The sequence below is a fragment of the Paracoccus sp. (in: a-proteobacteria) genome, from assembly GCF_030604785.1.
In the GTDB taxonomy this organism is placed as follows: domain Bacteria; phylum Pseudomonadota; class Alphaproteobacteria; order Rhodobacterales; family Rhodobacteraceae; genus Paracoccus.
Genome location: NZ_JAUVVF010000010.1, coordinates 1 through 56048, shown reverse-complemented (window position 1 = coordinate 56048; position 56048 = coordinate 1). Strand labels below are relative to the sequence as shown.

At 68.8% G+C, this 56048-nt stretch carries 53 protein-coding genes and 1 riboswitch (1 of these 54 running past the window's edge); of the genes, 25 read left to right on the top strand and 28 right to left on the bottom strand.

Annotated elements, in window-relative coordinates:
- The 3 genes from QAR72_RS05335 to QAR72_RS05325 all read right to left on the bottom strand — a co-directional run.
- A protein-coding gene (locus QAR72_RS05335; protein ID WP_304616335.1) for an ABC transporter substrate-binding protein crosses the window boundary here: on the bottom strand, positions 1–1131 show its 5' portion. The gene continues 498 nt to the left of window position 1, outside the view; 1131 of the gene's 1629 nt are visible here — the first part of the coding sequence; its start codon is at positions 1129–1131; its stop codon lies off the left edge, out of view.
- 228 nt (positions 1132–1359) lie between these two features.
- Entirely contained in the window at positions 1360–1944 is a 585-nt protein-coding gene (locus QAR72_RS05330) for a hypothetical protein (protein ID WP_304616334.1), read from the bottom strand.
- A gap of 4 nt (positions 1945–1948) precedes the next feature.
- On the bottom strand, positions 1949–2983 hold the full coding sequence (locus QAR72_RS05325) for a S8 family serine peptidase (protein ID WP_304616333.1): 1035 nt from the start codon (positions 2981–2983) through the stop codon (positions 1949–1951).
- Between the two features lie 305 nt (positions 2984–3288).
- On the opposite strand from QAR72_RS05325, the gene QAR72_RS05320 reads away from it, so the two are divergent.
- Complete coding sequence (locus QAR72_RS05320; protein WP_304616332.1) at positions 3289–4392, top strand: zinc-binding dehydrogenase; 1104 nt, start codon at positions 3289–3291, stop codon at positions 4390–4392.
- Between the two features lie 34 nt (positions 4393–4426).
- On the opposite strand, the gene QAR72_RS05315 is transcribed toward QAR72_RS05320, so the two are convergent.
- The 6 genes from QAR72_RS05315 to QAR72_RS05290 all read right to left on the bottom strand — a co-directional run bounded on the left by QAR72_RS05315 (position 4427) and on the right by QAR72_RS05290 (position 10404).
- Positions 4427–5842, bottom strand: coding sequence for an alkaline phosphatase D family protein (locus QAR72_RS05315; protein ID WP_304616331.1), 1416 nt, complete (start codon positions 5840–5842; stop codon positions 4427–4429).
- Between the two features lie 41 nt (positions 5843–5883).
- Positions 5884–6597: a tellurite resistance TerB family protein gene (locus QAR72_RS05310; protein ID WP_304616330.1), complete on the bottom strand. Its 714-nt coding sequence runs from the start codon at positions 6595–6597 to the stop codon at positions 5884–5886.
- Between the two features lie 195 nt (positions 6598–6792).
- On the bottom strand, positions 6793–8049 hold the full coding sequence (locus QAR72_RS05305) for a glycerate kinase type-2 family protein (RefSeq protein WP_304616329.1): 1257 nt from the start codon (positions 8047–8049) through the stop codon (positions 6793–6795).
- An 85-nt stretch (positions 8050–8134) separates the two neighbouring features.
- Positions 8135–9106, bottom strand: a complete 972-nt coding sequence (bioB, locus tag QAR72_RS05300; protein ID WP_304616328.1) for a biotin synthase BioB — start codon at positions 9104–9106, stop codon at positions 8135–8137.
- Entirely contained in the window at positions 9103–9666 is a 564-nt protein-coding gene (locus QAR72_RS05295) for a biotin transporter BioY (RefSeq protein ID WP_304616327.1), read from the bottom strand. The genes bioB and QAR72_RS05295 overlap by 4 nt, the downstream gene beginning before the upstream one ends.
- Before the next feature lie 72 nt (positions 9667–9738).
- Complete coding sequence (locus QAR72_RS05290; RefSeq protein ID WP_304616326.1) at positions 9739–10404, bottom strand: GntR family transcriptional regulator; 666 nt, start codon at positions 10402–10404, stop codon at positions 9739–9741.
- A gap of 110 nt (positions 10405–10514) precedes the next feature.
- Here QAR72_RS05290 and QAR72_RS05285 point away from each other — a divergent pair, with 110 nt between their 5' ends.
- The 6 genes from QAR72_RS05285 (at position 10515) to QAR72_RS05260 (ending at position 16685) form a co-directional block, all read left to right on the top strand.
- Entirely contained in the window at positions 10515–11345 is an 831-nt protein-coding gene (locus tag QAR72_RS05285; RefSeq protein ID WP_304616325.1) for a metalloregulator ArsR/SmtB family transcription factor, read from the top strand.
- A 4-nt stretch (positions 11346–11349) separates the two neighbouring features.
- A complete protein-coding gene (locus QAR72_RS05280; RefSeq protein ID WP_304616324.1) occupies positions 11350–12357 on the top strand; it encodes an ArsJ-associated glyceraldehyde-3-phosphate dehydrogenase in 1008 nt (335 codons plus the stop codon).
- Positions 12354–13592, top strand: coding sequence for an organoarsenical effux MFS transporter ArsJ (arsJ, locus tag QAR72_RS05275; protein WP_304616323.1), 1239 nt, complete (start codon positions 12354–12356; stop codon positions 13590–13592). Before QAR72_RS05280 ends, arsJ begins: the two co-directional genes overlap by 4 nt.
- Positions 13593–13945: 353 nt before the next feature.
- Positions 13946–14404 carry a TRAP transporter small permease gene (locus tag QAR72_RS05270; protein ID WP_304616322.1) on the top strand — a complete coding sequence of 153 codons (459 nt, stop codon included), beginning with the start codon at positions 13946–13948 and terminating at the stop codon, positions 14402–14404.
- Between the two features lies 1 nt (position 14405).
- Positions 14406–15686 carry a TRAP transporter large permease subunit gene (locus tag QAR72_RS05265; protein WP_304616321.1) on the top strand — a complete coding sequence of 427 codons (1281 nt, stop codon included), beginning with the start codon at positions 14406–14408 and terminating at the stop codon, positions 15684–15686.
- Between the two features lie 27 nt (positions 15687–15713).
- Positions 15714–16685 carry a DctP family TRAP transporter solute-binding subunit gene (locus tag QAR72_RS05260; RefSeq protein WP_304616320.1) on the top strand — a complete coding sequence of 324 codons (972 nt, stop codon included), beginning with the start codon at positions 15714–15716 and terminating at the stop codon, positions 16683–16685.
- A 62-nt stretch (positions 16686–16747) separates the two neighbouring features.
- On the opposite strand, the gene QAR72_RS05255 is transcribed toward QAR72_RS05260, so the two are convergent.
- Positions 16748–17776 (bottom strand): L-idonate 5-dehydrogenase, encoded by a 1029-nt coding sequence (locus tag QAR72_RS05255; RefSeq protein ID WP_304616319.1) that lies wholly within the window; start codon positions 17774–17776, stop codon positions 16748–16750.
- Complete coding sequence (locus tag QAR72_RS05250) at positions 17776–18726, bottom strand: 2-hydroxyacid dehydrogenase (RefSeq protein ID WP_304616318.1); 951 nt, start codon at positions 18724–18726, stop codon at positions 17776–17778. The genes QAR72_RS05255 and QAR72_RS05250 overlap by 1 nt, the downstream gene beginning before the upstream one ends.
- 102 nt (positions 18727–18828) lie before the next feature.
- On the opposite strand from QAR72_RS05250, the gene QAR72_RS05245 reads away from it, so the two are divergent.
- The 7 genes from QAR72_RS05245 (at position 18829) to QAR72_RS05215 (ending at position 23824) form a co-directional block, all read left to right on the top strand.
- Complete coding sequence (locus QAR72_RS05245; RefSeq protein WP_304616317.1) at positions 18829–19584, top strand: SDR family oxidoreductase; 756 nt, start codon at positions 18829–18831, stop codon at positions 19582–19584.
- Positions 19581–20078, top strand: a complete 498-nt coding sequence (locus tag QAR72_RS05240) for a gluconokinase (protein WP_304616316.1) — start codon at positions 19581–19583, stop codon at positions 20076–20078. Before QAR72_RS05245 ends, QAR72_RS05240 begins: the two co-directional genes overlap by 4 nt.
- A complete protein-coding gene (locus tag QAR72_RS05235; RefSeq protein WP_304616315.1) occupies positions 20075–20968 on the top strand; it encodes an NAD(P)-dependent oxidoreductase in 894 nt (297 codons plus the stop codon). Before QAR72_RS05240 ends, QAR72_RS05235 begins: the two co-directional genes overlap by 4 nt.
- Before the next feature lie 118 nt (positions 20969–21086).
- Positions 21087–21305, top strand: coding sequence for a hypothetical protein (locus tag QAR72_RS05230; RefSeq protein WP_304616314.1), 219 nt, complete (start codon positions 21087–21089; stop codon positions 21303–21305).
- Positions 21306–21384: 79 nt separating this feature from the next.
- Positions 21385–22377, top strand: coding sequence for a LacI family DNA-binding transcriptional regulator (locus tag QAR72_RS05225; RefSeq protein ID WP_304616313.1), 993 nt, complete (start codon positions 21385–21387; stop codon positions 22375–22377).
- Between the two features lie 180 nt (positions 22378–22557).
- Positions 22558–22863, top strand: a complete 306-nt coding sequence (locus tag QAR72_RS05220; RefSeq protein WP_304616312.1) for a hypothetical protein — start codon at positions 22558–22560, stop codon at positions 22861–22863.
- 43 nt (positions 22864–22906) lie between these two features.
- Entirely contained in the window at positions 22907–23824 is a 918-nt protein-coding gene (locus QAR72_RS05215; protein ID WP_304616311.1) for a hypothetical protein, read from the top strand.
- A 51-nt stretch (positions 23825–23875) separates the two neighbouring features.
- On the opposite strand, the gene otnI is transcribed toward QAR72_RS05215, so the two are convergent.
- Positions 23876–24682 (bottom strand): 2-oxo-tetronate isomerase, encoded by an 807-nt coding sequence (gene otnI, locus QAR72_RS05210; RefSeq protein ID WP_304616310.1) that lies wholly within the window; start codon positions 24680–24682, stop codon positions 23876–23878.
- Between the two features lie 284 nt (positions 24683–24966).
- Here otnI and QAR72_RS05205 point away from each other — a divergent pair, with 284 nt between their 5' ends.
- Positions 24967–25527 carry a phosphoribosyl-AMP cyclohydrolase gene (locus QAR72_RS05205; protein ID WP_304616309.1) on the top strand — a complete coding sequence of 187 codons (561 nt, stop codon included), beginning with the start codon at positions 24967–24969 and terminating at the stop codon, positions 25525–25527.
- Here the strand turns inward: QAR72_RS05205 and QAR72_RS05200 are convergent.
- The 4 genes from QAR72_RS05200 to QAR72_RS05185 form a co-directional block, all read right to left on the bottom strand.
- A complete protein-coding gene (locus QAR72_RS05200) occupies positions 25512–26243 on the bottom strand; it encodes a response regulator transcription factor (RefSeq protein WP_304616308.1) in 732 nt (243 codons plus the stop codon). The genes QAR72_RS05205 and QAR72_RS05200 overlap by 16 nt on opposite strands.
- Positions 26244–26246: 3 nt before the next feature.
- Complete coding sequence (locus QAR72_RS05195) at positions 26247–27908, bottom strand: sensor histidine kinase (RefSeq protein ID WP_304616307.1); 1662 nt, start codon at positions 27906–27908, stop codon at positions 26247–26249.
- A gap of 49 nt (positions 27909–27957) precedes the next feature.
- A complete protein-coding gene (locus QAR72_RS05190; protein ID WP_304616306.1) occupies positions 27958–28971 on the bottom strand; it encodes an aldose epimerase family protein in 1014 nt (337 codons plus the stop codon).
- 70 nt (positions 28972–29041) lie between these two features.
- Entirely contained in the window at positions 29042–29986 is a 945-nt protein-coding gene (locus QAR72_RS05185) for a DMT family transporter (RefSeq protein WP_304616305.1), read from the bottom strand.
- Between the two features lie 339 nt (positions 29987–30325).
- Between QAR72_RS05185 and QAR72_RS05180 the strand changes: the two genes are divergently transcribed.
- Complete coding sequence (locus tag QAR72_RS05180) at positions 30326–30508, top strand: hypothetical protein (RefSeq protein WP_304616304.1); 183 nt, start codon at positions 30326–30328, stop codon at positions 30506–30508.
- Between the two features lie 153 nt (positions 30509–30661).
- Here QAR72_RS05180 and atzF read toward each other — a convergent pair whose 3' ends face one another.
- The 7 genes from atzF to QAR72_RS05145 are packed head-to-tail and all read right to left on the bottom strand — an operon-like array spanning position 30662 to position 40137.
- Positions 30662–32470, bottom strand: a complete 1809-nt coding sequence (atzF, locus tag QAR72_RS05175) for an allophanate hydrolase (protein ID WP_304616303.1) — start codon at positions 32468–32470, stop codon at positions 30662–30664.
- Positions 32470–36000, bottom strand: coding sequence for an urea carboxylase (uca, locus tag QAR72_RS05170; RefSeq protein ID WP_304616302.1), 3531 nt, complete (start codon positions 35998–36000; stop codon positions 32470–32472). Before uca ends, atzF begins: the two co-directional genes overlap by 1 nt.
- 4 nt (positions 36001–36004) lie before the next feature.
- On the bottom strand, positions 36005–36601 hold the full coding sequence (locus tag QAR72_RS05165; protein ID WP_304616301.1) for an urea amidolyase associated protein UAAP2: 597 nt from the start codon (positions 36599–36601) through the stop codon (positions 36005–36007).
- Positions 36601–37395 carry a DUF1989 domain-containing protein gene (locus tag QAR72_RS05160; RefSeq protein WP_304616300.1) on the bottom strand — a complete coding sequence of 265 codons (795 nt, stop codon included), beginning with the start codon at positions 37393–37395 and terminating at the stop codon, positions 36601–36603. Before QAR72_RS05160 ends, QAR72_RS05165 begins: the two co-directional genes overlap by 1 nt.
- Entirely contained in the window at positions 37373–38227 is an 855-nt protein-coding gene (locus QAR72_RS05155) for an ABC transporter ATP-binding protein (protein ID WP_304616299.1), read from the bottom strand. Before QAR72_RS05155 ends, QAR72_RS05160 begins: the two co-directional genes overlap by 23 nt.
- Positions 38224–39036: an ABC transporter permease gene (locus tag QAR72_RS05150; protein ID WP_304616298.1), complete on the bottom strand. Its 813-nt coding sequence runs from the start codon at positions 39034–39036 to the stop codon at positions 38224–38226. The genes QAR72_RS05155 and QAR72_RS05150 overlap by 4 nt, the downstream gene beginning before the upstream one ends.
- A gap of 24 nt (positions 39037–39060) precedes the next feature.
- Positions 39061–40137, bottom strand: a complete 1077-nt coding sequence (locus QAR72_RS05145) for a putative urea ABC transporter substrate-binding protein (protein ID WP_304616297.1) — start codon at positions 40135–40137, stop codon at positions 39061–39063.
- A 67-nt stretch (positions 40138–40204) separates the two neighbouring features.
- A riboswitch (guanidine-I (ykkC/yxkD leader) is annotated at positions 40205–40315 on the bottom strand.
- A gap of 295 nt (positions 40316–40610) precedes the next feature.
- On the opposite strand from QAR72_RS05145, the gene QAR72_RS05140 reads away from it, so the two are divergent.
- The 8 genes from QAR72_RS05140 to QAR72_RS05105 all read left to right on the top strand — a co-directional run bounded on the left by QAR72_RS05140 (position 40611) and on the right by QAR72_RS05105 (position 51529).
- Entirely contained in the window at positions 40611–42371 is a 1761-nt protein-coding gene (locus QAR72_RS05140) for a sensor histidine kinase (protein ID WP_304616296.1), read from the top strand.
- A 4-nt stretch (positions 42372–42375) separates the two neighbouring features.
- On the top strand, positions 42376–43683 hold the full coding sequence (locus QAR72_RS05135) for a sigma-54-dependent transcriptional regulator (protein ID WP_304616295.1): 1308 nt from the start codon (positions 42376–42378) through the stop codon (positions 43681–43683).
- A gap of 194 nt (positions 43684–43877) precedes the next feature.
- Positions 43878–44834, top strand: a complete 957-nt coding sequence (locus QAR72_RS05130; protein WP_304616294.1) for a TAXI family TRAP transporter solute-binding subunit — start codon at positions 43878–43880, stop codon at positions 44832–44834.
- A 51-nt stretch (positions 44835–44885) separates the two neighbouring features.
- Positions 44886–47009, top strand: coding sequence for a TRAP transporter permease (locus tag QAR72_RS05125; protein ID WP_304616293.1), 2124 nt, complete (start codon positions 44886–44888; stop codon positions 47007–47009).
- Positions 47009–47401 (top strand): DUF1850 domain-containing protein, encoded by a 393-nt coding sequence (locus QAR72_RS05120; protein WP_304616292.1) that lies wholly within the window; start codon positions 47009–47011, stop codon positions 47399–47401. The genes QAR72_RS05125 and QAR72_RS05120 overlap by 1 nt, the downstream gene beginning before the upstream one ends.
- A gap of 359 nt (positions 47402–47760) precedes the next feature.
- Positions 47761–50199, top strand: coding sequence for a calcium-binding protein (locus tag QAR72_RS05115; RefSeq protein ID WP_304616291.1), 2439 nt, complete (start codon positions 47761–47763; stop codon positions 50197–50199).
- Positions 50200–50385: 186 nt separating this feature from the next.
- Positions 50386–51030 (top strand): response regulator transcription factor, encoded by a 645-nt coding sequence (locus QAR72_RS05110; RefSeq protein WP_304616290.1) that lies wholly within the window; start codon positions 50386–50388, stop codon positions 51028–51030.
- Between the two features lie 94 nt (positions 51031–51124).
- Positions 51125–51529 carry a flagellar export chaperone FliS gene (locus QAR72_RS05105; protein ID WP_304616289.1) on the top strand — a complete coding sequence of 135 codons (405 nt, stop codon included), beginning with the start codon at positions 51125–51127 and terminating at the stop codon, positions 51527–51529.
- A gap of 194 nt (positions 51530–51723) precedes the next feature.
- Here the strand turns inward: QAR72_RS05105 and QAR72_RS05100 are convergent, their stop codons facing one another.
- From QAR72_RS05100 to QAR72_RS05080, 5 genes are read right to left on the bottom strand one after another with little or no spacing between them, the layout of a single operon-like run.
- Positions 51724–52143, bottom strand: a complete 420-nt coding sequence (locus QAR72_RS05100) for a hypothetical protein (protein WP_304616288.1) — start codon at positions 52141–52143, stop codon at positions 51724–51726.
- 8 nt (positions 52144–52151) lie between these two features.
- A complete protein-coding gene (gene flgM, locus QAR72_RS05095) occupies positions 52152–52457 on the bottom strand; it encodes a flagellar biosynthesis anti-sigma factor FlgM (RefSeq protein WP_304616287.1) in 306 nt (101 codons plus the stop codon).
- Positions 52442–53200: a flagellar basal body P-ring formation chaperone FlgA gene (gene flgA / locus QAR72_RS05090; protein WP_304616286.1), complete on the bottom strand. Its 759-nt coding sequence runs from the start codon at positions 53198–53200 to the stop codon at positions 52442–52444. Before flgA ends, flgM begins: the two co-directional genes overlap by 16 nt.
- Positions 53197–54294, bottom strand: a complete 1098-nt coding sequence (locus QAR72_RS05085; RefSeq protein ID WP_304616285.1) for a flagellar assembly protein T N-terminal domain-containing protein — start codon at positions 54292–54294, stop codon at positions 53197–53199. Before QAR72_RS05085 ends, flgA begins: the two co-directional genes overlap by 4 nt.
- A 14-nt stretch (positions 54295–54308) precedes the next feature.
- Positions 54309–54851, bottom strand: coding sequence for an LPP20 family lipoprotein (locus tag QAR72_RS05080; RefSeq protein ID WP_304616284.1), 543 nt, complete (start codon positions 54849–54851; stop codon positions 54309–54311).
- Between the two features lie 172 nt (positions 54852–55023).
- Here QAR72_RS05080 and QAR72_RS05075 point away from each other — a divergent pair.
- A partial coding sequence (locus tag QAR72_RS05075; RefSeq protein ID WP_304616283.1) for an FHIPEP family type III secretion protein occupies positions 55024–56048 on the top strand: 1025 nt, incomplete at its 3' end.

The window sequence follows — 56048 nt, the reverse complement described above, 5'->3', positions numbered from 1 at the left end:
CTTGATCCTGACGGGATTGTCGGCCGAATAGCCCGCCTCGGTCATCAGGCGCTGGCCTTCCTCGGGGTCGTAGCGGATGTCGAACGAGGGGTTGCCCCACCACGGATGATCGGGCGTGACTGTGCCTTTCGGGATGCCCATGTAGCCGCCCAGCAGGATCTGCAATTCCTCACGGTCAAAGCACAGGTTCGCGGCGTGGCGGACGCGCTTGTCCAGCCAGGGCGACCCTTCGGCAAAGGAAAGCTGCCACGGCCAGACATGCGGCTGGGGGTTGGAATAGATGGTGAAGCCGCGCGCCTCGATCTGCGGGATCGCATCGGGGGACGGCGCCTCGATCCAGTCCACCTGCCCCGACAGCAGGGCGGCGGTGCGGGCATTCGCCTCGGGCAGCGGCACCAGAACCACGCCGTCCAGCTTGGGCGTGCGGTCGGGATTCCAGTATTCGGTGTTCGGCGCCAGTTCCAGACGCTCGCGCGGGGCAAAGGCGGTGACGCGGAAAGGACCCGTTCCCGAGGGATCGGCAGCAAAGGCGGCCCATGCGGCCTCGGCCTCGCCAGTCTCGTCGAACTTGGCCTGCCAGTGGACCGGCGAGGCCATGAACAGGTTGGTCAGGTTGAAGGGCAGGAAGCTGTCGGGTTCCGAGGTGGTCAGCTCGACCGTGAATTCGTCGATGGCACGCGCCGAACGCAGCGTCGGCATCCGCGAGGCCGTCACGCCGACCTGGCTTGCATCGAAATGCGGGGCGGACTCGTCCAGCACCTTCTGGACGTTCCAGACCACGGCCTCGGCATTGAAGGGGCTGCCGTCATGGAACGTCACGTCGTCGCGCAGCCGAAAGACCCATTTCGTGTTGTCCTCGGGATCGACCTCCCATTCCGTGGCCAGCGAGGGGATGATGACCGAGGCCTCGTCCTCCTTGCTCAGATCCCAGGCGGTCAGGCTGTCATAGATGGTCATGCCGGTGAAGCGGTTGCCCTCGAACCCCTGGTCGGGCTGGCCCAGGGTGCGCGGGATGTCGGCGGCCGTCATGCCGATCCGCAGGATCTTGTCCTGCGCGGCGGCCGCGACGGGAACGGTAAGGACCGAGGTCGCAAGCAATGCTGCAACCATACTGGAGAGACGATGCGCCATGAACTTCTTCCTTCTGGACGAGGCCGGGCCAGTGCCGGGGCGGGCCGGATGACCGGAAACATTGCCGACAGGATTGTTGACAATCCGGATGGTGGCGCTGAATCGCTCATGCGTCAAAGGTTTTTCCCACCCTGTCCCTGCCGGGGGGCGGCTGATTTCAAAAGGCGGAAGCTTTCGGCATGTGCCCGGCCCATCGCCCAAGGATTGGGCGATGGGCAAACCCGCGGCCTAGAACCGGTATTCGAATCGCAGCGAGACCCAGCTTTCGGTCGCGCCATCGCGGTCCAGCAGATAGTCCAGCGTTTCCTCGGGCGGCAGGGTCGAGGCCGCAAGGCGGCAATTCACCGGCATCACGCCAAAGGGGCCGTAATCGGCATCGCAGGGCCGTTCTGACAAGCGGCCGCCCAGGACGGTGCCCGCGCTCAGCGACAGCACCGCATTGGGCGACAGGGCGTGATGGGCGGAAAAGCCCAGATGAAGCGCGGGCGCGATGCTGTATTTCCTGGCCCCTTCGCCGGTCGAAAAGCCCCAGGTGATGCCGAAGCTCGGCGTGACCTCGGTCAGCATCATGACCGTCAGTTCGGGCATGTCGGGCAGATACCACACGCGCAGCGACAGGGGCGTGCCGTCGGCCAGCTCGTAGCCGCCCGACCGGATGCGGCGCACCAGATCAGAACGGGCCGAACCCGTGCGGATGTCGATCAGATGCGTGTCCGACAGCAGATCGGCCCGCACCTCGGGCGCCGCTAGCAATGCCAGCACCAGCCCCGTCGGCAAAAGCGCGGCCCGCGCCCAGGGGCTGCGCCCGTGCATCGGCTCAGTCGATGCGGGTGGGCGCCAGGGCGCGCGCAATGCTGGCCTCGCCGCGTCCGTGGATCGAGGGGTCGTAATCACGCAGGGTATCGCTACGGGCGGTCTCCAGCAGGCGGCTTGCGATCTGCCCCGGCGCCGCACCGCTGAACTTGCTGCCCAGCACCGCCGCATAGCCGCTGACGACCGGTGCCGCGAACGAGGTGCCGCGAAGCCCGGTCAGGTCGTCGCGCACGCCCACGGCGAGGAACTGGCTCTGAAAGCGCGGATCGCTGCCCGCGCGGTTCGAATAGCTGGCCAGGCTGGCCGGATCCTCGGGCGTGCCGTTCCGATCCAGCGCGCCGACGAACAGCGCGGCGGGGCGGCCGGCCAGCGCAAGGTTCAGGTAATCGACCCGGCCCGCATCATTCGCGGCGCCAAGCGCGACCCCGTCATTGCCAGCGGCCTTGGCGACGATCGCCCGCCCCTCCTGCGCATGAGCGAGGATGGACCGTTCGCGCGCCGTCCAGGCCATGCGGGACAGGTCATGGCCTTCAGGCGCAAGCATCCCGTAGCTCAGGTTGATGATGTTGAGGTGGCGCCCCGACAGCATCACCGAGCCGTTGCGACGCAGGTCATGCGTCGCAGCGGCGGCCATCGGCGCCAGCATCTGCGCGCCCCGCTGGACCCACTGACCGTGCCGCAACAGCGCCGAACCGGCCCCCAGATCGCCGCGCAGCCGATGCTTGCCCAAGAAATCGTCCACCACGGTGATGCGCGCGCCTTGGCCGCGATAGCCCGATTGCCAGGCATCGATAATCTCGGGGCTCATCCAGGTCCGGTGGGGTGGCAGCGGCGGCAGACGCAGCGCGCGGACCGACCCCCGTGCGGGCTTGACGCGCAACAGATGCGTGGCCTGCGCGTATTCACCGCGGATCGCGTCCAGCGTGTTCGACATGGCCGCCCCGCCCGCGGCCTCCTGCGCCTGCGAAGGCAGCGCAAGACCGAAGCCGAACGTGGCGGCGAGCAGAAGCCCGCGCAGCGAAATTGATCGGTTTTTCATGATTCCAGACCCGACAGCCTTTCGAAAAGAATAGTCTTGGCCATGGTGGCGAATCCAGACAGGCATCCGGACATGGACCCATTCCTTCGCGTGGGCGCGCCCCTCCTAAGGCGGGACAAGATATGCTTTCGCATGATCGGGGCCCTGCCGCTGGCCTTCCGCGACGGCCCGACCGGGCAGGAACGGTCGGCGGGTCTGGGCCGACGCCGAACCCCGCGCCGGGTCGGGGCATTGTGCCGGTACCGCTTTCTGGCCAGAACCCTTGCAGAAGGCACCGGGCCAGGACCCAGATGAAAGGCAGGACAATGGAACGCGACAATCTGGAATTGCGAACGACGATCACCCCTGACGGAACGCTCAGGGTCACGCTGGAACCCGTGACGCTGCCCGACCCCACCGAGGGGCAGTTGCTGGTGCGGATCGAGGCCGCGCCGATCAACCCCTCGGATCTGGCGCTGCTTTATGGCCCGGCGCGGATGGACAGCCTGACGCGCGAGGGCGATGCACTGGTCGGACGCATCCCCGAAGCCGCCATGCCCGCGATGCGCGCCCGGATCGGGCAGTCGCTGCCGGTGGGCAACGAGGGCGCGGGCACGGTGATCGCGGCCGGGCCGGATCTCGGCCATCTGGTCGGGCGGCGGGTGGCGATGCTGGGTGGCGCGATGTTCGCGCGCCTGCGCCTGATCCGCGCGGCCGATTGCCTGGTTCTGCCCGAAGACGCCGGGGCCGAGGAAGGGGCGGCCTTGTTCGTGAACCCGCTGACCGCGCTCGGCTTTGTCGAGACGATGCGCGCCGAAGGTCACAGCGCCATCGTTCACGCGCCCGCAGCCTCGAATCTGGGGCAGATGCTGGTCCGGATCTGCCAAGCCGACGGGATCGGCTTGGTCAACATCGTGCGCAGCCCGGCGCAGGCGCAAATGCTGCGCGATCTGGGCGCCCAGCATGTCGTGGACAGCAGCAGCCCCGGCTTCCGGGCAGAACTGACCGAGGCCATCGCCGCGACCGGCGCGACGCTGTCCTTCGACGCGATCGGCGGGGGCGAGATGACCAGCACGATCCTGAACGCGATGGAGGCCGTCGCCTCGCGCGATCTGGACCAGTATGACCGCTACGGCTCGACCGTGATGAAGCAGGGCTACATCTACGGCGCGCTGGATCTGGGGCCGACGATCCTGCGGCGCGGCTTCGGCTTCAGCTGGAGCGTGGGCGGCTGGCTGCTGTTCCGCGCTCTGGCCCGCCTGCCGGGCGAGACGGTCGCCCGGATGCGTCAGCGCGTGCTGGACGAGCGCAACACCACCTTTGCCAGCCGCTACACCGCCCGCATCACGCTGGACGACGTGCTGGACCCCGACATCGCGCGGGCCTGCAACCGCAAGGCCACGGGCGAGAAATACCTGATCACCGCCTGATCCTGCGCCGGCGCGGCACCCCTGCCGCGCCGTGCTACAAGGCGACCGGGGCCGTGCGGCCCGATAGCTCCAGCTCCCATTCAGCCGACCATTTCCCCTCGCGGCGCTCCAGCGTCAGGTAATTGCGCTCGGCCACATAGCGGCCCCGCTGGCCGGGCAGGCGCCCGATGCGGATCGGATGGCCGGGCAAGGGCGCCTCGCCCAGACCGGCCAGAAGACCCAGGCCCCGCGCATAGCCCTGCGGCGGCGCGTCATGCGCGATCCCCGAGGCGATCAGCTGGATCAGGTCGTGCCCCCTGCCCCGCATCCGCGCCAGAGCGGCCAGATGGATCTCGCCCGACAGGACGGTCATCGGCGCCTCGTCCATCACGTCCAGACACAGGGACAGCATCCGTCGCCATTCCTGCCGGTGCGCGCGGCTCTGCCACTGGTCGCGCAGATCGTCCTCGTATTTCTGCATCGAGGGGATCAGCGTCATCACGCGCTCGACCAGCGACAGGCGCGGCCCCAGAAGCGGCACGCTTGAGATCAGGAAGACATGGCCCTGCGGGCGCGCGTCACGCAGCGATTCCATCAGCGACCAGCCCCCCGGCCCCATGATCTGCCGCCGCCCGCGTTCGGACCGCAGATCGGGCGCGATCAGATCGAAGCCCGGCAGCCGGCGATGCCAGCCAAGCGCGGCGCCCGAGCGATCGGCGAAAAGGTCGGGAATGTCGGCCTCGATTGCGCCATGCTGGAACAGCAGGAACATCTCGCGCGCGATGCGGAACACGATCTGCCCGATGGCCGACCGACCGCGCGAGCGTTCAAGCGAACCCCAGCCATCGCAGATGTCGTGATCGTCCCACATCGACAGCGACGGCACCATCGCAGAGATCCGCGCCACCGCGTCCGAGGCCAGAAGCCGCGTGTAGCGCGCGACAAAGGCCCGCCTGAGCGCGGCTTCGAGGTGCAGCAACTCGGCCGATGTCACCTCGCGCGGCAGGCGGTCGGGCCAGTCCCGCGTCAGGGGATGGGATTTCACATCCTCGTCGGCATAGATCTGGTCGCCGCCATGCAGCAGCAGCGCAAAGGGCTGGCGGGCATGATCGGCCACCAGCCGCGACCACATCGCATTGCGCTGCGCCTCGGGGCGGTCGAAATCGCCGTGCTCCTGCCCGTTGCACGAGACGAAGGCCATCCGCAGATCGCCGTCGAGCCGGGTGACGACCAGATGATCCCGTCCGTCCAGCCGGTATGCGGCCGCCCCCTCGGTGACGGGCAGCGCAAAATCGATCCGCGCGATGACCAGCCCGTCGATCCGCATCAGCGCGCAGTAGCGCCCCGCGCCGCAGGCGCTGTGCAGCGCGGGGGGCGGCGCGTCCTCGGGGTGGCCGATCAGCGCCGAAAGCGACAGCCGGTCATCCGCGAGGCCGCGAAACAGCAGGACCGGCCCAAAGGGCGCCGGCATGCCTTGGGGACGCGCGCCGTCCCCCGCCGCTTTGGCCGCGCTCAATCGCGCAGCTCGGCCTGAACGGCGGCCTCGACATGGGCGGCAAGGTCCGGGTCCAGCGACAGGCCGGTCTGCAGGCGCGTCAGAAAGGCCCGTTCGGCCGGCGTGTCCGGGTCCATCGCCATGAAGGCGGCGGCATAAAGCTCGGTCGCGGTTTCGGGCGACCGGGCATAGGCAGTCACCCGCGACACGTCGGCGGGCGCGGCCAGCTCATCCATGACAAAGGCCTTGGCCTCGGAATCCAGCGCCAGCGCCTCGATATGGCCGAAGATGCGGGCCTGTTCCTCGGCATCAACATGTCCGTCGGCCTTGGCGCCCTGGATCATCGCAACCAGCACCCCGCGCGCCAGATCCTCGGCCCCTTGCGGGGCCCGTTCGGGCGCAAAGCCGCTGTCGGGCGGCGGCAGCATCAGCCCCTGCGCGGCGCCACCGCGATGGCGCTGCCAGGCGGTGTAGCCCACCGCCGCGATGGCGGCCAACCCGCCTAGTTTCAGCGCCGTCCCAGCCGATTTCGTCGCAAACTTGCGCGCGCGCTTGTTGCCCGCGATCAGGCCCAGCACGCCGCCGGCCAGCGCCCCCGGCACAAGCCCCGACCCGGTGCCCCCGGGCAGCGCGTCCGCCCCGCGCCGCGCCATCTCGGCGATGCCGCCATTCTTCACCTCGGCCGGTAGCGCGCCGATCACCTGATCCAGAAGGCGCCGAGCATCAAACATGGGTTTTCCTTGAAAATGGGTTCCGTCTTGCAGGCAGATCGGCAGAAGTTCGCATCTTTTCAAGATCCCCGCCCCGTTGCCACGATCTTGTGACACGGCGCGGCCCGAGGCCTGGATCGGCTGACTTGGCCGATAGGGGACAATGCCAACGCCGCCGCAGGTCCGGCCCCGTGCGCCAACGGCGCGTCCGCGCGCTCAGCCGATCAGAACGGCGCGGAAATCGTTCACGTTGGTCAGGGTCGGGCCGGTGCGGATCAGGCTGCCCGTCGCATCGAACAGCCGATAACTGTCATGCGCCTCCAGCATCGCGCGCGGCTGCAACCCGGCCTCCGCCGCGCGCCGCAGCAGGTCCGGCCCGATCAGAGCGCCCGCCGCATCCTCGGTGCCGTCGATGCCGTCCGTATCGCCCGCCAAGGCATGGATGCGCGGATGCCCCCGCAACGCCACGGCCAGCGACAGCAGGAATTCGGTGTTGCGCCCGCCCTGCCCGGCCGGGCCGTCGCCGATGGTCACGGTGGTCTCGCCGCCCGAGATCAGCACGGCGGGCGCGGGCGCGGGCGTGCCATGATCGGCCACGCCCCGCGCGATGCCGGCCATGACGGTGCCAAGCTCGCGGGCCTCGCCCTCCAGCGCGTCGCCCAGCAGGACAGGGGTCACGCCAACCTGCCGCGCCACGCGGGCGGCGGCCTCAAGCGACATCTGCGGCGTGGCGATCAGGCGATAATCGGTGTCGAAAGTCTGGCCGGGCGCGGGCAGTGCCAGCAGCAGGTCGCGCGCCGCCTGCGGCAGATCGGGTCCCAGCCGCGCGACCAGCGGCGCCAGATCGTCCCCGGCCGAGGGGTCCGGCACTGTCGGGCCCGATGCGATCGCGGCCGGGTCATCGCCCGGCACGTCCGATATGGCCAGCGTCACCACCCGCGCCGGATGCGCCGCCCGCGCCAACCCGCCGCCCTTGATGTCCGACAGGCGGCGGCGGATACGGTTCATGTCCTCGATCGTCAGGCCCGAGCGCAGCAGCAGCCGGTTCACCGCGATCTTGTCGTCCAGGGTGAGGGGCGCGCGGGGGGCAACCATCAGGGACGAGCCGCCGCCCGAGATCAGCGCCAGCACCAGATCGTCAGGCCCGGCCTCGTCCGCCAGCGCCAGGATGCGGCGTGCCGCCTGCTCCGAGGCCGCGTCAGGCACCGGATGGGCCGCCTCGATCACCTCGATCCGGCGCGTCGGCACGACATGCCCGTGACGTGTCACGACCAGCCCTGACAGGGCTTGGTCCGGCCACGCGGCCTCCAAAGCCGCGGCCATGGCGGCGGCGGATTTGCCTGCCCCGACCACGATGCAGCGCCCCGATGGCGGTTCGGGCAGATGCACGGCCAGAACGCGGGCCGGGTCTGCGGCCGCCACCGCCGCATCGAACATCGCGCGCAACAGCGCCTGCGCCTGATCACCCGTCATCCTGCCCCCTGCGCCACACGACCGCCCTTGGTCGCCTGCCACGGACCACCATAGCACCGGGGCAGGCCGTTGCCAGCAGGGGCGGTCAGGCCGGTTCGGTGCAGGGCCGCTGCGCGACGTCGCTGCGCATCCCCAGCCGCGCCAAAAGATCCGCGTCCTGCCACGAGGCCGGGTTCTCGGTCGTCAGCAGCGTGTCGCCCAGAAAAATCGAGTTCGCGCCCGCCAGAAAGCACAGGGCCTGCAGGCTGTCGCTCATTCCGGTGCGGCCTGCGGACAGGCGCACCACGCTTTGCGGCATCAGGATGCGCGCCAGCGCCACCGCGCGGACCAGCGAGAAGGGCTCGACCGGCTCGGCCATGCCCTCGACCGGGGTGTTGGCGATGGGCTGCCACAGGTTGATCGGCACGCTTTCAGGATGGCGTTCCAGATTGGCCAGCAGGACCAGCATGGCAATGCGGTCCTCTTCGGTCTCGCCGATCCCGAGGATGCCGCCGCAGCACAGACGGATGCCGCCCTTGCGCACATGGTCCAGCGTGTCCAGCCGGTCCTGCACCGTCCGCGTCGTGGCGATGCGGTCGTAATGGGCGGGCGAGGTGTCGATGTTGTGGTTGTAGAAATCCAGCCCCGCCTCGCGCAGCCGGGTCACCTGGGCGGGGGTCAGCATCCCAAGCGTCATGCAGGTTTCCAGCCCCAGATCGCGCACGCCGCGGACCATCGCACAAAGCGCATCAAGGTCGCGGTCCTTGGGGCTGCGCCAGGCCGCCCCCATGCAGAACCGCTGCGCCCCAGCCGTCTTGGCGCGCCGGGCCGAGGCCAGCACGGCCTCGACATCCATCAGCTTGCCCGCCTTGACGCCCGTGTCGTGATGCGCGCTTTGCGAGCAATAGCCGCAATCCTCGGGGCAGCCGCCGGTCTTGATGCTGAGCAGGCTGGCCTGCTCCACCACATTGGGATCGAAATGCGTGCGGTGCAGGGTCTGCGCCCGGTGCATCAGGTCGGGCAGAGGCAGCGCATGGATCGCGCGCGCCTCCTCCAGCGTCCAGTCGGTGCGGATCATGCCCGCCGCGCCCCGCGCGCACGTGCCCACAGCGACACGATCATTACCGCCACCACGATCTTGACCAGATCGCCAAGAAGGAAGGGCAGAACGCCCGCCGCCAGGACCTTGTCGGCCGGCACGAACAGCGCAAGCCATGCCGCGCCGAGGCCGTAGACCACGGCCAGCCCGGCCAGCATCGCCAGACCCTGCCGCATCATGCCGGCGCCCTGTGCCAGCCAGCCGACCAGCCCCGCCGCCAGCAGGTAGCCCGCCAGATAGCCGCCGGTCGGCCCGACCATGTAGGCCAGCCCCAGCCCGCGTTCGGGCGTGCCGGAAAAGACCGGCAGTCCCGCCGCGCCAAGACCCAGATAGGCCAGCATCGCGCCCACGGCCAGACGCGGCCCAGCCAGCGCCGCGATTGCCATGACCGCCAGCGTGTGCAGCGTCATCGGCACCGGCCAGAACGGCACCTGCACCTTGGCCGCCAGCGTGATCAGCGCCGCCAGCCCGAATGCCATCGCAAAAGGCCGCGCCAGCCCGCGCAGACCCGCCCGGCCGATAATCGTCTGTGTCGTCATGCGAAGTCTCTCCTCTGCTTTATCTATGGATAGGCAGAGGCCGCTGAATCGGACAATCCAGATTATAGATAATCAGCCGATAATCGCGTATGATTCTGTTTTGTCGAACTTGTTTTGCGGGCTGCGCCCCCTGATCCGGCCGACATGCTTGGCCAGCACCGAACAGGCCAGATCGGTCTGCCCCCGCCGCAGCGCAGCCAGAATGGCCCGATGCTCCTGATCGGTGGGCTTTTCCCATTGGCTGCGCCATGCGGCGAACAGGAAGCGCGCGCTGGCCAGATGCAGGCTGTCGATGGACGACATCAGCCGCGGCATCGCGCAGGGCGCCAGCAGCAGACGGTGAAAGCGGCGGTTTGCCTCTTCCCATGCGCGCACCTCGCTGGCCGCCTCGGCGGCGCGGTTCGCCTCGGCGGCGGCTTCCAGCACGGCGGGCGTGATCCGCGGGGCGGCGTGGCGCAGGGCCAGAACCTCCAGCGCGGCGCGCATCGCGGCGACCTCGCGCAGCTCCTCGACATCGAACGAGGTCACGCGCATCCCCCGGCGCGGTTCGCTGACCGCAAGGCCCTGCGCTTCCAGCTGGCGGAACGCCTCACGCACCGGGACGTGGCTCGCGCCGAACTCGACCGCGACGTGATCCTGACGCAAGGGCGCGCCGGGCGGGATGGCGCCGGTGATGATGCGATCCGCCAGCACGCGGGCGATCCGGACCGCGATTGTGTCCTGAGGCTTGTGTTTCATGGCGCATGGATAATCCGCCGCCCTTGGCAGGTCCATCGTCCGCCTGTGCGCCATGAAACCGTCATGGAAACTTCACTGGCGCCTCTCATCATTTCCGTTATTCCGGAATCATGGAACAGAATCGCGCTGCTCATGCCTTTGCCACGCTTGGCCATCCCGGCCGTCTGGCGGTCTTTGCCCTGCTGATGCGCTTTGCCCCGCGCGGGGCGCGCCCGACCGAGATCGCGCAGGCGCTTGGCCTGAAGCCCAACACGCTGTCACACCACCTGGCGGACCTGACAGCCTCGGGACTGGTCGCGGTTCAGCGGCAGGGGCGGTCGCTGTTCTACTCGGTCGATCTGGACATGACCGAGGCATTGCTGAGCTACCTGGCGCTGGATCTGGGGCGGGCGCGGCCCGGCCTGCTGGCGCCTCTCATCAAGGACAAGCCCATGTCGGATTCCGCCTATCACGTGCTGTTCATCTGCTCGGGCAATTCCGCCCGCTCGATCTTTGCCGAGGCGCTGCTGCGCGATCTTGGGGCCGGCAAGTTCGTCGCCCATTCGGCGGGAACGCGACCCGGCACCCAGCTGAACCCCTTCGCGCTGGAGGTACTGGACCGCAACGGCCACGATACCGGCGCGCTGCGTTCGAAGCACCTGTCCGAATTCCAGGCGCCCGACGCACCGGTGATGGATTTCGTGTTCACCGTCTGCGACACTGCGGCGGCCGAGGAATGCCCGCCCTGGCCGGGCCAGCCCATCACCGGCCATTGGGGCCTGCCCGATCCGGTCAAGGCGAAGGGGACGGATGCCGAAAAGGGTCTCGTCTTTGCCCGGACCTATGGCGCGCTGCTCCGCCGGATCGAGGCTTTCGCGGCCCTGCCCGTGGCCAGCCTCGACCGGATCTCGTTGCAGGACCGGGTCGATCAGATCGACGCCTCGGAACTGGCAAAGGACTGACCCCATGACACGGATCGCGCTGAACGGCCTTGGCCGGATCGGAAAGCTGGCGCTGCGCCGCCTGATCGACCAAGGCTTTGGCGGCCAGATCGTGCTGCTGAACGATGCGGCGGGCGATGCGGAACAGCACGCGCTGCTGATGGAATTCGACAGCGTGCATGGCCGCTGGCCCGTCCCCGTCGCGGCGGATGGCGACGCGCTGGTCCTTGATGGCCACCGCATCCCGCTGACCCGCGAAAAGAGCATCGAGGCCCTGCCGCTGGACGGCGTCGATCTGGTCATCGACGCGACGGGCGTTTTCAAGACCGAAGCAACGATCGCCCCCTATTTCGCGGCGGGGGTGCAAAAGGTCGTGGTCAGCGCGCCGGTCAAGGACGGGGGCGCGCTGAACCTGGTCTACGGGATCAACCACGACCTTTACGATGGCAGCCAGCGCATCGTGACGGCGGCCTCGTGCACGACGAATTGCCTAGCCCCTGTGGTCAAGGTCATCTACGAGGGGCTGGGCATCCGCCACGGGTCCATCACGACGATCCACGACGTGACGAACACGCAGACCATCGTGGACCGCCCCGCCAAGGACATGCGGCGCGCGCGCTCGGCGCTGATGAACCTGATCCCGACGACGACGGGCAGTGCCACAGCGATCACGCTGATCTATCCCGAACTGGCCGGCCGCCTGAACGGCCACGCCGTGCGGGTGCCGCTGTTGAACGCCTCGCTCACCGACTGCGTCTTCGAGGTCGAACGCCCCACCGACGCGGCCGAGGTCAACGCCCTGTTCGCCGCCGCCGCCGCCGAAGGCCCGTTGCGGGGCATTTTGGGCTACGAGACGCGGCCCCTCGTCTCGACCGATTACATCAACGACCCGCGCAGCGGTATCGTGGACGCGGGCTCGACCATGGTCGTGAACGGCACGCAGGTGAAGGTCTATGCGTGGTATGACAACGAATGGGGCTATGCCTGCCGCCTGGTCGATATCGCGCGCATGATCGCGGGCCGCATGGCATGAACGGTCTGCGCGCCTATGCGGCGGTGACGGCGGCCTATTGGGCCTTCATGCTGTCGGACGGCGCGCTCAGGATGCTGGTCCTGCTGCATTTCAACGGGCTGGGATTCTCGCCGTTGCAACTGGCCTGGCTGTTCCTGCTCTATGAGGTCGCGGGCATCGTCACCAATCTGGGCGCGGGCTGGCTGGCGGCGCGCTTCGGGCTGGCGGCCACGCTTTATGCGGGGCTGGGCATCCAGATCGCGGCCCTGGCGGCGCTGGCGCAACTGGATCCGGCATGGTCCCTCACGGCCTCGGTCGTCTTCGTGATGGCGGTTCAGGGGGCCTCGGGCGTGGCCAAGGATCTGGCCAAGATGTCGTCGAAATCGGCGGTCAAGGTGCTGGCGCCTGCCGCGGAGGGCGGCCTCTTCCGGTGGGTCGCCGCGCTGACCGGATCGAAGAACGCGGTCAAGGGCCTGGGCTTCTTCCTTGGCGCGGCGCTGCTGGCGCTGGCGGGGTTCAAGACGGCGCTTTGGGGCATGGCGGCCGTGCTGGCCGCGATCCTGCTGGCGGTGGCGCTGTTCCTGCCGCCGGGCCTGCCGGGGAGGATGAAGGGCGCGGATCGCTGGTCGGGCTGGCGCTCGGCCGATCCGCGCGTGAACCGGCTGTCGCTGGCGCGGCTGTTCCTGTTCGGGGCGCGCGACGTGTGGTTCGTGGTGGGCATCCCGATCTACTTTCAGGCTGTCCTGTCGGACGGCACCGCCGAAGGCCGGCGCGAGGCCTTCTTTCTGGCCGGCGGCTTCATGGCGATCTGGATCATGCTCTACGGCGCGGTGCAGGCGGCAGCGCCACGCATCCTGGGCGGCGCGGGCCGCCCGGACGATGCGGTTACCCGCGACGCGATCCGGTGGGCGGGCCGGCTGGTGCCGATCCCCCTGATGCTGGCGGCGGCCGTGTGGATCGCGGGCGAGCCCGCGCCCTGGCTGACCGGCCTTCTGGTCGCAGGGCTTCTGGGGTTCGGCTATGTCTTCGCGCTGAATTCCTCGGCCCATTCCTACCTGATCTTGGCCTTAGGGCAGGCCGAGCGGATCACGCGCGATGTCGGGTTCTACTATATGGCCAATGCGGCAGGGAGGCTGATCGGCACGCTTCTTTCGGGGCTGTCCTATCAGTGGGGCGGCCTGCCGCTTTGCCTGGCCACGGCGGGCGCGATGGCGGCGGCAAGCTGGTGGGCGATGCGCCGCCTCGCCAGAGCCTAAGTCTACGCCAAGCAGCGGAGACGGTCAGGCGGAACATCTTGCCCAATCTGATCCATGCACGACCAAGCCCGGTCTCTGACGGCATTTACCTCCAGCCCGGCTTCCTCACGCGCTTGGGAAACCCAGCAGCAGAAAGCTGGATTCACTCGGCCGCAAAATCTCGGCACCACACTTTCTCCTGCTAAAGAGCATTATTTATCAGTTGTTTAATCATAATTCGGCCTGCCAAACAGATAATTGACAGAGAAAATGGTATCGTTATCATGTATCCGGATGAACAGGAGTTCTCTACCTGTTGACGGAGGAATCAGATGCATCCAGGCATCAGCGCGGCGGCGAGGGCCTTCTGGCGTATGATCGACCTTGTCATGGCCCTGCTGCTGGCGGCGCTCATCGTGCTCGTCTTCGCGAATGTCGTCATGCGCTACGGGTTCTCCAGCGGATTGCGTGTCACGATCGAATTGTCGCGGTTGTGGTTCGTCTGGGTCGCCATGCTGGGCGCGGCAGTGATGCTGCGCCGGGGCGAGCATCTGCAACTGTCCGAATTCTCCGAGGCGGTCATGCCGCGCTTCGTGCCGATCCTGCGGCGCATCTGCTGGGCGGTGGTGCTGGTCGCGGTGCTGATGCTGTTCGTGGGCGCATGGCGGCAGACGCTGGCCAACTGGAACAACATCTCTCAGCTGACCGACCTGCCTTCGGGGCTGATGTATCTGTCGGGCGTCGCCTCGGGGGGGCTGATGGCCGCGATCGCGCTGGTCCGGATCTTCGGCCCAGATCCCGGCCCCTCGGCCAGGCGCGCCGAGGAGCATTGAGATGACGCTGGCCCTTTTCCTCGGCGTGCTGTTCGTGGGCATCCTCGCCGGCCTGCCGGTGGCATTCGCGCTGCTGCTGTCGTCGATGGCGCTGATGGTCCACATGAACCTGTTCAGTGCCGACATCCTGGCGCAGTCCCTGATCAACGGGGTCGACAGCTTTCCGCTGCTGGCGGTCCCGTTCTTCCTGGTCGCCGGCGAGGTCATGTCACGCGGCGGGCTGTCCACGCGGATCGTCGCGCTGGCCATGGCTCTGGTCGGGCACCGGCGCGGGGGGCTGGGCTATGTGGCGATCCTGACGGCCATCGTGCTGGCGGGGCTTTCGGGCTCGGCCGTGGCGGATGCGGCGGCGCTGGTCTCGATCCTCTATCCAATGATGCGCAAGGCGGGCTATCCCGAGGGGCGCAGCCTGGGCCTGCTGGCATCGGGCGGGATCATCGCGCCGATCATCCCGCCCTCGCTGCCGCTGATCCTTGTGGGCGTGGCGGGCAACATCTCGATCGCCAAGCTGTTTCTGGCCGGCATCGTGCCGGGGCTGATGATGGGCCTGATGCTGACGGCAATCTGGACCTTCCTGATGCGCAAAGAGGAACTTGACGTTCTGCCCCGCGCCAGCGCCGCCCAACGCTGGAAGGCGCTGCGCGAAGGGTTCTGGGCGCTGCTTCTGCCGGTCATCATCATCGGCGGCATCCGCTCGGGCGCCTTCACCCCGACCGAGGCGGCCGTGGTCGCGGCGGTCTATGCGATCCTCATCTCGACCGTAATCTATCGCGAGATGACCTTTGCGGGCCTTGTCGACGTGCTGATCCAGGCGGGCCGGTCCACGGCGATGGTGATGTTCCTCGTCGGCGCGGCAATGGTTGCGGCCTGGCTGATCACGGTGGCGCAACTGCCCCAGCAGCTGGCCGGGATGCTGGCGCCGCTGATCGACAATCCGCGCCTGTTGATGCTGGTCATCATGCTGCTGGTGCTGGCGGTCGGCATGGTCATGGACCTGTCGCCCACCGTGCTGATCCTGGTGCCGCTGCTGATGCCGGTGGTCCGCATGGCGGGCATAGACGAGGTCTATTTCGGCCTGATGTTCATCCTGAACTGCTCGATCGGGCTGATCACGCCGCCGGTCGGCACGGTGCTGAACGTCGTCTGCGGCGTCGGCCGGGTGCCGGTCAGCCAAGCCGTGCGGGGCGTCGCGCCCTTCATCCTCGGCTATGTCGTGCTGCTGGGGCTGTTCATCCTGTTTCCGGAACTGATCACCGTGCCGGCCCGCATCATGGGCGGCTGACGATACCTTGAGGGAGGAGAGACCGACATGAAGACCATTTTCCGCACCACCGCGCTGGTCGCGGCCCTGTCCCTGACCGGGCTGGCCGCCCAGGCCCAGACCGCACTGCGTCTGGCCCATGCCGCGCCCGAGACCGACCTGCAGCAGAACCTGGCGCTGTTCTTCAAGGAGCAGCTGGAGGAACGCAGCGGCGGCGAGATCACCGTGACCATCTTCCCGCAGGGCCAGCTTGGCAATGATGCGGCGATGGTGGACGGCACTCGGTCGGGCATCATCGACGTGGTGATGACGGGCCTGAACAACCTGACCGGCCTTGTCCCCGAGGCGGGCGCCTTCGAGCTGCCCTTCATGTTCCCGACCCGCGCGGATGCCTATGCGGTTCTGGACGGCGAGATCGGTCAGGGCATCGGCGCGCAGTTCAACGCGCACGGCCTGCACATGCTGGGCTATCCCGAGAACGGCTATCGCAACATGACCAACAATCGCGGCCCGATCACCACGCCGGAGGATGTGGCGGGGCTTCAGATGCGGGTCAACAACTCCAAGGCGCTTGGCGACATGTTCCAGCTGTTGGGCGCGACCCCGCAGCAACTGCCCGTGGCCGAGCTTTACACCGCGCTGGAAACCGGGGTCGTGGACGCGCAGGACCACCCGATCGGCATCGTCCAGAGCTTCAAGTTCGACGAGGTGCAGGATTATCTTTCGCTGACCCAGCACGCCTATTCGGCGCTGGCGCTGGCAATGAACCTCAACAAGTTCAACGGCCTGTCCGAGGAACAGCAGGCGCTGGTCCTTGAGGTCGCGGCCGAAGCCGTCGCCATGCAGCGCGACCTGGCGCAAGAGCGGGAAGAGGAGATCCTGGCCGATCTCGCCTCGAAGGGCATGACCATCAACCGCGATGTCGATGTCGCCGCCTTCCAGGAGGTCGTGCGCCCGGTCTGGGACAATTTCATCGCCGAGAACGGCGACACCATCGTCACCGCGATCACCAGCCGCTGAAACGGGTGGTCACGCCACAGGGGGCCGCCACGCGGCCCCCTTTTTCTTCCTTCGGGGCAGCTTCAGAAGGTCAGCTGCACCTTGATGGCCTTGCTCCGGTCCGATGCCAGCGCGAAAGCCTCGGTCGCACGGTCCAGCGGCAGGTCGTGGGTGATCAACGGCGAGACATCGATCAGCCCCTGCCGCATCAGCGAGACGCCTGTGGCGAATTCCTCGTGGAACCGGAAGCTGCCGCGCAGGTCCAATTCCTTGGCGGTCAGCGCCATCATCGGGATCGTCATGTCGCCGCCCAGTCCCAGCTGCATGACCACCCCGCGCGGCCGCATCGCGGCAATGCCGGCAGCCAGCGCGGGCGCCGCGCCCGAACATTCGTAAAGCACCTCGAACTGGCCCTTGTCCGCCGCGTAGGGAAGCAGCGCCTCGGGGTCCTGCGCCAGATTGAGGGTCGTGTCAGCCCCCACCCGCCGCGCCATGGCCAGCGTGAAATCCGACAGGTCCGTCGCCACGATCTGCGCCGCCCCCGCCCGCCGCGCGGCCAGGATCGCCAGCAATCCGATCGGCCCGCATCCGGTCACCAGAACCCGCGCGCCCAGCAGGTTCCCCGCGCGCCGCGTCGCGTGCAGCACCACTGCCAGCGGCTCGGCCATCGCGGCCTCGCCGGCGCCAAGGCCCGTCGCATCGACGCATTGCGCGGCATCCGCGATCAGCAATTCGCGGAACGCGCCCTGCACATGCGGATAGGGCATGGCCGATCCGTAAAAGCGCATGTTCATGCAATGGTTCGGCAATCCCTCGCGGCAGGGGCGGCAATTCCCGCAGGGCCGCGAGGGCGAGACAGCGACAAGCTGCCCCGGCTCGAACCCCTCGACCCCCGGGCCAAGCGCCTTGACCCGGGCTGAAACCTCGTGCCCCAGGATCATCGGCTCGCGCAGGCGCACCGCGCCGAAGCCGCCGTGATTGGCGTAATGCAGGTCCGATCCGCAGATCCCCCCGCGTTCCAGCCGCAAAATCACCTGCCCCGGCGCGGGCACCGGATCGGGGCGATCCTCGATCCGCAGGTCATGGGCGGCGTGGATGACAAGCGCGCGCATCACGACACCTCGGACAGAAGCGGGCGGCCCGCGAAATGAGCCTCCAGATTGTCGCGCAGAAGCTGGCCCATCGCGCGGCGCGTCTCGTGCGTGCCGCTGGCGTGATGCGGTTGCAGCACGACGTTCTTCAACGCAAGGAAGCGCGGGTTCAGGGCCGGCTCGCCCTCGAAGACATCAAGCGCGGCGCCGGCGATGCGGCCCGCCTCCAGCGCGTCCAGCAGCGCCTCCTCGTCCAGATTGGCGGCGCGCGAGATGTTGACCAGCATGCCGTCGGGACCAAGCGCCTCGATCACGCGGGCATCGACGATATGGCGCGTGTCCGGCGTGGCGGCCAGCGCCATGACCAGCAGATCGCACCCTTCGGCCAGCGCCACCGGGTCGGGCACGAAGTTCCAGCCCTCAGGGGCATCGGCCTTCGGCGTGCGGCTGGAATAGGCGATCGACATGCCGAAGCCCGCCAGCCTGCGCCCGACGGCCATGCCGATCCGGCCCAGGCCCAGGATCCCCGCACGCTTGCCCCAAAGCCGCCGTTGCAGAGGATAGCCGCCGCGCATCTGCCAGGATCCGTCGCGCACCCAGGCCTCGGCTCCGATCATGCCGCGCGCCAAGGCCAGCGCCATGCCGACCCCCAGATCCGCCACATCCTCGGTCAGCACGTCGGGCGTGTTCGTCACCCGCACACCGCGCGCCCGCGCCGCGCCCAGATCGACCGCATCCGTGCCCACGCCATAGACGCTGATGATCTCCAGCCGCGGGCAGGCGGCGATCAGCGCGGCATCCGCGCCCATTTCGCCCCGCGTGGCGATGCCACGCACATCGGGCGCATGGCGGGCCAGAAATGCCTGGCGGTCCTCTGCCTCGAACAGCCGGTGCATGGTGAACATCTGGTCCAGCGGCTGCTGGTCCCATTCGGGATAGGGACCGATCTGCAGGATTTCGGGACGGGTCATCTTTCCTCCGGCATGGCGCCATGGTGCTTGACAGTGTATGATAACGATACCATAGTCGGCCGGCACGCTGCTTGTCCATCACCAAACGCGACCGAGGCCGCCATGACCAACCCGTTATTCGATCTGACCGGGCGCCGGGCCCTGATCACGGGGTCGTCGCAGGGGATCGGGCTGGCGCTGGCGCGGGGGCTGGCCGAGGCAGGGGCCGAGGTGGTGCTGAACGGGCGCGATCCCGCCCGGCTGGCCGAGGCCGTTGCCGTGATCGAGGGCGCGCGCGCCCTGCCCTTCGACGTGACCGACCACGCCGCCGCGCGCCGGGCCATCGACGCATTCGAGGCAGATCACGGCGCCATCGACATCCTGGTGAACAATGCGGGCATGCAGTTCCGTGCCCCGCTGGAGGATTTTCCCGCCGACGCCTTTCAGCGGCTGCTGCAGACCAATGTGGCCAGCGTCTTCAATGTCGGTCAGGCGGTCGCGCGGCACATGATCGGGCGCGGCCGGGGGCGGATCATCAACATTGCCAGCGTCCAGACCGCGCTGGCCCGACCCTCGATCGCGCCCTATACGGCGACCAAGGGCGCGGTCGGCAATCTGACCAAGGGCATGGCGACGGACTGGGCGCGCCACGGGCTGCAATGCAACGCGATCGCGCCGGGCTATTTCGACACGCCGCTGAACGCCGCGCTGGTGGCCGATGCCGATTTCTGCGCCTGGCTGGAAAAGCGCACCCCCGCAGGACGTTGGGGCCGGGTCGAGGAACTGGTCGGCGCCTGCGTCTTTCTGGCCTCGGACGCGGCCAGTTTCGTCAACGGCCACGTCCTTTATGTCGATGGCGGCATCACGGCCTCGCTATGAGCCTGCGCGTTGTGATTATGGGGGTTTCGGGGACCGGCAAGACCAGCCTGGGGACGGGACTGTCGCAGATGCTGGGCATCCCCTATCTGGACGGCGACGATCTGCACCCCGAGGCCAATGTCGCCAAGATGGCGGCAGGTATTCCCCTGACCGATGAGGACCGCTGGCCGTGGCTGGACCTTGTGGCGCAGACCCTGAACGCGCGCGCGCCGGTGATCGTGGGCTGCTCGGCGCTCAGGCGCGCCTATCGCGACCGCCTGAGGGCCGGCGCTGGGGGGCGCGTGCATTTCCTGCACCTGACCGGGCCGCGAGAGGTGATCGCGGCACGAATGCAGGCGCGGCAGGGCCATTACATGCCCCCTGCCCTGCTGGACAGCCAGTTCGCCACGCTCGAACCGCCCGGCCGGGACGAGGCCGTGCCGCTGGACATCACCCTGCCGTTGGCCGACCTGGTGGCGATCGCTGCGGCCGAACTGCATGGACCGGACGCATGAGCCAGACCCCAGTCGCATTGATCGGCGCGGGAGCCATGGGCGGCGCCATCGGCGCAAGGCTGGCGCAGACAGGCACCGTGCTGCGCGTCTTCGATCTGGACCCGGCGCGCCTTGAGCCTCTGTCCGCCCTTGGCGCCACCGCCTGTGCCAGCGCGGCCGAGGCCGCGACGGGCGCGCGCGCCGTGATCCTGTCGCTGAACGCCCCGTCCATCGTGCGAGCGGCGGTGTTCGCGCCGGGCGGCGTGGCCGAGGGGGCGGCATCCGGTGCGTTGATCATCGACATGTCCTCGATCGACCCCCATGCCACTCAGGCGCTGGCCCGCGACGCGGCCGAACGCGGGCTGCGTTGGGTGGACAGCCCGCTTTCGGGCGGCGCGCCCAAGGCGGCCATCGGGCAGCTGACGCTGATGCAGGGCGGCAGCCCTGAGGACGTGGCCGAGGCGCAGGGGGTGCTGGCCCGCGTCGCCTCGAACCAGACCCGGATGGGCGATGCGGGTGCAGGACAGACGACGAAGCTGATCAACCAGATCCTCTGCGGGCTGAACTTTCTCGCCGTGGCCGAGGCGACCGCCCTGGCCGAGGCCGCGGGCGTGGACGCCGCCCGCATCCCCTCGGCCCTTGCGGGCGGGCGGGCCGACAGCGCGATCCTGCAGGAATACATGCCGCGCTTCGCGGCGCGCGATTACCGGCCCACGGGCCGCATCGACAACATGGTCAAGGACCTGAACGGCGCGCAGGATCTGGCTCGCGCCAGCCACACGCCGATGCCCCTGACGGCGCTCTGCGCCGAAATCCACCGCCTGCTGACCGCGCGCGGGCTGGGGGCCGAGGATCAGGCCGCGCTGATGGAATTCTTCCCGAACCCCTTGGCCAAGGAGCCCACGCGATGATCACCCGCTACGCCCTGTTCGAGGGGCGCGTCCACGAGGGGCAGCAGGGGACGCCTTCCGTGCGGCGATCCTGTCCGAGGTCCTGCCGGAATGGAAAAGTTTTCCGGGCGCCCTGGCCGTGCGCGTCAGCTTTGCCGAATTCCGCGACGACGGCGCGCCCGAAATCCCGATGATCCTGGCGATCAGCTATCCCGATCTGCCCGCCGTCGAGGCCGCGCTGGCCAGCCCGGCCCGCACCCGCGCCAAGGCCGCGACCGAGGCCGTTCTGGCGCGCTTCTTCGACGGGCGCATTCATCATCACGTCACCACTGCCCATGACCATGAGTTGACCGCTTGAAAAGCCGTTTCCGATCCTGTCCATAGATGGGGAAAGACCCAACGGGGGACATGAGGACTTGCCGCGCCGCGCGCCCACGATGATCGACATTGCCCGGCTGGCCGGGGTGTCGCCCATGACCGTCAGCCGGACCTTCAAGGCCGACGGCTCGGTCAGCGAGGCCGCGCGGGCGGCGGTGCTGCGCGCCGCGGACGAGCTGGGTTATGTCTTCGACAGCACCGCCTCGGCGCTGCGGTCGCAACGCAGCGATTTCGTGGCGGTCACGATCCCTTCGATCAACAACGCGAACTTTGCCGATACTGTGCGCGGCCTGTCCGACGGGCTGCGCGCGCGGGGCTTGCAGATCCTGCTGGGCTACACCGATTACGACGTCGCCAACGAGGAACAGCTGATCGCCCAGCTTCTGCGCCGCCGCCCCGAGGCGATGGTCGTCACCGGCGGCACTCATACAGACCGGGCGCGCGCCCTGCTGGAAAAGGCCGCCATCCCGGTGGTCGAGATCTGGGACCTGCCCGCCCGGCCCATCGGGCATGTGGTGGGATTTTCCAACGCGGCGGCGGTGGGCGGGCTGGTCGATCACCTTGTCGCGCAGGGACGGTCGCGCATCGCCTTCATCGGCGGCGATGCGGCGCGCGATACGCGCGGCCTTGACCGGCGGCGCGGCTTCGTGGCCGCGATGCAGCGCCACGGGCTGGAGGCGACCCGGCTGGTCGATGCGGGAACGCCACCCATCTCGATGGCCGAAGGCGCGGCGGCGATGGCCGAGCTGCTGCTGCGGATGCCCGACACGGATGCGGTCGTCTGCGTGTCTGACCTGTCGGCCTTCGGCGCACTGACCGAATGCCAGCGGCGCGGCATCGCGGTGCCGGACCGCGTGGCCATCGCGGGCTTCGGCGAATACGAAATCGCCCCGATCTGCGTGCCGGCGCTGACCACGGTGAACCCCTTCCCGCTGCGGATCGGGCTGGAGGCCGCGACGCTCATCCTTCAGGCGCTGGACGGCACCCTGACCGAACCCGCCACCGTCGCCATCACCCCCGGCCTGCTGCCGCGCGCCAGCACGGGCGCCTGATCGCGCCCTGACGAAAAGTGCGCACGAATGGCGCGTGCTGTTTCGTGCGTAACACGAGCTTTCAATCCTATCGGGCAATCTCGGGTTGCAGGCGGGACAAGGGTCCTGCCTCGGGCAACCGCGGCGCAGCCGCCGCATCTGACAGGAGAGAAGGCCATGCCACTGCAAAAGATCGGAAAGATGTCGCTGAAGAATTCGGGCGGCTTCGTGACGCGCATCCAGTTCAGCTATCTGGATGACGAGGGCAACAAGCAGCTCACCAGCCAGGGCCACGACATCACCCTGGGCTTCACCGATACGCGCGATCCCGGCGATCTGGGCGTGCCGGACGGCTCGATGGTCTACATGCACGCCTTCGTCGTCTGGGGAACCGACAACGAGGCCAAGCGCGCCTTTCTCTATGAAAAGGGCAACACCTCGGTCGCGCATTACAACATCAGCGGCACGACGCTGAACAATGATCTGGGCCTGATCGACATCTCGTGACGAGCCAGGCCCCGCCGGGGCCGATGACAGGGAGAGAGCAACCATGACACTGCAATATCTGGAAACCAACGTGATCGGGGCCTACCTGATCGACGCGTGGCAGAACCGGCTTCAGACCGAAAGCGACCCGGTGGCGGGGCGCTGGTTCCGGCAGGGCCCCGACACTTCGCCGGGCCTGTTCGGCGGGCTGACCGACAGCCTCGTCACCGATCTAGTCTTTGAAACCGGTCAGGCCAGCGTCAACCGCACCAAGGATCTGGCGCTGTCCACCACGCTGGACAACCGTGCGGGCCTGCTGAACGATTCACCGGCCACCAACACGCTGAGCTGGCAGGTCACGAACACGGTCGCGACCACGAAAAGCCAGACCCATTCGGTCAAGACCAGCCTGTCCGAGGAGATCACCGCCAAAGGCACGATCAAGCTGGTCGAGGTCTCGTCGGTCACGACCTTGTCCTTCGAATACGCCTATTCCTGGACCGAGTCGCAGGCCGTCACCCGGACCGAGGTCAAGACCTTCACCGCCAGCATTCCGCTGAAAGTGCCGCAGGGCCGGGCCTACAAGCTGCTGGTCCTTGCCGATCGCAGCGCGCTGACCTCGCCTTATTCGGCGAAGATCCGGCTGAAGGGCGTAAGCGAGGCGAATTTCGAGCATCCCGTGAACGGCAAGACGCGCCATTCGGCGGATGCGGGCACGATTTGTTCCTGGATCAACCAATATGGAAGCGCCGGTGACGACGCGATGAACTTCGGCGCCGATCCCGCCAACCCGGCCGAGGGGGTCGCCTCGATCCGGGGGATGCTGCGGGTCGATCAGTCCATCGACTTCAACATCCTGGCCATCGACGTAACCTCGACGCTGGATGCCGACCCCGCCTCGACGCGGATCATCGGCAAGCTGCTGAACGGAGAGCCGCTTCCTGCCGACCAGCTGGTAACGGAAAAGCCCATCGCGGCCTGACGGAACCGAAGCGCCGGGCGGCATGGCCGCCCCGCGCATCCGGCCGAGGGATTACAGCGACGCCCCGCCCCCCCGCGCGGTCCGCAGATAGGGGACCGCCCATGACAGGCCGTCCTCGGTCAGGCAGCGCGGATTGTATTCGCATCCGAGATGGCCGTCGAAGCCCGCCGCATCAAAGGCGGCGAAGATGGCGGGATAGTTCAGCTCGCCCTGATCCGGCTCGTGCCGGTCGGGGACGCCGGCGATCTGCACATGCCCATAGGCGCCACGCAGGCGCCGGATGCGGGCGATGATGTCGCCCTCCATGATCTGGGTGTGGTAGACGTCGAATTGCAGCGAGACGTTGCGGCGGTCCAGCCGCCCGATCAGCGCCAGAGCCGCATCCTGACGCGACAGGAAATAGCCCGGAACGTCCCGGTCGTTCAGCGGCTCGATGCTGACCGACAGCCCGGCGCCGGCGGCCATGTCTGCGGCGGCACGCATGTTCTGCAGCCAGACCGCCTCGCAGGCGGCAGGGTCGAGCTGGCCTGCGGTGATGCCCGACATGACATGGATGCGCGGACAGCCCAGAGCCGTCGCGTAATGCAGGGCGCGCGCGACGCTCTCGCGGAACTCGGGCTGGCGGCCCGGCAAGGCGGCAAAGCCGCGCTCGCCCGCTGCCCAGTTCCCGGCGGGCGCGTTGATCAGCGTCAGGCGCAGTCCATTGCGGCGCAGCCGGTCCAGCAGCGTCTCGACCGGATGGTCATAGGGAAAAAGGCATTCGACCGCCTCGAAACCGGCGGCGGCAGCACGGTCGAACCGGTCAAGGAAGGCCGCATCGGGAAACAGCATGGACAGGTTGGCCGCGATCCGCGTCATCGGACCCCCGCCTGCCGCAGCCTGCCGCGCAGGGCACAGGGCGGCGCGGCACGGGATTGATGATGCCCCGAAGCTGTCATCTCGGCCTCATCCTGTCGCCTCTCTCTCGCGCCGTTCCATGACGGATAGAAGACGCTTTCGCATGATCGCCGCAAGCCCCGACCGACCGCGCGGCCCGCCCTTTTCATCTTCCGTTCATGTTCAGATCAGACAGGCTTCAGGCCCGGCGCCCATCTCCTCCCTATCCCCGCAGACAGGCTGCGGGCCGACAGAGGAGAAACAAGATGACCCTTCGCATGCTCGCCCTTGGCGCCACGTTCATGGCCCTGCCCGGTGCCGCGCTGGCCGTAACCGCCACCAAGATCGACGCCGCCATCACCCAGGCCGAAGTCGAGGCCGCGCAGGAGGCATGGGGCCAGGCGCTGGTGCAGATCTCGACCGATTTCGCCGAGGGCGGGATCGACCAGGCTCGCGCCACGGCCGAAGCCGTGCTGGACGCGGCCTATGGCTATGATCTGGGGCCGGTCCTCTTCAAGCCGACCCTGACCGAGGCGCCGCAGACCTTCCGGACGACGCGCGAAGGCGCGCTGGCCTATTTCGTGGGCCATGACGACAGCTTTGCCGATGATGAGGGCTTTGCGCTGAAGGGCTGGACCGATGTCGAGATCGAGAACGCCGCGATCTTCATCAACGGCAGCACCGCGTTGACGATGGGCAATGTCCATATCACCGGCCCCGACGGCGCCGTGACGACGGTGGACAAGACCTGGGGCTTCAAGCGCGACGAGGCGGGCGACCTGCGGATCGTCCTGCACCATTCCTCGCTGCCCTACAGCGCCGAGTGATCGTCGTCCGCCCCGCCTTCGGGCAGGGGCAGGCGATAGCCGAGGCCCCGCACCGCAAGGATGCGGAGCCTCGGGTCGAGACCCGCCAGCTTGCGGCGCAGGCGGCTGACATAGACATCGACCACATTGGTCAAGGGGTCGCGGTCGGCCTGCCAGACGCGCGCCAGGATGCGCTCGCGGCTGACCGTCGCGCCCCGCGCCGCCAGCAGCAATTCGATCAGCGCCAGCTCGCGCGCGGTCAGCGCCACCTCGTCGGCGCCAAGCCGCAGGGCAGGCAGGCGGCGATCCAGAACGACCGCGCCGATCCTCGGGGGGGCGCGGTCCAGCGGACGGGCGGCGCGGCGCATCAGCGCCTCGATCCGGGCCAGCAATTCGTCGAAATCAAAGGGCTTGGGCAGGTAATCGTCGGCCCCGCGCCGCAAGCCGTCGGTGCGCTCATGGCTTTCGCCAAGCGCGCTCAGCATCAGGATCGGCACGTCATGGCCCCGTTGGCGCAGAGCGTGGCACAGCGACAGCCCGTCCAACCCCGGCAGCAGCACGTCCAGAACCACCACGCCCGGCGCGCCGCGCGCCCGGCAATCGCGGGCAAAGCCCTCGGCGGCGGCCAGCCCGGTGCGGCCGCAGGACCGGTGCTGGACGGCATAGCCCTCGGCCTGAAGGCCGCGCATCAGGAAATCGGCCACGCGGGGATCGTCCTCGATCAGCAGGATGTCCATGCCTTAACCCCTTTCCTGCAGAGGCGGCCGGGGCAGCGTCAGCACCGCCTCGACCCCGGCGGGGCGGTTCGGCCCCAGAACCAGCCGCCCGCCCTGCACCTGTGCCAGATCCTGCGCGATCGAGAGGCCGAGGCCCAGCCCGTCGGGCCGATGCAGCCGCGCCGCCCTGCCCCGCCAGCCCCGCGTGAAGACCTGCGCCAGCTCGTCGGGCGCGATGCCGATTCCCTCGTCGCACACGCGCAGCGTCACCGCCGCCGGGCCCTGCGACAGCGCGACCGCGACCCGGCCGCCGGGATGGGAGTAGCGCACCGCATTGTCCAGAAGCGCGGCGACGATCTGGTGCAGCCGGTCGGGATCGGCCAGCACAAGGCAGTCGGGGGGCGGCGGACCGAAATCCACGCTGACCTTGCGCGCGGCGCCCTGACTGCGCGCGCCCTCGACCGCGCGCGACAGGACCGCATCCAGCGCGACGGGGCGCAGATCGACCGATAGCGGGCCGCGGGGGTCGCGCACGAAGGTCAGCAGATCCTCGATCAGGCGGCCCATCTGCCGCGTCACCTCGACGATGCGCGCCAGCGCGGCACGCGGCGTGTCGGCATCCGGGGCGCGCAGGGCCACCTGCGCCTCGCCCCGGATCACGGTGACGGGCGTGCGCAGTTCGTGGCCGATATCCGCGACAAGCTGCTGGCGCGCCTGTTCCGAGGCCGCCAGTTCCTCCAGCGCGCGCTGCAATTCGCCGGTGCGGGCCTGCACGGCATCCTCGAGCTGGCCGCGAAAGAGCGCCTCGCGCTGGCGGTTCTGCGTGACCTCGGCGGCCATCACGTTCAGCTGGCGGCCCAGCCGGACGAATTCGCGGTCGCGGAAGCCGCCGAAGCGGTGGCTGAAATCGCCCCGCGCATAGGCGCCCAGCCCCTGCTCGATCCGCCGCAAGGGCTGGCGCAGACGCGACACAAGCCACAGCGCCAGCGCCAGGCTGCCCGCCACACCGCTGCCCGCCGCGATCAGGAACAGACGCCGCGCGCCCGCCAGACCCTCATCCGCGCGCAGCCGCTCCATGTCCAGGGCCGCGCGTTCCGCCGCAAGGCTCTGCGCCAGAAGCGCGGGCAGGTCGGCCTCAGCCATGTCGCCGAACTGGCCGTCGAACTGGCGGTCGATGCGCTGGATCGCCACGGCCTCGGCCCTCGGCCGCGCGGGCAGCAGCGCGCCGGTTTCCGCATCCAGCCGGTCAAGCGCCGCCGCCAGCAACGCCCTTGTGCGGTCGCGGGCCTCGGATTCCGCAGCCGGCTTGGCGCGCGAAGCGTCGGCGTTGCGGGCTTCCTGCGCCAAGGCGCTGTAATCGGCCAGATGCGCCTCCAGCCGGTCAATCAGGGCCTCACGCGTTTCGGGCGGGGCTGGCTGGCCCAGGATGCGGCGATAGCTCCAGTTGCGCAGCTCGGTCTTGTCCTCAGCGAACATCAGCAGCGTGGTATAGATGTCGCTGGCGATGCGCCCGCGCAGGACGCGATGCTCGGCCTCGCGCAGGATATGCCAGCCCAGCACCGCCATCAGCAGCGCCAGCCCCGCCAGCGCGGCAAAGGCCATCTGAAGCCGAAATCCGTAACTGCCGCGCCGCCGGTTGCGGCCCGCCCTGCGCCCCATCATCGCCGCCTCTTGCACCCCCGGCATGTTCGCCCGATCCGGGCGCGCCGTCCATGCCCGGCCATCGGGCAAGGGGTCACGCCTGCGTCAGACAATATTCCGTGCATGAGCGCCAGATCTCGCCCGGCCTCAGGATCGCATCGGGAAAGCCCGGCCGGTTCGGCGCGTCAGGCCAGTGCTGCGCCTCGAACGCGATGCCGGCATGCGGGCCGTAGCGGCGGCCCTGCAGCCCCGCCATCCCGTCGAAATGCGCCCCGTCATAGACCTGAAGCCCGCAGCAATCGGTCTGCACCTCCAGCGTCAGCCCGCTGCGGCCGGTCAGCCAGGCCACGGGTCGCATCGGCACGGGGCCGTCCGACAGGCAGAAATTGTGATCAAGCGCCCCGGCCTGCCCGACCGGCCGGTCGGCGCGGAAATCGAAGGGCGTACCCGCGACGGGCAGCATCCGGCCGTCGGGGATCATCTCGGCATCGACGGGCAGGTAATGCTGCGCCGCGATCCTCAGCCGGTGGTCGCGGATCGAGCCCAGCCCGTCCAGATCGAAATAGCCGTGATGCGTCAGGCTGCAGGGGGTGGCCTTGTCCGTCCGCGCCTCCAGCGCGATGCGCAGCGTCCGGTCCGCCAGCGCGATCCGCGCCACGATGTCCAGCCGACCCGGAAAGCCCATATGCCCGTCGGGCAGCGACAGGGACAGCGTGACCGAGGACGCCTCGAGCGCCTCGATCCGCCAGATCTGGCTGTGGGTGCCCTCGCTGCCGCCATGCAGCATGTGGCGGCCCAGAAAATTGGCGTCAAGCACATGCGCGCGCCCGTCCAGCAGGAAGCCGGCCCCGCCGATGCGGTTGGCAAAGCGCCCGACGATCGCGCCCAGATAGAGGCCCGGCCCCAGATAGGCATCGGGCGTCTCGCAGCCCAGCACCAGCGGATGGGGAACGCCGTCCAGCCGCAGATCCTGAACGGTCGCGCCAAGCGTCAGGACCCGCGCGCGCAGGCCTCCGCCGGTCAGGGTCACGGCCTCGACCTTGCGGCCGTCGGCAAGGGTGCCGAATTCGGCGGGCGTCGTCTGGTCGGCAAGGGGATTCTGCGTCATCGGTAAGGGTCCATGGCCGGGGCAGCCCGATCTGATGCCGAAGCCAGCCGTCAGGCAAGCCCCGATCGCGTCATCCCTGCGGTGTGCTGGCCTTGCGCTGGCTCGCGCGTTCCAGCCCCAGCCGCCGCTCGCGCCAGATGATCATGATGCCTGCCACGATCACGAGGGCCGATCCCAGGATCACCGGCAGGCCCGGGACCTCGGCAAAGAACCACCAGCCGATCGCCACGGCCAGCAGCATGGACACATAGTCGAAGGGCGCGACCACCGAGGCATCCGCATGTCGATAGGCCGAGGTCAGCAGGATCTGCCCCACCCCGCCCAGAAGCCCCGTCATCACCAGCAGCACCAGCGTCCGCCCGTCGGGCAGCACCCAGCCGAAGGGCAGCGTCAGCAGCGACAGTCCCGAACCGGTGATCGAGAACCAGAAGACGATGGCCGAGGTGCGCTCGGACCGGACCAGCTTGCGCACGAAGATCATCGCCAGCGCCGCGCAGATCGCCCCGGTCAGCGCCGCCATCGCGCCCAGAAGCCGCAGCGGATCGGCCTCGCCCACCCCTGCGCGCAGTTGCGGCGACAGCACGACCAGCACCCCGCACAACCCCAGAGCGACCATCCCCAGGCGGAAGGCGCGCACATCCTCGCCCAGAAACATGCCCGCGAAGATGACGACCAGCAGCGGCGAGGCATAGCCGATCGCCGTCGCCTCGGGCAGCGACAGCAGCGCCAGCGCCCAGAAGCCGAAGCCCATCGCCGCCGTGCCCGCGAGCCCGCGATAGACATGCCCCAAGGGTCGCGGGCTATAGAGCCCCTCGCGCAACTCGCGCCGCCAGACCAGCCAAGCCAGGATGACCGGCACCGCAAAGATCGAGCGGAAGAACACCTGCTGGCCCGGCGGCACGCCGCTTTCGGGGCCGGATGTGGCCTTGATCAGCGCCGCCATGATCGTGAAGACCGTGACCGAGGCGCATTTCAGCAAGATGCCCCGAAGCGGAGAGGAGGTGCCGGATGTCACGTCGCGCGTCCCTGTTCGATGCGCGCGACCTAGGCAGAAATTGCAGATCGTGTAAATCCCCTGACCGTCGCCGCCCGTCACGGCGCGCCTGCCCGCGCGTCATTCGGACCGAGGCGGGTTGCATCATCACGCAACCTCGGGTTATCTCTGAGTTTACGAACTGTTCAGTTCAGTTTGGAATCATGCCGGAATCGGGCGCTGTCCGGTCCCCGATCGGGGCCTCGCCCGCCGATCGTTAGGAAGAGCGCGATGTATTGCACCTGCTGCGGCCACGAAGCCGATCCGGATTGCGCGACCTGTGCGAACTGCGGCGCGCGCTGTTGCCGCCAGCCCGGCGGAATGGTCGCGGGGCTTGCAATCATGCTGATCGCCCTGCCGCTGATCCAGAGAGGGCAGACCGGCACCGGGATGGCGCTTGCCGCGACCGGGCTGGTCCTGTTCCTGATGGCGGCCCGACGGCGCTGGCTGCCCTTTGGCCAGACCTCGGCGGTGTTCGGACTGTCCCGACGCTCGGGCGGCTAGTCCCCGACGGCCTGACAGAACATGACAAGCCCGGGCCGCCCATGGCCCTTGGGCGCATCGCCCTGCCCCGCCTGAACGGCCGGTCTGGTTGCTTGACCAGACGCATGGTGGTCGCGGGGCGCGCCCGGCCCCGAAGCGATCCCAGATCCGTGGTTAGCCAGCCCTTGCGGCGCGCCAGGCCCGCCAGCCGCCATAGGCGGTGATCTCCTCGGCACCCGCAAGGGCATGACTTTCGCACAGAAATCCCGTCACCTCGCGCCCATCGGCCAGCCGCACCTTGCCAAGGCCGAGGGGGGCGGGAATGCGCGCGGCAAAGGCGCCGAAGGCGGCGGGCGGCAATGCCCAGATCTCGACCGAGATGCCCGGCCCCTCATGGCCGGGGTCCATGATCATTCCCGGCTTGGGGGGCACCGTCCCGGACAAGGCGTAAAGCCGGTAGCCCGGCGCCGTCCGCGTCTCCTCCAGAAGAACGCCACCCGGACCGGTCAGTTCGTCGTTCAGCGGCATGCCCGACAGATGCGCGCCCACCACGGCCAAGGGGATCATGCCCTCGGGCAGGATCGGCGCCGCTGGCGGAGGCAGGACGGCCTTGCGGTCATGGCCCATGCCGCAGTCCGCGGCCCGGTGCAGGGCGTCCGCCATCGCGGTCAGCGCCTCGTCGCTGAAGCCCGGCCCGACCAGCGTGACGCCGGCAGGCAGGCTCGACGGTCCAAAGCCCGCGGGCACGGCGATGGCGGCATAACCCATCAGGTTGGCGAAATTCGTGTAGAGCCCGAAGCGGCTGTTCAGCCGGATCGGATCCGCGCGCATGGCCTCGACCGTGGCGGTGGTGGGGCAAGTGGGCAGCAGCAGCATATCGACATCCTGCCAGATCGGCGCCACGGCATGGTGCAGTTCGGCAAGCCGGTAGAGACCGCGGAACGTCTCGACCGCGCTGCGCCCCGCAGCCCCCTCGATGATGGTGCGGACCGTCGGGTCCAGCGCCTCGGGGTGGGCGTTCAGGAAATCCTCGATCGCGGCCAGCCGCTCGGCCACCCAGGGGCCGTCGTAAAGCAGGGCCGCCGCCTCGCGGAACGGGGCGTAGTCGATGGGAACCAGGCTTGCGCCCAAAGCCTCGGCGCGGGAAAGCGCCTTGTCGTAAAGCGCCTCGACCTCGGCATTGCCGTAGAATTCACGCTCGGTCGGAGTCAGGATGCCGATGCGCGGGCGTGATGGGAGGGCCACGGGCGCGGCGCTGCGCGAGAACGGATCGCCCCGGTCCAGCCCCTCGATCACGCGGCGGATGGTGGCGGCATCCGCGACGCATCCGGCAAAGATCGTCACCACATCGACCGACCGACAGGCTGGGACAACGCCGGTATTCGGCACCAGTCCCGGCGTGGGCTTCAGGCCGACAAGGTTGTTGAACGCCGCGGGGACCCGCCCCGATCCGGCCGTGTCGGTGCCAAGCGTAAAGGCGCAGATCCCCGCCGCCACCGCCACCGCCGAGCCCGAGGACGAGCCGCCCGACACATAGGCCGGGTCAAAGACCGAACGCGGCGCGCCATAGGGCGAGCGCGTGCCGTTCAGCCCGGTGGCGAACTGGTCCAGATTGGTCTTGCCGATCACGATGGCCCCGGCTGCGCGCAACCGCGCCACGACCGTCGCGTCACGGTCCGGGCGATAGGCGAAATCGGGACAGGCCGCGGTGGTGGGCAACCCTGCCACATCGATATTGTCCTTGATCGCGCAGGGCACGCCGTAAAGCGGCAGGGCGGCGGCCTCGGTCGGCGACAGGGCCGCCAGACGCGCGGCCTCGGCGCGCAGTTCGTCGTCCGGCGTCGGCGTGATGAAGACCGCCGGGTCGCGCAGGGCCAGCGCGGCGCGGCGGGCGATCACCTGCTCGATCAGGTCGAGGGGGCTTGCGCCTCCGGCAAGAGCCTCGCGCAGGGCGTCAAGCGTCAGCATGGCAGGCAGGGTCATCACTCGGTCTCCATCACGGCCAGAACGTCACCCGCGCGCAGGGTGCGGCCAGGGTCGGCGCGCATCTCGATCAGGCGCCCGGCAGCGGGGGCCTGAACGGCGATCTCCATCTTCATCGACTCCACGATGGCGATCGTGGCCCCTGCCGCAACCCGGTCCCCCGGCGCGGCAAGGTATTTCCACAGCGTCCCCGGCACCGGGCTCTCCACGCCGGTCAGCCCGTCCGGCACGGCCTGCACCGCGCCGGGCGCCGGGCCATGCGCGCCATCATCAGCCAGAAAACTGTCCAGCCCGGCTTCCCGCCAATGCGCCCTTTCGGCATCAAAGGCGGCCTGCTGCCGCGCCTTGAACGCCGCGACCGAAGCCCCCTGCCCCGCCATCGCGCGCTGTTCATCGGCCCAGCAGAACCGGCCCTCGTCGATCCGCAGGGGATAGGCGCCGTGGGGAAAGGCGGCGCGCGCCTCGGCCAGTTCGGCGGCATCGACCTCGTAGAAGCGGATGCGGTCGAAGAAGCGCAGAAGCCAGGGCGCCTCGGCGAAGGGGCCGGTCCGGCGCCAGCTGTTCCAGACCTGGATCGTGCGCCCGAAGAGCTGATAGCCGCCCGGCCCCTCCATCCCGTAGATGCACATATAGGCGCCGCCGATCCCCACAGCGTTTTCGGGCGTCCAGGTGCGGGCGGGGTTGTATTTTGTCGTGACCAGCCGGTGACGCGGATCGACCGGCGTGGCGACGGGCGCGCCCAGATAGACATCGCCCAGCCCCATCACCAGATACGAGGCGTCGAACACGATCCGCCGCACCGCCTGTTCGTCGGGCAGCCCGTTGATGCGGCGGATGAATTCGATGTTCGAGGGACACCAGGGCGCATCCGGCCGGACCACCTCCTGATAACGACGCATGGCTAGGGCGGCCTCGGGGTCGTTCCAGGACAGGGGCAGATGCACGACACGGCTGGGAACCGAGACCTCGGCCGCATCGGGCAGCGCCGATTCCAGCCGCGCCAGTTCCGCGATCAGGTCGCGGCGGCTGATCCGGTCGGCGTGGTAATGGACCTGCAGCGACCGGATGCCCGGCGTCAGGTCGATGACCGGCAGCCCGGCATCCGCCACGGCCTGCATCAGCAGATGCACGCGAAGCCGCAGACCGATATCCAGCACCATCGGCCCGTATTCGACCAGGAGGTTTGCATCGCCCTGCCGCCGATAGGTGACGGTAACGGGCGCGGCCTCGTCCTGCCACAGGATCGGCGATCCCGCCCGCGCCAGTGCGGGCGTGGCCAGCGGACCGGCCACCGGATCGGCGCGGCGCGCGGCCGGGCGGAACCGCACCCGGTCGCCGGGGCGCAACTGCCCCAGCTTCCACAGATCATCCGCCGCGACCACGGCGGGGCAGACAAAGCCGCCGAGGCTGGGGCCGTCGGGGCCAAGGATGATCGGCATGTCCCCGGTAAAGTCGATCGCGCCCACCGCATAGGCGTTGTCATGCAGGTTCGAGGGGTGCAGTCCGGCCTCGCCCCCGTCGGGGCGCGCCCAACGCGGCGCCGGGCCGATCAGGCGCACCCCCGTCCGGGCCGAGCCGTGATGCACTTCGTAGGCATGGTCGAATAGCGTCTCGACATCCTCGGGCAGGAAGAAATCCGGCGCACCATGCGGCCCGTAGAGGACCGAGATCTCCCAGTCATGGGTCAGTTCCGCCGGTTCGACGGGCATGGCCGGGCCGACCTCGCCCCCCGCCGCCATCAGCAGATCGCCCGTGCGGATCGCACCGGTGCCCGCCCCGCCAAAGCCGCCAAGCGCAAAGGCCGTGCGCGATCCCAGCATCTGCGGCGCGTCCCAGCCCCCTTGCAGCGCCAGATAGGCGCGCTGGCCGGGACCCTCGATCCGACCGACCGACAGAACGCCGCCCGCCGGGACATCGACGACCGGCCCCGCGACCGGCTGGCCGTCAAGGTCCAGCCGCATCGCAGCCCCCGCCACGGCCACCCGTGCAGGCGCCAGAAAGCGCAGGACCGGCCCGGAAACGGTCATCTCCAGCGCCGCCGTATCGGGCGGATTGCCCAGCAGGCGGTTCGCGTTCCGCATCGAGCGCGCATCCATCGGCCCCGAGGGCGGGACGCCCACATGCCACAGGCCAAGCCGTCCGGGCAGTTCCTGAAGCGTCGTCTGCGGGCCCGCGGCCAGCACCTCGGCTCCTGCGGGGGCAAAGGTGAAGTCTCGCAAGGCGGCGGTGGAAAGGTTTTCCGGCAGCATCAGGTCCGACCGTGCGATGGCCCGCAGATAGTCCAGATTGGTCGCGATCCCGGCCACCCGGCTGTCCGCCAGCGCCTGCCGCAGCGCCGCCAGCGCGGCAGGACGGTCGGGGCCATGCACGATGATCTTGGCCAGCATGGGGTCGTAATGCGACGTGACCTCGGTCCCGGTCTCGATCCAGCCATCGACACGGATGCCGCGCGGAAAGCGCACCTCGGTCAGCCGCCCGGCGGAGGGGCGGAAATCGGCGTGGGGCGCCTCGGCGTAAAGGCGCGCCTCGAAGGCGGCGCCCTGCGGGGCGGGCAGGGTCGCGGGAATGACCGCCTCGCCCGCCGCCTGCCGGATCATCCATTCGACCAGATCAATGCCCAGAACGGCCTCGGTCACGGGATGCTCGACCTGAAGGCGGGTATTGACCTCGAGAAACCACGCCTCGTCCCGCACGGGGTCCAGGATGAACTCGACCGTGCCCGCCGACAGGTAATCGACCGAGGCGCAGAGCCGGACCGCCGCATCGTGCAGCCGCGCGCGCAACGCTTCGGACAGGCCCGGTGCGGGGGTTTCCTCGATGACCTTCTGGTTGCGGCGTTGCAGCGAACAATCGCGTTCGCCAAGCGCCACCACGCGGCCCGCCCCGTCGCCGAAGACCTGCACCTCGACATGACGGGCGCGCGCGACGAAGCGTTCAAGGTAAAGCCGCGCATCCCCGAAGCTGGCCTCGGCGCTGCGGCGCACGGCGGCGAAGGCCGCGCGCAGCATGGCCGCGTCGTGGCAGAGCTGCATGCCGATGCCGCCCCCGCCCGCGGTGCTTTTCAGCATGACCGGATAGCCGATGCGCTCGGCCTCGGACAGGGCCTCGTCCTCGGAGGCCAGCAGGCCAGAGCCCGGCAGAAGCGGCACCCCCGCCGCCTGCGCCAGCGCGCGGGCCCGGTGCTTCAGGCCGAAGGCGCGCAGATGGTCGGGGCGCGGGCCGATGAAGGCGATGCCCTCGGCCGCCAGCCGTTCGGCGAAAGCGGCGTTCTCGGACAGGAAGCCGTAGCCGGGATGGACGGCATCCGCCCCCGTCTCGCGCGCCGCCGCGATCACGGCGTCGATGTCCAGATAGCTTTCGGCGGCGGGCGCGGGGCCAAGCCTGCGCGCCTCGTCGGCCAGCGCGACATGAGGGGCGAAACGGTCGGCATCCGACCAGACCGCGACCGAGCCCACGCCCATGCGCCCAAGCGTGCGGATGACACGCAGCGCGATCTCGCCGCGATTGGCGATCAGAACCTTGCTGAACATGGCATCAGTCCCGGATCAGGACGCGGATCGGCGTCGGGTCGAAGCCGTTGCAGGGGTTGTTCACCTGCGGGCAGTTCGAGATCACGCAAAGCACATCCATCGCCGCCAGCAATTCCACAAGATCGCCGGGCGCCGAGATGCCGTCATCGATCGTCATGGCGCCGTTCGGGCTGATCGGCACGTTCATGAAGAAATTGATGTTCGGCACGATGTCGCGCTTGGTCATGCCGTGCCGCGCCAGTTCCAGGATGAAATTCTCGCGGCAGGAATGCATGTCGCGCGTCTGGTGGCCGAAGCGCACGCTGTTGCTTTCGCACGAACAGCAGCCCGCACTGGTATCGTGCCGCCCGGCGCGGTCAGCGGTCACGGTCAGCATCAGCCGCCCCTCGGACGAGACGATGCGCGAACCCTGTCCGATATAGGCGCAGCCATTGGCGCGGATCGTCGCCTGGTTGCAGTAGCGTTCCCCGAAATCATGGGCGGCGTAGAAGATCGTGTCGATGGCCTGCTGGCCATGGCTGTCCTCGATCCGGATGGTCTGGCCCTTGCGGACGAGGCCCGACCAGGGCGCCTCGGCGGGAATGTCGAAGATGCGTTCCATCACAGGCCCCCGGCTTTGCGTGCGTTGTTTTCAAAGGCGCGCACCGCCTCGGCCGAGGCGGTGCGGCAGGGATCGTCGGGCGGCACGGGCCGGGCGGCCAGCAGCGTCAGCGATGCGGCGGGTTCGGGGCCGGTCGCGGGGTCCAGCGGATGGCGGGTGTTCGACAGCGCAAGCAGCAGGTCCATCTCGGCGCGCATTTCGACCCAGTCGTGCCCGGACAGAAGCGCGCCGCGCCAGCCGGGGCGGCCGGCCTCGTCCACGCGGACGGGCGCAAACAGCGTCAGCACGGCGGGCAGGTCGCGCCGCCCCAGACCCAGCTTGGCCGCCGCCAGAACCATGTTGTCACGGCAATTGCGCGCCCCCGTCGCGACATCCGCCGCCGTCGATCCGCCGGTCAGAACGTCATGGGCACCCGAACTGTCCTCGGTCAGGGCCAGCATCGCGCGGCCCATATCGGACAGGATCACCCGACCCCGCGACAATTCCGTCGTCCACTGGACCTTGATCGTGTCGGGCAGGTTCATCCGCTCGGACGGATCATCCGCCGCCCAGGCCGCGACCGAGACCGACCCGCCCGAGATCCGCAGCGACTGCCCGACCTTCAGGCGCAGGGTGCGATACCAGCCGCCGGGGATGTCCTCTTGCGCCAGGATCAGCGCGGGGTCGGGATCGGCTGCCGGAACGGGGCTGCGATCGGGCAATGCGCGGGGGGCCTGTTCAAGGCCCCGGCGCTGGTGCTCGTCGTATCGCGCGCGGTCGGCGGCGATCTGTTCAGGGCTGCGGTGAAGATGCATGGGTCCGTCCTTCTGCCTGCCGGGTCGTCCCGGCTGCCGCCGCATCAGGGGTCGGGTCGTCCCGACCGGGCATCCTGTCCGTGTCGTAAGGCGTCGTCCGGCCCGCCAGACGCGGCGGCCAGATGACGATGTCGCGGCTGAGCCGCGCGCCGTAGCGGTCCCGCTCCTCGGGACGGTCGCGGGGGCGCTCGAAGACCACCACGCGGCTGGCCAGCGTGAAGGCCTCGCGCAGGTCATGCGTGACCATCACCACCGTCATCGGAACTTCGTTCCACAGGCGGCGCATCAGCGCATGGATATCGGCGCGGATGCCGGGGTCCAGCGCGCCGAAGGGCTCGTCCAGCAGCAGCACGCGCGGACGCATCATCAGCGCCTGCGCCAGGGCAAGCCGCTGCTGCATCCCGCCGGACAACTGGGCGGGATACTTCTGTTCGGAGCCAGCCAGCCCGACCTCGGCCAGCATGGCACGCGCCTCGTCGGCCAACGCGCGGCGGGCTGCGCCGAAACGGCGGCCCAGAAACCGGCTGGCGCGCATCTCGGGGCCAAGCATCACGTTGCCCAGCACCGTCAGATGCGGAAAGACCGAATAGCGCTGATAGACCACGCCGCGATCCGGCCCCGGTTCGGGCGGCAGGGGCTGGCCGTCGATCAGGATGCGGCCCCTGCTGGGCGTTTCCTGCCCCAGAAGCAGGCGCAGAAAGGTCGTCTTGCCGCAGCCCGACGGCCCGACCAGCGCAACGAAGGATCGCGGCCCGATGTCGATCGAGACGTCCTCGAGAACGATCTGATCGCCGTATTCCTTCCACAGATGGCTGATGCTGAGCGCGGTCATCGGCCCACCTCGGCCCAAGGGAACATCCGGCGGCGCAGCGATGACAGCGCCAGGTCCAGCAGCACCGCCAGCAGCGTGATCCAGGCGACGTAGGGAAAGATCACCTCCATCGCCAGATAGCGGCGCACCAGAAAGATCCGGTAGCCCAGCCCGGCATCGGACGAGATCGCCTCGGCCGCGATCAGGAACAGGAAGGCCGGGCCGATCTGCAATCTGAGGCTGTCGATCAGGCGCGGCATGACCTGCGGCAGCACCACACGCAGCGCGATCAGCCAGCTTGACGCCGAAAGCGTCTCGGCCTTGACGATCATCTCGCGCGGCAGGGCGGTGGCGGTCAGCATGAGGTCGCGTATCAGGATGGGCGTGATGCCGATGACGATCAGCGCGATCTTCGAGGTCTCGCCCAGCCCCATCACGATGAACAGGATCGGCAACAGCGCCAGCGGCGGCACCATTGAGACGAAGGCCACGAAGGGTGCCAGCAGCGCCCGCATCACCGGCAGCACCCCCGCCAGCAGGCCCAAGACCAGCGCAAGGGACGCCGCGATGCCCAGCCCCCAAGCCAGCCGCGTCAGGCTGGCGGCGGTATCCGCCCAGAGCAGGTAATCGCCCGTCCGCCGGTCCGGGGTGAAGGCCAGCAGGTCGATGCTGGCCGCCAGCGTGGTCAGCGCGGGCAAGAGCTTGTCCGACGGATTCTCGGCCAGCCGCAGCGCCGAACCCGCCAGATAGGCGACGGCCAGCGCCGCAAAGGGCAAAAGGCCCAGAACCAGAGCCGTCCCCCGGCCGGGGCGGATGTTGATGGCGCGCATGATCCCTGCCCCCGGATGCCGCGCCTAGAGCGCGCCCTCGGCCGCCATCCGCATGAACCGGTCGGTGAAGCGCAGCATGACATTGCCCGGATCACCCAGGATGACGCCGCCGGGCAGTTCGATCCCCACGATATCGGCCGAGGCCGCAACCGGCCCCAGCAGCCCCTTGTCGAACAGGAACCCGCGCACCCGGTCCATCGTCCCGGCCAGATCGGGCGAGGTGACGAAAGCCACCGCATCGGCAGGATCGTCGAACAGCCGCGTCGCGGCCAGTTGCGCCTCGAACCCGGCCTGATCGGTTCCCGAGGCCGCCCCCATCGCCGCCCGCGCCGCCGCCCCTTCGGGCGTGTCCGACACCATAAGCGCGGCGGTCTCGTACCAGATCCCGGCAAGGGCCTTGCCGAAATCGGGATTCTCCTCCAGCGCAGCGGTGCTGGCGGCCATCAGGTCGATGATCTCACCGGGGATCTGTCCGGACTGAAAGACGATATTCGCGTCGGGCAGGGCCGCGATCTCTGCGACCATCGGATTCCATGTGACCATGGCGGTAACGCCGGGCGTCTGGAAGGCACCGACCATGTCGGGATCTGCGGTGTTGACGACGCTGACATCGCGTTCGGACAGGTCCACGCTTTCCAGCGCCCGCGCCAGAAGATAATGCGAGACCGAATATTCCACGAGGTTGACCGACCGGCCCCGGATCTCCTCGAGGCTCTCGGCGTCCTTGAGGATCACCGCGTCGTTGCCCGCCGAGAAATCGCCCACGATCACGGCAGTCGTGTCCACGCCCCCGGCCGCCGGGATCGACAGCGCGTCCATGTTCGTCAGCGTCACTGCGTCATAGGCGCCCGCCGTATACTGGTTGATGGATTCGACGTAATCGTTGAACTGCGTCACCTCGATGGTCAGCCCGTAGCGGTCGGCCCACCGATCCACGATTCCCGTCTCAGCGGCATGACCCCAGGGCATCCATCCGACATAGATCGACCAGGCCACCTTGAAATCCGTACGGGTCTCGGCGCGGGCTTCGGTCGCGGACAATCCGGTCGCGGCCAGAAGCAGCGCGGGCAGGGTCATGCGGGCCAGTCGGATCATGGTCATCCCGGTTCCTTTTCGAGGTTCTTGGGAATGACGAAGCATCGCGCCGCCAATCCCTTGGCTTTACGAGGCCTCCCGGGTTTTTGTCCCGCCGTGCGCCATGCCGGGATGTCTCCCCGGGCAGGTGACGGCTCTTGGACCAGACGCGCCATGTGGCGCCGGAACCCTAGCCGTCAAACTCTGGTCCCAGCCTGCCGGTGGGGCTGCGCCCGGATCAAGCCGCAGCGCGGCCCTTGGGGCGGGACCACGCACCACTGCCCTTTCGGCGGGCAATCGCGCCGGGCGCGTGGGCTTCATGGTCAGGCTGCAGGCAGATGCGCGACGATGACAGGGTCTCGCGGCGATTCGGCGGGTGATGCGGGCCTTGGCCGGGCCGGGGGCGCTGCCCCCGTCGCCTGCGGCGACTCCCCCGGGATATTTGGCCAAGGCAAAGGCGGGGCTTTTGCTTGCCCCCGCTTGCATGGCATGGTGAGGGCATGACGCCTCTTGCATCCCGGTCCATCCCACGTCTGGCGCTGCTGCTGGTTCTGGTCGCGGGGGCGAGCCTCGCGGCGGGATCGCTGGCACGGCAAGGCGGGATGGCCCGGCTGGACGCCGAGTTGCAGGGCCGGGTGGCCCTGGCCGGGCACGCGATCGAGACGCAGATCGAACGCTACCGCTATCTGCCCGCCGTCATCGCCGAGGATGCGCGCATTCTGGACCTGCTGGCCGAACCGGGCGGACCGGCGGGGGCGGCCAATGCCTATCTGAGGATCGCGCGCGAACTGTCGGGCGCGGACGAGCTGTATCTGCTGGATGCGCGCGGGGTGACGCTGGCGGCCAGCAACCATGCCGAGCCCGGCAGCTTCGTGGGGCATGATTACTCGTTCCGCCCCTATTTCATCGATGCGATGGCGGCGGGAGAGGGCCGCTATTATGCGATCGGCGTGACGACGGGCGTGCCGGGCTATTTCCTCGCCTCGCGCGTGGAAGGGTCGCGCGGGGCGCTTGGCGTGGCGGTGGCCAAGGTGGACATGGCGGGCCTGGCGGCTGCTTGGGAGGGGGCCGGGCAGGAAATCGGGCTGGCCGACGATCTGGGAATCGTCTTCCTGTCGGGCCGCGCGGACTGGGTCTATCATCCGCTGGACCCGCTATCCGACACCGCGCTGGCCCGGATCGGGGCCGAGCGGCGCTATGACGGGCTGGACATCGCCGTGGCGCCACCCCTGCGCGCGGCCTTGGCCGAGGATCTGCGCTTGGCCGAGGGCGTGCTGGAGGCCGATCGCTGGCGGATCGTCGCCGGCCTGCCGGTGGCGCCGGTCGAGGCTCAGGCCCGGCTGGTCGCCGCGGCGACCGCGCTGGCGGGGCTGCTGACCTCGGCGCTTGGGGTCGGCCTGTGGCAGCGGCGGCAGCTGATCCGCGTCCGGCTGAACCAGAATGCCGAACTGGAGCGCCGCGTGGCCGAGCGGACCGAGGCGCTGGCCCGCGAGATCGACGAGCGCCGTCGCGCGCAGGAGGATCTGCGCCGCACCCATGAGAGCCTTGTCCATGCCGCCAAGCTGGCCGTGCTGGGACGGATGTCCTCGACCATCGTGCACGAGGTCAGCCAGCCGCTTTCGGCGCTGGACAGCACCTTGGCCGCCGCCGAACTGCATCTGGCCGCCGGGCGGCGCGACAAGGCGGCGGCCAGCATCGCCTCGGGGCGGGCGATGCTGGTGCGGATGCAGAAGATGGTGCGCAATCTGCGGCGCTTCGGCGCGAGGCAGCGGCCCGAACCGCCCGAGGCGGTCGATCTGGCGCAGGTCGTGGCGGGCAGCGCCGAGATCCTTGCGCCGCGCCTGCGCGAACTGGGCCAGAGCGTGGTGCTGGACCTGCCCGAGGAGCTGCCCCCGGTGCGCGGCCATGCGCTTCGCTACGAGCAGGCGGTGACGAACCTGATCCTGAACGCGGCCGAGGCCAATGCCGCCGAGGGCAGTTCCGAACCCTTGCATGTGGGGCTGGCGCTTGGGCAGGACGGGCTGCGGCTGCAGATCGCGGATCGCGGTCCGGGGATCGCGCCGGGCATGGAAAGCCGCATCCGCGAGCCCTTCTTCACCACCCGTCTGTCGGGCGAGGGGCTGGGGCTGGGCCTGTCGATCACGCAGGGCATCCTCGATCAGGCGGGCGGGCGGCTGGGATTCCGGCCCCGGCCCGGCGGCGGCACGCTGACCGAGGTCGAGCTGCCTCTGTTCCGCGCCGAGCGGCTTCTGGCGGGTTAGGCGGATGCAGAACGATCGCGGCAGGATCGTCTTCATCGATGATGAGGCAGCGCTCTGTCAGGCGGCGGGCGACTGGCTGGAGGCCTCGGGCTTCGCGGTGCGGACCTTCACCGATCCGGCGGCGGCACTGGCCGGGCTGGACCTGCCCGGCTGCGACTGCGTCGTCACCGATCTGCGGATGCCGGGGCTGGACGGGCAGCAGGTTCTGGATGCGCTGCGGCTTCGCGATCCCGACCTGCCGGTTGTGCTGCTGTCGGGCCATGCCGATGTGCCGGTTGCGGTGGCCGCGATGCGGACCGGGGCGCATGACTTTCTGGAAAAGCCCTACCGGGCCGAGCATCTGGTCGAGGTTCTGGACAGCGCAGTCGCCCTGCGCCGGATGCGGCGGCAGGCGCGGGCGGGCGGCCCCGCGCTGATGTCGGAACGGCTCGAGGCGCGGCTGCCGGGCGGCAGCGCCCATGTCCGGCACCTGCGTCAGCGGGTGCGCGCGCTGGCCGACCTGCCGGTTGACCTGATGCTATCGGGCGAACCCGGAACGGGGCGGCGCGCACTGGCGCGCGCTCTGCATGATCTGGGGCGGCGGGCGCGGAAGCCCTTTGTCACGCTGGACGCGCATGCCCTGACCGGCCCGGGGGCCGAGGCGGAATTGTTCGGACAGGATCGCGGTTCGGGCAGCGGGGCGCGAATGGGCCGGATCGAGCAGGCCAGCGGGGGAACGCTGTATCTGGCCTCGATCGAGGTGCTGCCGCTGGCGCTGCAGGCGCGGCTGATGGCGGTTCTGCGCGATGGCGAGGTGATGCGCGGGGGCGCCGCCACGCCGCGCCCGGTCGATCTGCGCCTGATCGCCGGGACAGGGCCGGACCCCGCCCGCGCCATGGCCGAGGGACGGTTGCGGGCCGATCTGTTCCATCACCTGTCGGCCGCCGCGCTGACCCTGCCGCCGCTGCGGCAGCGGCGCGAGGATCTGGGCGAGTTGTTCGCGGCCCATCTGCACGAGGCCGCACGCAGGCTGGGGCTGCCTGCCCCCGAATTGCGTGCCGCCGATCTGGACCGGCTGGTCGCGCATGACTGGCCCGGCAACCTGCCCGAACTGCGCGCCGAGGCGCAGCGTCTGGTTCTGGCGCCGGAGCCCGCCCCCCTGCCCGACCCCGAGCCGCCCCTGCCCGAACGTCTGGCCGCGATCGAGGCCGCGATGATCGCCTCGGCCCTCTCGGACGCCAAAGGCGTCGCAGCCTTGGCCGCTGAACGTCTGGGATTGCCGCGCCGGACATTGAACGAGAAGATCGCGCGATATGGCCTGCGGGCCGAGTGATCGGGCAAAATTTTGCCCGCTATTCGTTTAATCTGGCGAAATATTGCCCGATTATCCCTGATCCATCGGCGCATAGCAACCTGTAATCAATCACTTGCCCGGAATATGTCCGGATTCACGCCGCCGTGACTTGCACGTGTGTTGGCGGGGCGGCGCCTGCTAGCCTTCGCTCCAGAACATCATGGGAGGATCGCATGTTCCATCGTATCGCTGCCGCCGTCCCGGCGGCCGCCCTGACGGGCATTCTGGCCACCGCGCCCCAGGCGCAGGCGCAAGATTTCATCAATGTGCTGACTGGCGGCACCTCGGGTGTCTATTACCCGCTTGGCGTCGCGCTGTCGGAAATCTACGCCGCGGGCATCGACGGATCGCGGACGCAGGTCCAGGCCACCAAGGCCAGCGTCGAGAACCTGAACCTGCTGGCGCAGGGCCGGGGCGAGATCGCCTTTGCCCTGGGCGACAGCGTCCAGATGGCGTGGGAGGGCAATGAGGAGGCAGGCTTTCCGCGTCCGCTGACTGAATTGCGCGCCATTGCCGCCATTTATCCGAACTACATCCAGATCGTCGCCGATGCGGCCTCGGGGGCGGTGACGCTGGACGATCTGCGCGGCAAGACCCTGTCGGTCGGCGCGCCTGCCTCGGGGACGGAACTGAATGCCCGCGCGATCTTCGAGGCAGCGGGGATGAGCTACGGCGATCTGGCCCGGGTCGAATACCTGCCCTATGCGGAATCGGCCGAGTTGATCAAGAACCGGCAGTTGCAGGCGACGCTGCAATCCTCGGGTCTGGGCGTGGCCTTCATCCAGGACCTGTCGGCGACCCACGACATCACCATCGTCGAAATCCCCGAGGATGTCGTGACCGCCATCGGCGAGCCCTTCGTCCCCGCAACCATTCCGGCAGGCACCTATGCCGGGATCGATGAGGACATCGCCACGGCGGCGGTGGGCAACATGCTGATCACCCACGAGGGCGTCAGCGAGGAAACCGCCTATCAGATGACCAAGCTGATGTTCGACAATCTCGACCGGATGCGCAGCGCCCACGGCGCGGCGGCCGCGATCACCCCGGAGACCGCGCTGGACGGGCTGCCCATCCCGCTGCATCCGGGGGCCGAGCGGTATTACCGCGAGATCGGCCTGATCCAGTAAGCCGAACGGCCCGCGCGCCCGCGCGGGCCGTCCCATCATCCGGAGAGCGCCATGAGAGATCCCATCCCCGCCGGCGGGCCCGCGCCCGCCGACCAGCCCCGTCTTGACCCCAATGCCGAGGCCGAGGTCAGCGAGGGCCTGCCCCCCGGCTTCGGGCAGGGCATCCCCGGCCGCATCGCCTTCTGGCTGGCCGTCGTCTTTTCGCTGTTCCAGCTTTGGGCTGCGGCCTATGGCACCCTGCCCAGCCAGATCGTGCGGGCGATGCATGTGGGCTTCCTGCTGCTTCTGGGCTTTGTCCTGGTCGGCAATCTGGTCGCGAAAACGCGGGCGGGTCAGGCGTTTTTCTGGGCGCTCGGGATCCTGGGCTTTCTGACCGGGATCTATCAATGGATCGAGTATGCGCCCCTGATCCGCCGGACGGGGTTCCTGAACCAGATGGATCTGGTGATGGGCACCATCCTGATCGTGCTGGTCTTCGAGGGCGCGCGGCGGCTGATGGGCTGGCCGCTGGCGGTCATCGCGGGCATCTTCCTGGCCTATTGCTTTCTGGGCCAGCACCTGCCCGCGCCCTTCATCCATCGCGGCTACGGCTTCGACCAGATCGTCGAGCACTTCGCCTTTGGGACCGAAGGCATCTATGGCAGCCCGATCTATGTCAGCTCGGCCTATATCTTCATCTTCGTGGTCTTCGCGGCCTTCCTTGAACGGGCCGGCATGCTGAACCTGTTCAACGATTTCGCCCTGGGCATGGTCGGCCATGTGCGGGGCGGGCCCGCGCAGGTGGCGACGCTGTCCTCGGCGCTGATGGGCACGATCTCGGGTTCGGGGGTGGCGAATGTCGTCGCCTCGGGGCAGTTCACCATCCCGATGATGAAGAAATCGGGCTTCCGGCCCGCCTTTGCCGGCGGGGTCGAGGCCACAGCCTCGATGGGGGGCCAGATCATGCCGCCGGTGATGGGCGCGGTCGCCTTCATCATGGCCGAGACGCTGAATGTTCCCTATGCCTCGGTCGTGAAGGCCGCAATCATCCCGGCGCTGCTGTATTTCGGCGTCGTCTTCTGGATGGTCTGGCTGCAGGCCGGGCGCGACAACCTGCGCGGCCTGCCGCGCGAGACGCTGCCCAATCCTTGGCACGCGGTTCGCGATCAATGGCCGCTGGTCCTGCCGCTGGCGGCGCTGGTCTACCTGCTGTTCGCGGGCTACACGCCGATCTTCGCGGGAACGATGGGGCTGGCGCTGGTCACGGTGCTGATCCTCGGGACGCCGCTGGCGGCGATGATCGGACCTTTCGCCTTCCGCATGGTCTTCTGGGTCGCGCTCGGCCTCGCGGCGGCAAGCTTCATGCGCTACGGGGTGAACCTGCTGGCCATCGTGATCGCGGGGCTGATGATCGCCTGCCTTGTCCTGAGGGGAGCAAGGCCCACTGTCGGCATCGTGCGCGACGCGCTGGCGCAAGGGGCGCGCAATGCGCTGCCGGTGGGCATGGCCTGCGCCATCGTGGGCGTCGTGATCGGCACGCTGACGCTGACGGGCATCGCCTCGACCTTCATCGGCGCGATCATAGCCATTGGGCAGAACAACCTGTTCCTGTCGCTGCTTCTGACGATGCTGACCTGCCTGGTCCTGGGCATGGGCATCCCGACGATCCCGAACTACATCATCACCTCGTCCCTGGCAGGTCCCGCGCTGCTGGAGCTGGGCGTGCCGCTGCTGGTCAGCCACATGTTCGTCTTCTATTTCGGGATCATGGCCGACCTGACGCCGCCCGTCGCGCTGGCCTGCTTTGCCGCCGCGCCCATCGCGAAATCCACCGGCCTCAAGATCTCGATGCAGGCGATACGGCTGGCGGCGGCGGGATTCATCATCCCCTTCATGGCGGTCTACACGCCCTCGCTGATGCTTCAGGATGGCGGCGCCATCGCGGAAAGCTGGGGCTATCCGGTCGAGGTCGCCTTTGTCCTGCTGAAGACGGTTCTGGGGGTGGGCCTCTGGGGCGTCGCGGTCGTCGGCTATCTGTTCGACCGCACGACGCTGCCCGAACGCCTGCTGGCCCTTGGGGCGGGCGTGTCGCTGATCCTGGCGCTGCCGAATTCGGACGCGGCGGGCTTCGGTCTGGCGCTGGCCTTCCTTGCAGCGCATGGGCTGCGGGTGCGCCGCAAGCGCGTGGCCGCCTGATGCTGTGCCTTGCCGCCGGCGCCACTGTCCTGACGCTGGCGGCGGGCGAATTCACGCTGGAATGGACGCATTCGGTCAGCCGCACCCTCTGGTGGGAGCGCTGGCAGATAAGCGCCCAGGGCATGGCGCCCGTCGAAGCGCGGCTGACCGGCGCGGGCGCCGGTATGGAGCCGCCGCCCGACGCCGTCTGGCGCGACGGCGCCTGGCACTACACCCCCCGCATCCCCCCGCAGCAAGAGATCTGGCTGGCCGATTCCGGCACTACGGCGGGATGGCGGCTCTGCGCGGCGGGCATCTGCCACGATCTCGAGGGGACGGGCCAGCCTCTGCGCCTGTGGGCCGGCACGGATCGCTGCGCCGCCGACCGGCCGCCCGCATCCCCGGACCGCTGATCCGGTCGCACATCCTGAAGCTGCATGAACATCCGGGATTCGCCGCGAGGCGGCGTTGCCGTCGCGTCAGTTTAACCTATGTGAACTGACGACCGGATGTTTTCATACCGTCGAATTTGACCGGCATATTCTTCGGTATATTCATTCCGCATCCATTCACACATTCATTTCCCGACGAATGCCCATCGGCATCCAGATGCAGGAAATTCCTTAGCCTTACGCTTTCTGGCGCCCCGCTCGGATCAGGTTATTTTCCTATTGTCGGGAAAACCTGACGGGCAAAGCGCAGCGAACGGATTTCTGGAACACCGTTTTCGGTGAATGGGACCGCTTTTGCCTTTCACAACCGGAGGCAAGAGATGGGCGTCCTCAATTCCAGTCATTTCGGCATGAATATCGTGCTGACCAATGACAGCGCAAAACCGGGCAGCCCCTTCTCCGGAAAACTGTCCGAGGTGACGTTCTCGCATTTCCGCTATCCCGGCGGAGGCGTGACCGAGGATCAGACATGGGCGAATGGCGGCCTTCGCCGGATGTTCGGCGATCCCATGCCCGAAGGGTCAGAGAACTACGTCATGACCCTGCGCGAGGCTCTGGCGCTGGCGGAAACGCATGACACGACGCTGACTGTCGTCATTCCGACCTTCCAGTTCTTCGACACCGAAACCCAGACTTTCCGCCATGGCGCATTCAACCGCTATCTGACTGAACTGGAAAATGCGCTGACCGAAGGCGACAAGCTTCGCGTCACCTCTTTCGAGATCGGCAATGAATATTGGGCGTCGATTTCGGCGTCGGATTACGGAAAGATCGCCAATTTCCAGATCCCCCGCCTTGTTTCTCTGAACGATCGACTGTCATCGCATTTTGGCGATGATTTCGTGCGTCCTGATATCGGCATTCAGGCCGGCGCGGCGTGGCGCCCTAGCGGCTCGCGTGAATCGGCCGAAATAGCGGCACAGATCTCGATGCCGAACCGCGCGTTTGTGGATGTCATTTATCAGCACGCTTATCCCAATCCCTACAAGGATCTGGACAGCGAAATGGAGGGCGCGCTGAAACCGGCCAAGGTTTTTGCGAGCCTGCCCGGATTTTCGCGCGATCTCGATATCTCGCTGTCGGAATTCAATATGGGCATTCATGCCGGTCCGCAGCCCTTCTACGGCGTCAACCAGGCGACGCTGTGGATCGAGGAGCTGTCGCGCTATGTCGATAATGGCGTCGGCCGGATCGACCATTGGGGCGGCACCTACAAGTGGCTGACCTCGAAGATGTATGATGCCAAGTTCCCGCCGGCGGAAAGCGACGGGGGCCTCATCACCGCCAAGGCCACACCCTTCGGGCAGATCTTCGACATCGCCTCGAGCAGCCTGATCGGCATGCGGACCATGTCGGATGGGGATGCGACCGCCGATATCGGGCTGAGGGGCCGCTTTTCGGTCACGGGCTTCCAGTCCGAGACGCAGCGCGTGGTCTTTCTGGGCAACATGACCGAGGGCAGCAACCGCTTCGACCTGGATGCGATCGCGCCGGGCAAGCATGTCAGCATCCGCCATCTGATCCCGGCCGATTCGCCCCATTCCGACTGGTATGACGAAAGCACGGTCCATCTGACCGACCCGACGCGGATCGTCGATGCGCGCGGCGACATGAAGGTGATCAGCGGCACCGACCTGCGCGGCAGCTTCACGCTGCGCCCGAACGAGCTGGCCGTGGTCACGATCAGCGACCGGGGCCAGGATCTGGTCCTTGAGGGCGCGCACAACGTCACCGATCACCGCACGGGCATGGTCAACGACCTGCTCAAGGGCGGGATGGGCAACGACCTGCTGATGGGCCATGTCGGCGATGACACGCTGATGGGGGTGGCCGGGCGCAACGTGCTGGTGGCCGGGGCGGGCGACGACCTGCTGATCGGCGGGCGCGGCAGTGACGTCTTCATCTCGCAGCGCGGCAATGACAGCATCGTCACCGGCAACGGCCAGAGCCTTGTCCTGATCGACGGCAGCGGCGCGGATGTGGTGACGGTCGATGCCTCGAAGGGCAGCGCCGTCATCCTGACGGGGGGCGAGCGCGACGTGATCGTCTCGGGCTTCAAGCAGGGCGACCTGCTGGGCTTTGGCGGCGCCTTCGAGCGCGCCGAGGACATGCGCGCGGCAAGCCATGTCGAGGACGGCAACCTGATCATCACCAGTCCCGAGGGCCGCACCGTCACGCTGATGGAAGGCGCGAACCTGATCGACCGCCTGCCCGCGATGAATTTCGACCTTCTGTCGAACGCGAAGGGCAAGGCGCTGGTGGCCTCGTTCATCGATCCGATGAACGTGAACCAGCTGCCGGTCGCGCATCCCGGCCTCAAGGCGCTTCTGCCGATGGACAGCGACTGGCTGCCGCGCCTCGAGACGCTCATGGACGCGCGCATGCCGGTGGTCGAACCCGAGCCGGGCGATCTGGGCGTGCCGACGCGGCCGACCGATCCCGATGATCGCGACAACGGCGATGACGACCAGGAGGACCCGCAGCAGGAGGATGGCTCGGGCGGGGGCTGTTTCGTCGCCACCGCCGCCTTTGGCAACCGGCTGCATCCCGACGTGGTCGCGCTGCGCGCCTTCCGCGACCGGCATCTGTGCCGCTATCGCGCGGGCCGGGTCTTCATCCGCTTCTACTGGTGGATCGGCCCCAAGCTGGCGCGCAAGGTCGCGCCCTCGCATTGGAGCGGCCGGGCCAGCCGCCGGATCCTGTCCGCCCTCGTCCGCCGTCTCGACGCAGCGGGGCTGTGCGGAAACGGGCGCTGTTGAACAATTGGCGGGCCGCCTATCCGTCCGGCTAGCGGTGCCGCACTCAAAGGTCAGGCCACCGGCGCAAAGGTCTCGATCACGTTGATATGAATGCGTATCTGGTGAACCATCCGTCTCAGGCGAAGGGGAACCGGCAGCTCAGAAAGACAACGGAAAAGAACCCGCGCCAAAAGGAGAGAAGACCAGATGCTCATGGACGTTCCGAGCGAAAAACCCATCCGCGTTCTTCTGGCGGATGATCACCGCATGATCCTGGAGGTCTTTGCGCTGTTTCTGACCGAAAGCGGCAACATGCAGGTCACGACGGCCGAGTCCTTCGACGAGGCCGCCGACCTGATCCAGTCCGAGGGGGCGTTCGACGTCGTCCTGCTGGACCTGCACATGCCCGGCATGAACGGCGTCGCGGGCCTGCGCCGCGCCATCCGCCTGAACGAGGGCAAGCCCGTCGCCATCATCACCGGCACCCCCACCCCGCGCATGCAGGACGAGATCATGAAGGCGGGCGCCTCGGGCATCGTGCTGAAGACCACGCCTGTCCGCAGCCTCGCCAACGCCATCCGCTTCATGCAGAGCGGCGAGCGCTATCTGCCGATGGAGCTGATGCGCCTGCAATCGCCCGAGGTCCGCGCCCCGCGTCAGGGCCATCTCAGCGACAAGGAGATGGAGGTCCTGAACTTCCTGGCCGAGGGCAAGCCCAACAAGGAAATCGCCAAGGAATTGCAGCTGGCCGAGCCGACGGTGAAGATGCACGTCACCTCGATCTACCGCAAGTTCGACGTCCAGAACCGCACCCAAGCCGTCGTCGTGGCGCGCGACATGGGGCTGGTCTGAGACCCAGAAACGCTCTGAGAGGCAGGCTGCGATTAACAGTTTTGCCGCTCAAGCCGTTGATAAGGGCAGAAATCGACAACGATCCGAGGATGTCATGTCGCTGGAATTTGCCCGCCGTTCCTATGGTCGCGCCGCTCAGGCGGGGCTGACCGCGCCCGAAGATCCCCATGCGATCATCGGCGTGGCGCTGACCGAGCTGCATGGCGCCCTGGAGGCGCTGTCCCACGCAGTCGCCGCCGGCGACCACCTGCCGCCGAGCCCGATGACCCGCGCGCTCTCGGCGATCTACCTGCTGCAGAACAGCCTTGATTTCGAGCGCGGGGGCGACATCGCACCGGCCCTGTTCCAGGTTTACGAATATTGCCGGGTCCAGGTGGTGGCGGCCTTCCGCCGCGAGATCGAGGATCCCGAGGGCATTGCGAAGGCGCTGTCCTTCATCGCCTCGCTGCGCGGGGCATGGTCGCAGATCGGCCAGCAGCCCTCCGGCGCCATCGGCTGACGCCGACCAGACGCACCAGATCCCGCAAGAGGCCCGCATTCCCGATGCGGGCCTTTGGTCATTCCGGGGCCTTGGGCGCCCAACCGCCACATGGGAAACCGTGCATGAAAAGACCCGCGCCCTTCAAGGGGCGCGGGCGAGGTGACAGGCACAAGGGCAACTGCCGGTTCCGGGCGGCCCCGCAGGGCCAGCCCTCAATGCGTGCGCAGCAGGCGGATCGTGCGCACGGTGTCGCTGGACAGGCCGAGCGTGTCGCCGATCTCGTGGTTGGGCAGCCCTTCGCGGCACATGGCGATGGCCTGTTCGATCATCCGTTCCGAGGTCAGCCATTCCACATCGGAACGCAGCGCGTTCAGATCATCGCGCAGCGCGACGGCCTCGGCCTGGCGGCGCTGGTCCTGCGCCTGAAGCTGATCGCCCAGCAATTCGATGCGCAGGGCAAGGGCGGTCATCGGCGCCTCGGCGGCAAAGGACATCTCTGCCTCGGCCTCCTGTGCCTGGGACGCGGCGGCGGCGCTGCGGCGGCGCGCCCGCATGATCCAGGCACAGACCAGCACCGCCGCCGACAGGGCGACTGCGGCCAGCAGGACCGGAACGGGAATGGTCAGGGACATCGCGCCTCCTAGCGGGACAGGTCGATGGCGTCGCGGAACAGCACGTCCGCGATGCGTTCGGGGTCGATGGGATAGGCGCCGGCGGCAATGGCCCCGGCAAGACGATCGACCAGCGCGCGGTCGATTGGCGGACCCTGACGAAGGGCCTCGGGCAGGCTGCCCGCCTCGGCCGACAGGCTGAGACTGTCCATGCCCACCTTGCCCGGCGCCGCGGGGGTCGCGCCGGACGCGGCAGAGCGCGTCGCACCGCGATCCGGCTCCAGTTCCGTGACCGGCCGCAGGCGGGTGATGTTAGGTGTTACTGGGTTGACCATGACTGCCTCCGTATGCCCTGCCTAACGGCAGCGCGGCGTCGCATGTTAGGACGCACGCGAACGACGCCGCGTGCGGTGATCAGGGCCTCGACCTCGCGGCCCGCCGGACCGGGGCGCACGGGGATGCGGTCGCCCGCCACCCCGCCGCCCAGGGCGGTGCCGGTCACGATGATCTCGATCCCGGATGCGTTCAGCGCGATGGTGACGGCGTCGCCCGGCTCGACATCCAGGGCGGGTTCCAGATGCCGTTCCAGCACGATCTGGCCGGCGCGCAGGTTCTGCCGCACGCGCCGCCCGACCGCATCCGCGGGATCGGCCAGCGCCTGCCCGCCATCGCCTGCGGCGGGACGCGCCGCCTGCGCCAGATCCTCGGCCGCGATCCGCGCACCGCGCGGCAGGGGCCGCACCAGCGCCAGAGCGGGCAGCGTGGCCACCGGCCGCGCCTCGGCGTGTTCGCGCGGCGCCGGAGTGGCGGCTCCGCTGCGGGTGCGGAAGACGCGCCGCCAGCCCTGAGGGCCGGGACAGTCCAGCGCAACGCGCCCCCAATCCGGGCTCAGCGCGGTGACGGCAGGGGTCGCGTCGCAATCGGGCAGCGCCCGCAGGGGCGGGGCCATGTCCGGCAGGGGCGCCCCCGCCTGCCGCATCGCATCGGCGATCAGCGCGGCGGTCTCGGCCCCGGACAGGCCGCGCGCCTCGGCGGCCATGGGAAGGGCCAGCGCAATCATCAGGGCAAGGCGCCTCATGGCAGCCCCGCCGCGGTCGTGACGAAGCGCACGGGGCGACCGTCAAAGGCGCTTTTCGGGCGCTGCGGGTCCAAGGGCGCCAGTTCGGCGCTGCGTTCGCCCAGGGCCACGACCTCCAGCAGCTCGGTCGAGCGGTCGGGATCGACGGTGAAGCCGATGCTGGTCCGCATCAGCCCCTGCGCCCGCCCCACCGGCAGCGTCAGCCGCCCCGAGGCGAGGCGCAGCCGCTCCAGCACTGGCTGGCAGGCGGCGCGGTCCAGAAGTCCCGCCAGCGCCGGAACGGCGCCCTGCGCCAGCCGGGCAGCCATGCGGTGGCGGTCGGGCTGGGTCAGCACGGCGGCATTGCCCAGAAGCGACGCGCCGGGCAGGCGCAGCGCCTGAGCGTCCGAGGCGGCGAAGCTTTCCCCCGCCGAGCCATCCAGCCGCAGCGACAGGCCGAAGTTCAGGTTCCGGTCGATCCGGCGGATCTGGATCAGCATCTGCAACGCATGACCGCCCGCCTGAACCCGCGTGCTGCCGCGCGTCAGGCGCTGATAGTCGAAGCGGTCGCGGGCAGGGTCCGCAGGCGGCAGCCGGTCGGCGCGGACCAGTTGCGCCACCGCCGGATGCCCGGCTGCGCGCGCCATCAGGTCGGCGGCCACCTGACCGGCCAGCGCATCCGCCCAGGCCGGAACTTCCGGCGCCACATCGATCACGGGCGCGTAGGCGGTGACCAGCAGGCGCCGCCGTTCGGGACATTCGCCCGCACGGGGCTGTCCCACGCGCGCCGCGACCCGCAGGCGCAGAAGCTGGCCGTCAAGCTGCTCGGACAGGACGCGGTGTTCCAGGATCTGCCCGGTCGGGCGCATCACCATCAGGTCCGAGGTCATGCGGGTCATCGACAGCGCCGAATGGCCCCTGAGATCCGCACCCCCGGCCAGCGAGGCCGACAGCAGCGCATCCGCCAGCGCCCGGCGCCGTGCGGCGGGCAGGTCGGCCGCGCCCGAGACATGGGCCGCGCCCACGGCCTCGACCCAGCCGCGCCCCTTGGCATGCGCGCCCGCCGGGGCGATCAGCGCCGCGCCCAGCAATCCGGTGAAGACCCTGCGACCCATCCGCATCGCGGGCCTCACCGGGCCGCGCGCGCGATCTGCGCGACAAGGGCCTGGCTCAGTTCCAGCTGCACCGCATAGCCGTCCTCGCCGCGCGGCTCGATCGAGACGGTGCGCGCACCGCGCATCGTGCCCTGCACCTGGGCTGCGACGTAATCGCTCTGCATGGCGGCGTCGCGCAGCAGGCTGTCCGAGCTGATGCGGATGCCATGGACCTGTTCGGTCAGATCGCGCATCGCATCCAGGCGTGCGGCGCGGATCGCCAGCAGGCGCTTTTCGTTCAGCGTCTGGCCCGGCTGACCGGCAACCTGCGCGAAGCCGCGCCCCACCAGCGCGCCCGGCTCGGGCAGCGTCGGCGGCGGCGGCGGCGCGCCCCGGTCGTCCGAGAGAGTCGCGGACTCGGGCTGGATTGCGGCGGGAACCGGCTGGGTGGCCGCGCCCGGCGCATTGCCCGACCCGCAGCCCATCGGCAGCAGCGCGGCAAGCAGCAGCCCGGCAAGCGCGGGACGCCGGACAGCGCGTCCGGCAGAGGGGAAACGGGCGGGGCGGGAACTGGGCATGGCAGGGCCTCGGGGCTGGATCGGTCTTGGCCCTGATGCTGCAAGTGTCGTGCCAGCGCGGGCCAGGTGCGGCGCGCCGCAATGGCACGATGCTTGCACCGTAGCTGGCGTCTGCCACCGTCCGAGGCCCTGCCATGCCCCTGATCCCCACCCTGACCGAAAGGCCGCATCGATGAACGCGCCTGCCCGCGCCCCCTTCGGCGCCGCGAGCCTGCTGCGCGGCGATGTGGGCGGCCTTGCTCTGCCGCTCGGCATCCTGGTCATCATGGCCATGATGATCCTGCCGCTGCCCGCAACGCTGCTGGACGTGTTCTTCGTGGGCAACATCCTGCTGTCGCTGCTGGTGCTGATGGTGGCGGTGCATTCGGAGCGGCCGCTGGACTTTTCCAGTTTTCCCTCGCTGCTGCTGATCGCCACCACGCTGCGTCTGGCGCTGAATGTCGCCTCGACCCGGATCGTGCTGGCCGAGGGCCATACGGGCAGCGCGGCGGCGGGCAAGGTGATCGAGGCCTTCGCCGATTTTGTCGTCGGCGGGAATTTCGTCGTGGGCCTGATGGTTTTCGCGATCCTCGTGATCATCAACATGGTCGTCATCGCCAAGGGCGCGGGCCGCGTGTCCGAAGTGTCCGCCCGGTTCACGCTGGACGCCATGCCCGGCAAGCAGATGGCCATTGATGCCGACCTGAACGCCGGAATCCTGTCGCCCGAAGACGCCAAGGCCCGCCGCGCCGAGATCGCGGCTGAGGCCGATTTCTACGGCGCGATGGACGGCGCCTCGAAATTCGTCAAAGGCGACGCGATCGCCGGTCTGATCATCCTGGCCATCAACGTGATCGGCGGCATCATCGTCGGCGCGGCCCAACACGGGCTGCCCATCGGCCAGGCCGCCGACACCTATGTCCGCCTGTCGGTCGGCGACGGCCTGGTCGCACAGGTGCCGGGTCTCCTTCTGTCGCTGGCCGCCGCGATCATCGTGACGCGCTCGTCCTCGTCCTCGGACATGGGCGGGCTGATCGGGCGGCAGGTGAACATCTCGCGCGCTTGGGGTCCTGCGGCGGCCGTGCTGCTGATCCTGGGCCTTGTGCCGGGCATGCCGAACCTGATCTTCCTGATCGCGGCCGCCGGTGCGGGCCTTGCCGCCATCGCCGCCACCCGCGCCGAGGCGCGCCGCCGCGCCGCCGATGCGCCCGCCGTCCC

Bases quoted from the DNA above. Each gene is read 5' to 3' on its own strand.
- QAR72_RS05330 (WP_304616334.1), bottom strand. From the start codon at position 1,944: ATGCACGGGCGCAGCCCCTGGGCGCGGGCCGCGCTTTTGCCGACGGGG.
- QAR72_RS05325 (WP_304616333.1), bottom strand. From the start codon at position 2,983: ATGAAAAACCGATCAATTTCGCTGCGCGGGCTTCTGCTCGCCGCCACG.
- QAR72_RS05320 (WP_304616332.1), top strand. From the start codon at position 3,289: ATGGAACGCGACAATCTGGAATTGCGAACGACGATCACCCCTGACGGA.
- QAR72_RS05315 (WP_304616331.1), bottom strand. From the start codon at position 5,842: ATGCCGGCGCCCTTTGGGCCGGTCCTGCTGTTTCGCGGCCTCGCGGAT.
- QAR72_RS05310 (WP_304616330.1), bottom strand. From the start codon at position 6,597: ATGTTTGATGCTCGGCGCCTTCTGGATCAGGTGATCGGCGCGCTACCG.
- QAR72_RS05305 (WP_304616329.1), bottom strand. From the start codon at position 8,049: ATGACGGGTGATCAGGCGCAGGCGCTGTTGCGCGCGATGTTCGATGCG.
- bioB (WP_304616328.1), bottom strand. From the start codon at position 9,106: ATGATCCGCACCGACTGGACGCTGGAGGAGGCGCGCGCGATCCATGCG.
- QAR72_RS05295 (WP_304616327.1), bottom strand. From the start codon at position 9,666: ATGACGACACAGACGATTATCGGCCGGGCGGGTCTGCGCGGGCTGGCG.
- QAR72_RS05290 (WP_304616326.1), bottom strand. From the start codon at position 10,404: ATGAAACACAAGCCTCAGGACACAATCGCGGTCCGGATCGCCCGCGTG.
- QAR72_RS05285 (WP_304616325.1), top strand. From the start codon at position 10,515: ATGGAACAGAATCGCGCTGCTCATGCCTTTGCCACGCTTGGCCATCCC.
- QAR72_RS05280 (WP_304616324.1), top strand. From the start codon at position 11,350: ATGACACGGATCGCGCTGAACGGCCTTGGCCGGATCGGAAAGCTGGCG.
- arsJ (WP_304616323.1), top strand. From the start codon at position 12,354: ATGAACGGTCTGCGCGCCTATGCGGCGGTGACGGCGGCCTATTGGGCC.
- QAR72_RS05270 (WP_304616322.1), top strand. From the start codon at position 13,946: ATGATCGACCTTGTCATGGCCCTGCTGCTGGCGGCGCTCATCGTGCTC.
- QAR72_RS05265 (WP_304616321.1), top strand. From the start codon at position 14,406: ATGACGCTGGCCCTTTTCCTCGGCGTGCTGTTCGTGGGCATCCTCGCC.
- QAR72_RS05260 (WP_304616320.1), top strand. From the start codon at position 15,714: ATGAAGACCATTTTCCGCACCACCGCGCTGGTCGCGGCCCTGTCCCTG.
- QAR72_RS05255 (WP_304616319.1), bottom strand. From the start codon at position 17,776: ATGCGCGCGCTTGTCATCCACGCCGCCCATGACCTGCGGATCGAGGAT.
- QAR72_RS05250 (WP_304616318.1), bottom strand. From the start codon at position 18,726: ATGACCCGTCCCGAAATCCTGCAGATCGGTCCCTATCCCGAATGGGAC.
- QAR72_RS05245 (WP_304616317.1), top strand. From the start codon at position 18,829: ATGACCAACCCGTTATTCGATCTGACCGGGCGCCGGGCCCTGATCACG.
- QAR72_RS05240 (WP_304616316.1), top strand. From the start codon at position 19,581: ATGAGCCTGCGCGTTGTGATTATGGGGGTTTCGGGGACCGGCAAGACC.
- QAR72_RS05235 (WP_304616315.1), top strand. From the start codon at position 20,075: ATGAGCCAGACCCCAGTCGCATTGATCGGCGCGGGAGCCATGGGCGGC.
- QAR72_RS05225 (WP_304616313.1), top strand. From the start codon at position 21,385: ATGATCGACATTGCCCGGCTGGCCGGGGTGTCGCCCATGACCGTCAGC.
- QAR72_RS05220 (WP_304616312.1), top strand. From the start codon at position 22,558: ATGTCGCTGAAGAATTCGGGCGGCTTCGTGACGCGCATCCAGTTCAGC.
- QAR72_RS05215 (WP_304616311.1), top strand. From the start codon at position 22,907: ATGACACTGCAATATCTGGAAACCAACGTGATCGGGGCCTACCTGATC.
- otnI (WP_304616310.1), bottom strand. From the start codon at position 24,682: ATGACGCGGATCGCGGCCAACCTGTCCATGCTGTTTCCCGATGCGGCC.
- QAR72_RS05205 (WP_304616309.1), top strand. From the start codon at position 24,967: ATGACCCTTCGCATGCTCGCCCTTGGCGCCACGTTCATGGCCCTGCCC.
- QAR72_RS05200 (WP_304616308.1), bottom strand. From the start codon at position 26,243: ATGGACATCCTGCTGATCGAGGACGATCCCCGCGTGGCCGATTTCCTG.
- QAR72_RS05195 (WP_304616307.1), bottom strand. From the start codon at position 27,908: ATGCCGGGGGTGCAAGAGGCGGCGATGATGGGGCGCAGGGCGGGCCGC.
- QAR72_RS05190 (WP_304616306.1), bottom strand. From the start codon at position 28,971: ATGACGCAGAATCCCCTTGCCGACCAGACGACGCCCGCCGAATTCGGC.
- QAR72_RS05180 (WP_304616304.1), top strand. From the start codon at position 30,326: ATGGTCGCGGGGCTTGCAATCATGCTGATCGCCCTGCCGCTGATCCAG.
- atzF (WP_304616303.1), bottom strand. From the start codon at position 32,470: ATGACCCTGCCTGCCATGCTGACGCTTGACGCCCTGCGCGAGGCTCTT.
- uca (WP_304616302.1), bottom strand. From the start codon at position 36,000: ATGTTCAGCAAGGTTCTGATCGCCAATCGCGGCGAGATCGCGCTGCGT.
- QAR72_RS05165 (WP_304616301.1), bottom strand. From the start codon at position 36,601: ATGGAACGCATCTTCGACATTCCCGCCGAGGCGCCCTGGTCGGGCCTC.
- QAR72_RS05160 (WP_304616300.1), bottom strand. From the start codon at position 37,395: ATGCATCTTCACCGCAGCCCTGAACAGATCGCCGCCGACCGCGCGCGA.
- QAR72_RS05155 (WP_304616299.1), bottom strand. From the start codon at position 38,227: ATGACCGCGCTCAGCATCAGCCATCTGTGGAAGGAATACGGCGATCAG.
- QAR72_RS05150 (WP_304616298.1), bottom strand. From the start codon at position 39,036: ATGCGCGCCATCAACATCCGCCCCGGCCGGGGGACGGCTCTGGTTCTG.
- QAR72_RS05145 (WP_304616297.1), bottom strand. From the start codon at position 40,137: ATGACCATGATCCGACTGGCCCGCATGACCCTGCCCGCGCTGCTTCTG.
- QAR72_RS05140 (WP_304616296.1), top strand. From the start codon at position 40,611: ATGACGCCTCTTGCATCCCGGTCCATCCCACGTCTGGCGCTGCTGCTG.
- QAR72_RS05135 (WP_304616295.1), top strand. From the start codon at position 42,376: ATGCAGAACGATCGCGGCAGGATCGTCTTCATCGATGATGAGGCAGCG.
- QAR72_RS05130 (WP_304616294.1), top strand. From the start codon at position 43,878: ATGTTCCATCGTATCGCTGCCGCCGTCCCGGCGGCCGCCCTGACGGGC.
- QAR72_RS05125 (WP_304616293.1), top strand. From the start codon at position 44,886: ATGAGAGATCCCATCCCCGCCGGCGGGCCCGCGCCCGCCGACCAGCCC.
- QAR72_RS05120 (WP_304616292.1), top strand. From the start codon at position 47,009: ATGCTGTGCCTTGCCGCCGGCGCCACTGTCCTGACGCTGGCGGCGGGC.
- QAR72_RS05115 (WP_304616291.1), top strand. From the start codon at position 47,761: ATGGGCGTCCTCAATTCCAGTCATTTCGGCATGAATATCGTGCTGACC.
- QAR72_RS05110 (WP_304616290.1), top strand. From the start codon at position 50,386: ATGCTCATGGACGTTCCGAGCGAAAAACCCATCCGCGTTCTTCTGGCG.
- QAR72_RS05105 (WP_304616289.1), top strand. From the start codon at position 51,125: ATGTCGCTGGAATTTGCCCGCCGTTCCTATGGTCGCGCCGCTCAGGCG.
- QAR72_RS05100 (WP_304616288.1), bottom strand. From the start codon at position 52,143: ATGTCCCTGACCATTCCCGTTCCGGTCCTGCTGGCCGCAGTCGCCCTG.
- flgM (WP_304616287.1), bottom strand. From the start codon at position 52,457: ATGGTCAACCCAGTAACACCTAACATCACCCGCCTGCGGCCGGTCACG.
- flgA (WP_304616286.1), bottom strand. From the start codon at position 53,200: ATGAGGCGCCTTGCCCTGATGATTGCGCTGGCCCTTCCCATGGCCGCC.
- QAR72_RS05085 (WP_304616285.1), bottom strand. From the start codon at position 54,294: ATGGGTCGCAGGGTCTTCACCGGATTGCTGGGCGCGGCGCTGATCGCC.
- QAR72_RS05080 (WP_304616284.1), bottom strand. From the start codon at position 54,851: ATGCCCAGTTCCCGCCCCGCCCGTTTCCCCTCTGCCGGACGCGCTGTC.